This is a genomic window from Pseudomonas sp. Irchel 3H7 (assembly GCF_900187605.1).
Taxonomy (GTDB): domain Bacteria; phylum Pseudomonadota; class Gammaproteobacteria; order Pseudomonadales; family Pseudomonadaceae; genus Aquipseudomonas.
Window position 1 is genome coordinate 56,131 of the sequence record NZ_FYEA01000014.1, and the last position, 56,492, is coordinate 112,622.

Below are 56,492 nucleotides of genomic sequence, written 5' to 3' on the forward strand. Positions count from 1 at the left end.
TTTTCCATAAGGAGAAACACCCCATGCGTAAGACTTTTGCTATTGCCTTGATGTTGACCGCTTCCCTCGGTCTCGCTGCCTGCGATAAAAAATCCGAGGACAAAGCTCAAGATGCCAACCAACATGCTGAACAAGCTCAGCAAGACATGAACAAAGCTCAGGATAAAGTGAACGACGCTGCGAAAGAAAACGCCGAAGCTGCCAAAGCTCAGGCTGAATCGAACGCTGCTGCACAAGAAGAAGCTGCCAAGAAGCAATAATTCGCTTTTTGCTGCAGAAAAAAGAAAACCCGCCAAGTGCGGGTTTTCTTTTGCCTGTCATCTAGCGCCAGGCTCGTCTTAGAGCAAGACTGTTCTAAAAGTCGGACTAATCATCAGTAGCAACGAGCACAGTACGCCAACTACCCAAACCAGGCTGCGCAGCTTGGGTTGGTCGGCCAGATAGAGCCACAAATAGAGAATCCGCGCGATAACAAAAACGATCGCCAATGTATCGATCAGCCATCCTGCCGTCTGAGTGGTGTGCGCCATCAACACGCCGACCGCGAACAACATGAACCCTTCAATCGTATTCTGATGCGCCGCCAGCGCCCGCGCGCCGTAGCCGGTCAGTTGCGCCTGTTGCTGACGCGGCAGGTGGTTGTTGTAACCGCCCTGCTCTTTCATCGCCTTGCCCACCGGCATACGCGCGATATAAATCAACAGCGCAGTGATAAACACACACCAGAACGGAATACTCATCAAGCGACCTCTTTGTTTGTCTCGGGAATGGGAGCTTCTGTAGGGGTATAGACCATGACATCGAGAACGTCGGAATGAAACTCGCGGCGATACAAGACCAACACCACCCCGGCGCTCATCAGCATGAACAGCCACGGGCTGACGAACCACGCCAGCATGGTCATGCCGAAGTAGTAAGAGCGCAGCCCGAAGTTGAACTGGTTCGCCGCCATCGAAATCACCCGCGCCGCCCGCGCAGCGAACGCCTTGCGCTCCTGTTCGGAGACATGTCGCTCACCGATCATTGGCGCCGACCCGACCAAAACCGCCGCAAAATTGTACTGACGCATACACCAGCTAAAGGTGAAGAAGGCGTAGACGAACACCATCGCCAGACACAGCAACTTGATTTCCGACATGCCCTGCGATGCCTGCTGCACCATCGGGATGTCAGCCAGCAACGACACCGCCCGCTCCGAGGCACCAAGCACGGTGAGAATGCCGGCGAGGATGATCAATGTGCTGGAGGCGAAGAACGAGGCGTTGCGTTCAAGATTACCAATTACGCTGGCGTCGGCGATGCGGTTGTCACGCAACAGCATGCGGCGCATCCAGTCTTCGCGGTACAGGTGCAGCACGCTGGCCAGACACGCTGTATCGCGGCCTTTCCAGGAGGCATAACGGGTATAACCACCCCAGCAGATGACAAACCAGATGGCGGCGAGCAGGTGAATCAGGTTGGCTTGGATGAACGACATTCGTTTTCCTGAGCATGAGGAATGATGGGAGTAACCCTTTGTTTCGACGTATTGGCTCGCAAAAAGACACGCTCATTCGAGAGTCGAATTTATTCAAAAATAGACCGCAGCTATTAATTTGCGAAGGCTGATACCTGTCAACTCTGACAGTAGCACCGAGGGTGAGGCGGGCATAAGGTTGTTTATGACCAGAGAATACTGACAGGCACGCTAACCCAGACAAGGACTCGATCATGACACCTTCGAACGCTGCACTGCCCATTGACGCAACATTCGGTAATCAAGGGTATGCCGACTCTTTTGCTCCGGGAAGCCAGGCTCTGAGCATCGCAGGCCTGCGCCCTGATGGAAAAATCCTTCTCGTGGGACAAACCTTTGTAGACGGCAAGGTCAGTTTTCATTTGGCGCAATTACTGGCGGACGGCACTAACGATACTGGCTTCAACAAAAACGGTTCGATCGTAGGTACGTTTACAGGTTCGGGACAAGCCAGCGGAACTGGCGCCTGTGTTTATAAAGACGGGAAGGCGCTGCTTTTCGGGTTTCAATATGATGAGGACCAAGGGAACCGGTTTGCGCTTGCCAGATTTTTCGCTGATGGTGAAAGAGATCGCGAGTTCGGTCCCGATGGGACGGTTTACATCCCTTTTCTCCCGCAGTCCAAATCGCAACCATCAAAACCAGGGACTTTCGCTAACTCGCGTTCCAGAACCAGGGTAGTACTGACCGCTGATGAAAAAATTCTCGTCGGTCAAAACAACCGACTGTTCAGACTTGATCAGGAAGGAGTTTTTGATACCACTTTTAACGGCAAAGGCTGGTTAGATCTTGCACTGAACATCTCTTCGATTTCGGTTGCTGAGAATGGAATGATCACAGTCGCAGGGACGATGGAGGGGTCTCAAAAAGGAATGATCGTGCGCCTGAATGTGGATGGAACGCCCCATAAAGGCTTCGGCGATGATGGCACTGGAACTGTCCTTTTTCCATCGAATTACCCGACCCGCGTACGAAGCCTGATGCTACGTGCTGACGGCAGTTTTTTTATTGCCGGTGAAGTCGACACCGCTCCTAACGACGATTGGGGTAAAGGGCGCAGGGGAATGATGGCCGCGTACAACCCGAACGGTAAACAAAATATTGCATTCAATCAGGGTACGCCTATCGTCACTGATCTTGGATTAACCGACGGTTGCAGTTGGTTCGATCTGAGTGGGGAGCCTAAGGATGGTCTGGTCGTGGTGGGAGGCACGGGACAAAGAACAAGAGAGCAAATGCTCGCCTGCCGCTATCTGGCAACGGGAAAACCAGACACAGACTTTGGTGAAGGCAAGGGATACGTTACTCAGTACTTGGGGCCTGGAATGCAGTGGATTTCGGTGGCAGTGCAGCCCGACAAGCGAATACTCCTGAGCCGCGCAAGCGACAACATCAATTTAGGGGCTCTGGTCGTACGTTATCGGGGCTGAGAATTATCAGCTTTCATAAAAAATGCCCCGTATCGATTGATACGGGGCATTTCTGTTTAAGCGTTGAAGACCCGCTTTTGGCGGGTCAGGTAACGTCAGGCAACCGCTTCGCTGCGCTTGCCGAGCATGCGATCACAAACAACCGCAACCACCAGCGTCATCACGCACGGCACCAGCCATGCCAGCCCCTGCTCGCTCAGCGGCAAGTGGGACAACTGCGATGGCATCCAGCCGGCCAGACCGGCGCCTTTCAGCGCGTCGATGGTGCCGAAGATGAACGACACCAGCATCACCGGACCGAGGATACGGCCGTGCTCATGCCAGAAATCTTTGCAGAAGCTCAGCGCCACCAAGACGATGCACGGCGGATAGATCGCGGTCAGCACCGGAATCGAGAAGGCAATCAGCTTGGTCAGACCCAGGTTGGACACCAGCAGCGAGAACGCCGCCAGAATGATTACCAGAGTCTTGTAGGACAGTGGCAGCACACGGCTGAAGTATTCGGCACACGCACAAGTCAGACCGACCGCCGTCACTAGACACGCCAGCGAGATCAGCACTGCGAGGAAACCGCTGCCCAGCGAACCGAAGGTGTGTTGCACATACGCGTGCAATACCGCCGCGCCATTGGTCGCGCCCGCTGCTACTTCGTGGCTGCCGGAACCAAGGCGGAACAGGCTGACATACACCAGCGCCAGACCGACACCGGCAATCAGGCCAGCGATGATCGCGTAACGGGTGATCAGCGCCGGCGACTCGACGCCACGGGAGCGGATCGCGTTAACGATGACGATGCCGAACACCAGCGCGCCGAGGGTATCCATGGTCAGGTAACCATTGATAAAGCCTTGGGAGAACGGTGCCGCCACATACTCAGGCGTGCCGTGACCGATATCACCCGCCGGCAAGGCGAATGCAGCGATGCCGAGCACTGCCAGTGCGATGATTTTCAGCGGCGCGAGGAAGCGGCCAACGGTGTCCAGCAAACGCCCAGGGTAGAGCGAGATGAAGAACACCAGCAGGAAGTACACCGAGCTGTAGAGGAACAGTGCCAACGGGCTTTCGCCGGTCAGCGGCGCCAAGCCTACTTCAAACGATACGGTCGCAGTACGCGGGGTGGCGAACAACGGGCCGACCGCCAAGTAGCAAGCCGCGGCCAAAATGCCGCCAGCGATCTTGCCGATCGGGCTGCTCAGCGCATCCATTGCCCCACCGACCTTGGCCAATGCAACGACGGTGATCACCGGCAGACCCACCGCGGTGATCAGGAAGCCCAGCGCGGCCATCCAGACGTGAGGTCCGGCCTGCAAGCCAACGATCGGCGGGAAAATGATGTTGCCAGCCCCAACGAACAGGGCAAATGTCATAAAGCCAAGTGCCAGGATGTCCTGACCTTTCAAAACTTTCATTAAGGTAATACCACACTACTGAATCGGAATTTAGAGGGGGATTGCCCTGTGTAATTAGGGAAATGCTGTCGATCCGTATGGGACTGACCCTTAAAGCGCGTTGCATGCCTTGTGGGCGGCAGACGCAAAAATGGCTGCTAGCCTAACGAATTTGGCCTGCAAACGCACTGTTAGAGGGCGAACTATCCGATACGCGACGTTTCTGTGTCGCGTTTACGTATCTATTTTTCGTTGGTACGGCAAAGATCAAAAGATCGCAGCCTTCGGCAGCTCCTACAGGGGATCGCAATTCTCTGTAGGAGCTGCCGAAGGCTGCGATCTTTTGATCTTCCAAATTGCAGAAACAACAAAGGCCACCCGAAGGTGGCCTTTGTCAGCAGAGTTGCAAGCTAAGCGCGAGGCTTACTTGACAGCCCAACCGGTCAGCTCGGCCAGGGCCTTGCCGATGTCTGCCAGCGAACGCACGGTTTTCACGCCTGCGTCTTGCAGAGCAGCGAATTTCTCGTCTGCAGTGCCTTTGCCGCCAGAGATGATTGCGCCAGCATGGCCCATGCGCTTGCCCGGAGGAGCAGTCACACCAGCGATGTAGGAAACAACCGGCTTGGTCACGTGTGCCTTGATGTAGGCAGCCGCTTCTTCTTCAGCCGAACCGCCGATCTCACCGATCATGACGATCGCTTCGGTCTTCGGGTCTTCCTGGAACAGCTTCAGGATGTCGATGAAGTTCGAACCCGGGATCGGGTCACCACCGATGCCGACGCAAGTCGACTGACCGAAACCGGCGTCAGTAGTCTGCTTCACAGCTTCGTAGGTCAGGGTGCCGGAACGGGAAACGATACCGACCTTGCCTGGCAAGTGAATGTGACCTGGCATGATGCCGATCTTGCATTCGCCTGGAGTGATCACGCCTGGGCAGTTAGGGCCGATCAGGACTACGCCCAGCTCGTCGCACTTAACTTTAGCGTCCAGCATGTCCAGGGTAGGAATGCCTTCGGTGATGCAGACGATCAGCTTGATGCCGCCGAATGCCGCTTCCAGGATCGAATCTTTGCAGAAAGGAGCCGGAACGTAGATCACGGAAGCGGTAGCGCCAGTGGCCTCTACTGCGTCTTTAACGGTGTTGAACACTGGCAGACCCAGGTGCTCGGTGCCGCCTTTGCCAGGAGTAACGCCACCAACCATTTTGGTGCCGTATTCGATGGCTTGCTGGGTGTGGAAACTACCTTGCGAACCGGTAATACCCTGGCAGATAACTTTGGTGTCTTTATTGATCAGGACGCTCATTATTTGCCCTCCGCAGCTTTGACAACTTGTTGAGCAGCGTCGGTCAGGCTGGTAGCAGCGATGATGTTCAAACCGCTTTCTGCCAGTACTTTAGCGCCCAGCTCAGCGTTGTTGCCTTCAAGGCGAACAACAACCGGGATTTTCACGCCGACTTCTTTCACAGCGCCGATGATGCCTTCGGCAATCATGTCGCAGCGAACGATGCCGCCGAAGATGTTGACCAGTACTGCAGCGACGTTGGTGTCGGACAGGATGATCTTGAACGCTTCAGTTACGCGTTCTTTGGTAGCGCCACCACCTACGTCGAGGAAGTTGGCTGGCTTGCCGCCATGCAGGTTGACGATGTCCATGGTACCCATGGCCAGGCCAGCACCGTTGACCATGCAGCCGATGTTGCCTTCCAGTGCTACGTAGTTCAGTTCGAACTTGGCAGCGTGCGCTTCGCGCGGATCGTCTTGCGACGGATCGTGGAAAGTCTTCAGCTTAGGCTGACGGTACATTGCGTTGGCGTCGATGTTGATCTTGGCGTCCAGGCAGTGCAGATCGCCGTCAGCCTTGATCACCAGCGGGTTCACTTCCAGCAGAGCCAGGTCGTGATCCTTGAACAGTTTGGCCAGACCTACGAAGATCTTGGCGAACTGAGCAACCTGCTTGCCTTCCAGACCCAGCTGGAATGCCAGCTCGCGACCCTGGAATGGCTGAGCGCCAACCAGTGGATCGATAGTGGCTTTGAGAATTTTTTCTGGAGTGTCGTGAGCGATTTTCTCGATGTCCACGCCACCTTCGGTGGAAGCCATGAACACGATGCGACGGCTCGAACGGTCAACGACAGCGCCCAGGTACAGCTCTTTAGCGATATCAGTGCACGATTCAACCAGGATCTTGGTGACTGGCTGGCCATTGGCGTCAGTCTGGTAAGTCACCAGACGCTTGCCCAGCCACTGCTGTGCGAAGGCTTTGGCGTCTTCTTTGCTGCGAACCAGCTTGACGCCGCCCGCTTTACCGCGACCACCGGCGTGGACCTGGGCTTTGACAACCCACTCACTGCCGCCGATTTTGTCGCAAGCTTCTGCTGCTGCTTCCGGGGTGTCTACTGCGTAACCAGTGGAAACTGGCAGGCCGTATTCAGCGAACAGCTGCTTACCCTGATACTCGTGAAGATTCATGCTTTTTACCGTCTTCGTTAGGTACTGCGCATTCGGCGCTGCGCTCGTTTGAGTGCCGCGCCACCTGTGACTGCTGCTTGCGTAGCCTTTCCGGATAACCGGTGCAGCTACGCAAGACTGCGTCCAGCGGACATTCCGCGGTGAGACTTGCTCGCAAGGCTCACGACGGGCCGTTACCGCCGTGGTTTCTTATTGTCTGTTAACGCTTTTTGCGGTTGGCAATGTGGATGGCGCCGCCATTCACAGCCAGAGCAGCTTCGTGCAAGGCTTCAGACAGGGTCGGATGGGAGAAAACCATCATGCCCAGGTCTTCAGCGCTGGTGCCGAATTCCATACCGATCGCGCCCTGCTGAACCAGTTCTGCAGCGCTCGGGCCAATCACGTGCACGCCCAATACGCGGTCAGTCTTGGCATCAGCGATGACCTTGACGAAACCACCGGTATCGTTGGCGGCCATGGCACGGCCGGAAGCGGCGAACGGGAAGGTGCCGACGTTAACTTCAACGCCTTCAGCTTTCAAGGCCTGCTCGGTTTTGCCAACCCACGCGATTTCCGGGTGAGTATAAATAACCGAAGGGATCAGGTCATAGTTCATCTGGGCTTTGTGGCCCTTGATGCGCTCGACAACCATGATGCCTTCTTCGGATGCCTTGTGCGCCAGCATCATGCCGCGAACCACGTCACCGATGGCGAAAACGCCCGGTACGGTGGTCGCGCAGTGATCGTCAACGTGCACGAAACCGCGCTCGTCGAGGGTCACGCCGCTGTCGGCAGCCAGCAGATCAGTGGTCACCGGACGGCGACCAACGGCTACGATCAGCTTGTCGAACGTGATGGTCTGCTCGCCGTTGGCATCGGTGTAGTTCACAACGACTTCGTCGCCATTCACTTTCGAGCCGGTTACGCGAGCGCCCAGTTTGATGTCCAGACCTTGTTTGGTCAGGGTTTTCAGCGCTTCCTTGGAAACAGCGGTGTCCGCTGCCATCAGGAAGGTGTCCAGAGCTTCGAGGACAACCACTTCCGAACCCAGACGCGACCACACCGAACCCAGTTCCAGCCCGATCACGCCAGCGCCGATCACGCCCAGACGCTTAGGTACGGATTGGAATTCCAGAGCGCCAGTCGAATCGACGATGACTTTCTGATCAACCGGAGCTGGTGGAATGTCGATCGGACGCGAACCTGGAGCCAGGATGACGTTTTCAGCTTCGATGACTTCAACCGAGCCGTCTGGCTTGGTGACTTCGACCTTCTTGCCAGCCAGCAGTTTGCCGTGGCCCTGGATCGAAGTAACGCCGTTGGCCTTGAACAGGGTGGCAACGCCGCCGGTCAGGTTCTTGACGATGCCAGCCTTGCGGCCAACCATCGCAGCGACGTCCATTTTGACTTCGCCAGTCGAGATACCGTGAACGTTGAAGCTTTCTTTCGCTTCCTTGTATTTCCAGGAACTGTCGAGCAGCGCCTTGGAAGGAATGCAGCCCACGTTCAGGCAGGTGCCGCCCAGGGCTTGCTTGCCTTCTGCGTCGGTGTACTTCTCGATGCAGGCAGTGGTCAGACCCAGCTGCGCGGCCTTGATGGCAGCCACGTAGCCACCAGGGCCAGCACCGATCACTACTACGTCAAATTTCTGCGACATTCAAAAAATCCTCTTTAGCGAAAAGCTTCAAGCCGCGCGCCCCAAGCCAAGCTGCCCTTTCCTGCAGCTTGAAACTTGAAGCCCGCGACTGCTTCTATCAGATATCCAGCAACAGACGAGCCGGATCTTCCAGCAGGTTCTTGATGGTCACCAGGAAGGTCACAGCTTCTTTGCCATCGATCAGACGGTGATCGTAGGACAGTGCCAGGTACATCATCGGACGGATAACGACCTGACCGTTGATGGCCATAGGACGCTGGATGATGTTGTGCATGCCCAGAATCGCTGCCTGCGGCGGGTTGACGATCGGGGTCGACATCATCGAACCGAAGGTACCACCGTTGGTGATGGTGAAGGTACCACCGGTCATCTCGTCCATCGACAATTTGCCGTCACGGGCTTTCTTGCCGAAAGTGGCGATGCCGCCTTCGATTTCAGCCAGGCTCATCAGCTCGGCGTTACGCAGAACCGGAACAACCAGGCCACGGTCGCTGGAAACGGCAACGCCGATGTCCGCGTAGCCGTGGTAAACGATGTCGCCGCCGTCGATCGACGCGTTGACAGCCGGGAAGCGTTTCAGCGCTTCGGTAGCAGCCTTGACGAAGAACGACATGAAGCCCAGGCGTACGCCGTTGTGGGACTTCTCGAACAGATCCTTGTACTTCGAACGCAGGGCCATGACTTCAGTCATGTCGACTTCGTTGAAAGTGGTCAGCATCGCCATGTTCGACTGTGCTTCAACCAGACGCTTGGCCACGGTGGCACGAACGCGGGTCATCGGTACGCGCTTCTCGATGCGGTCGCCAGCGGCGAACACAGGAGCGGCAGCCGAAGGAGCAGCAGCCTTGGCAGGCGCGGCAGCCGGAGCGGCTTTCTTGGCAGCAACAGCAGCCACCACGTCTTCCTTGGTCACACGACCACCTTTGCCGGTGCCGGCAACGGAAGCGATGTTGATGCCGTTTTCTTCAGCCAGCTTGCGCGCAGCAGGAGCAGCAACAGGATCGTCTTCGCCTTCGCCAGCAGCTGGAGCGGCGGCAGCAGCAGCCGGAGCAGCAGCGGCGGCTGGAGCAGCGGCAGCGCTGCCCTCTTCGATCGAGCCCAGTACCTGGTTGGAAAGAACGGTATCGCCTTCGTTGGCAACGATTGCGCCCAGCACGCCGTCAGCTTCAGCCAGGACTTCGAGTACGACTTTGTCGGTTTCGATGTCGACGATCAGGTCGTCACGCTTGACGGCCTCACCTGGTTTCTTGTGCCAAGTGGCAACGGTGCCATCGGCAACCGATTCCGGGAATGACGGGGCTTTGATTTCGATAGCCATTATCTGTGGGTCCTTAAAATTCGGTTTCAGTCAGCGCGAAGGCGTTAAACAGTGAAAGCATCTTGCAGCAGTTTTTCCTGCTGCTCGGCGTGCATCGATGCGTAACCACAAGCAGGTGCAGCAGAAGCCTCACGGCCCGCGTACTCAAGTACGAGAGACTTGTCGAGGTTACCGATGCTACGGCGCAAGTGATGCTGGCTGCAGTACCAGGCGCCCTGGTTCATCGGCTCTTCCTGACACCAAACGGCATTTTTGACGTTGGTGTACGGAGCCAGGACTTCTTTCAAGTCGTCCTCAGGGAATGGATACAGCTGCTCGATCCGCACGATGGCGATATCTTCACGGCCTTCGGCACGGCGTTTTTCCAGCAGGTCGTAGTAGACCTTGCCGCTACACAGAACAACACGCTCGACCTTTTTCGGGTCCAGAGTATCGATTTCCGGGATCACGGTCTGGAACGAACCTTCGGCCAGATCTTCCAGGGTCGAGATGGCCAGTTTGTGGCGCAGCAGCGACTTCGGCGTCAGCACGATCAACGGCTTGCGCAGCGGGCGAATCACCTGACGACGCAGCAAGTGGTAGATCTGCGCTGGCGTGGTCGGTACGGCGACCTGAATATTGTGCTCGGCGCACAGTTGCAGGTAACGCTCAAGACGTGCCGAGCTGTGCTCAGGGCCCTGACCTTCGTAACCGTGTGGCAGCAACATGGTCAGACCGCAGAGACGGCCCCACTTGTGCTCGCCGCTGGTGATGAACTGGTCGATAACAACCTGTGCACCGTTGGCGAAGTCGCCGAACTGGGCTTCCCAGATCACCAGCGCATCCGGCGTGGTGGTCGAGTAACCGTATTCGAAGGCCAGTACCGCTTCTTCCGACAGGAACGAGTCGTACAGGTCAAAGCGTGGCTGACCGTCGTACAGGTGCTGCAGCGGAATGTAGGTGCCCGCGTCTTTCTGGTTGTGCAGAACAGCGTGACGGTGCGAGAACGTACCGCGGCCGATGTCCTGACCGGTCATGCGGATCGGGTGACCTTCGAACGCCAGGGTCGCGTACGCCATGGTTTCGGCGTAACCCCAGTTGATCGGCAGGCCGCCGGCTTGCATCTTCTGACGGTCTTCGTAGATCTTCGAGACCTGACGCTGAACCACGAAGCCTTCCGGAATTTCCAGCAGCTTGGCGGACAGTTCTTGCAGGGTCTTCAGATCAAAACGCGTGTCGTGACGCGCAGTCCAGGCGTGGCCCAGATACGGACGCCAGTCCACGAACAGTTCTTTGTTCGGCTCTTTGACCAGCGATTTCACGACGTGCAGACCGTTGTCCAGCGCGTTGCGGTATTCGTCGACTTTCGCCTGAACACGCTCTGCGTCCAGTACACCGCCCTGGGTCAGACGATCAGCGTACAGCTCACGGGTGGTGCGCTGCTTGGTGATCTGCTGATACATCAGAGGCTGAGTACCGCTTGGCTCGTCGGCCTCGTTGTGGCCGCGACGACGGTAGCAGACCAGGTCGATCACCACGTCACGCTTGAACTGCATGCGGTAGTCGATGGCCAGTTGGGTCACGAACAACACGGCTTCCGGATCATCACCATTCACATGGAGGATCGGCGCCTGGATCATCTTGGCAACGTCGGTGGCGTACTCGGTGGAACGCGAGTCCAACGGGTTGCTGATGGTGAAACCGACCTGGTTGTTGATCACGATGTGCACGGTACCGCCGGTCTTGAAACCGCGGGTCTGCGACATCTGGAAGGTTTCCATGACCACGCCCTGACCTGCGAATGCAGCGTCACCGTGGATGGAGATCGGCAGAACCTTCTCACCGGTCGGGTCGTTACGACGATCCTGACGGGCGCGAACCGAACCTTCTACCACCGGGGAAACGATTTCCAGGTGGGACGGGTTGAACGCCATGGCCAGGTGAACTTCACCGCCGGCGGTCATCACGTTGGACGAGAAGCCCTGGTGGTATTTAACGTCACCGGAACCCAGCTCGACCTTCTTCTTGCCTTCGAACTCGTCGAACAGCTCGCGCGGGTTCTTGCCGAAGGTGTTGACCAGCACGTTCAGACGGCCACGGTGGGCCATGCCGATGACGACTTCCTTGGTGCCGTAGGAACCGGAACGCTGGATCAGTTCGTCGAGCATCGGAATCAGGCTTTCGCCGCCTTCCAGACCGAAACGCTTGGTGCCCGGGTATTTGGTGCCCAGGTATTTTTCCAGGCCTTCACCGGCAGTCACGCGCTCAAGCAGGTGGCTCTTGATGTCGGCGGAGTACGTCGGACGACCACGCACGCTTTCCAGACGCTGCTGGAACCACTGGCGCTGCTCGGAATCGGTGATGTGCGTAAATTCAGCGCCGATGGTGCGGCAATATGTCTGCTGCAACGCTTCGTGAATTTCGCGTAGGCTCGCTTCCTCTTTGCCGATGAACAGGTCGCCGGCACGGAAGGTCGTATCAAGATCGGCATTGGTCAAGCCGTAATGATTGATCGACAGGTCTGCAGGTGCAGGACGCTGCCACAGTCCCAGCGGGTCAAGCTGGGCTGCCTGGTGGCCACGCATACGGTAGGCCTGGATCAATCGCAGCACTTCAACCTGCTTCTTCTCGTGCTCACTGCTCACGCTGCCGGCGGAAACCGGTTGGGCGCGGCGCTGGTTCTTTGCCAGCAGCACGAAATGATCGCGAATTGTGGAGTGCGAAACATCAGTGGCAGAGTTGCCGTCGGCAGGCAACTTCTGAAAGTAGGTGCGCCACTCTTCTGGCACAGCGTTAGGGTCGTGCAGGTAGAGCTCATAAAGCTCTTCCACATAGGCAGCGTTTCCACCTGAAAGGTAGGCGCTGTTCCACATGCGCTGCATCACGCTTTCTTGCATGCTTGGTCACCCTCGGTTAGGGGAACACCATCGATGTCGACACCGAGCAAACTTGCAGAAGTCCGAATGCAGCGACTAAAACAAGCCACTTAGGATCACACTGATAGTCCGGGTACCAGCCCGGATGCCCCTGCTTGTCTCATTTCTTCAAAATAAGAGCGGCAGCTTGTGGCTACTGCTCTGGTTATAGCCATGACGCGGGTTGAAGCCCGCGCCACAGCCTCTACGGTGCAGCGGTTACAGCAGCTGAATCACACGCCGCTCGAAAGCAGCATGTTACGGATGTGACCGATGGCCTTAGTCGGGTTCAGGCCTTTCGGACATACGTTGACGCAGTTCATGATGCCCCGGCAGCGGAAGACGCTGAACGGGTCATCGAGCGAAGCCAGACGCTCGTTGGTCTTGGTGTCACGGCTGTCTGCCAGGAAGCGATAAGCTTGCAGCAGCGCAGCTGGACCCAGGAACTTGTCCGGGTTCCACCAGAAGGACGGGCACGAAGTCGAGCAGCAAGCGCACAGGATGCACTCGTACAGACCGTCGAGCTTTTCGCGCTCTTCTGGCGACTGCAGACGCTCGATGGCCGGAGCCGGCGTGTCGTTCTGCAGGTAAGGCTTCACCTTCTCGTATTGCTTGTAGAAGATGCTCATATCGACGACCAGGTCACGGATAACCGGCAAACCTGGCAGCGGACGAACAATCAACTTGTTACCTTTTACAACGGCGGACAGCGGCGTGATGCACGCCAGACCGTTCTTGCCGTTGATGTTCATGCCGTCGGAGCCGCAGACGCCTTCACGGCAAGAGCGACGATAGGAGAAACCCTCGTCCTGCTCTTTGATCAGGGCCAGCACGTCCAGCACCATCAGGTCTTTACCACCGGTATCGACCTGGAATTCCTGCATGAACGGCGCAGCGTCCTGATCAGGGTTGTAGCGATAAACACTGACTTTCAACATGGCGGTCACCCTTAATAAGTCCGGACTTTAGGTTCAAAAGTCGGAACAGTCTTCGGCGAGAAGTTCACGGCACGCTTGGTGACGCGCTTGTCACCCGGGAAGTACAGGGTGTGGCACAGCCAGTTTTCGTCGTCACGATCTTCGAAGTCCTCACGGGCGTGAGCACCGCGCGACTCTTTACGGACTTCGGCAGCGATGGCGGTAGCTTCAGCCACTTCCAGCAGGTTTTGCAGTTCCAGCGCTTCGATACGGGCAGTGTTGAACGCCTGCGACTTATCGTTGATCTTCACGTTGGCGATGCGGGTACGCAGGTCAGCGAGCTGAGCGATACCTTTCTGCATGTATTCGCCGGTACGGAATACGCCGAAGTAGTTCTGCATGCAGCTTTGCAGCTCGCGACGCAGGGTTGCCACATCTTCGCCATCAGTACGGCTGTTCAGCGCGTTCAGACGCGACAGGGCAGCTTCGATGTCGGCTTCGGTAGCGTCGTCGTATTCGATGCCATCAGTCAGCGCTTTTTCCAGGTGCAGGCCGGCAGCGCGGCCGAATACCACCAGGTCGAGCAGCGAGTTGCCGCCCAGACGGTTGGCACCGTGCACCGATACGCAAGCCACTTCACCTACTGCGAACAGACCAGGGATGATCTGATCCACGCCTTCGGCGTTCTGGGTGATCGCCTGGCCGTGGATGTTGGTGGCAACGCCGCCCATCATATAGTGGCAAGTCGGAACAACCGGAACCGGCGCAACAACAGGGTCAACGTGAGCGAACGTCTTCGACAGTTCGCAGATGCCTGGCAGACGGCTGTGCAGCACTTCCTCGCCCAAGTGGTCGAGTTTGAGCATTACGTGGTCGCCATTCGGACCGCAACCGTTGCCGGCGATGATTTCTTTAACCATCGAACGAGCAACCACGTCACGACCGGCAAGGTCTTTGGCGTTCGGAGCATAACGCTCCATGAAACGCTCGCCGTGCTTGTTGATCAGGTAACCACCTTCACCACGGCAACCTTCGGTAACCAGTACACCGGCGCCGGCGATGCCGGTCGGGTGGAACTGCCACATTTCAATGTCTTGTACCGGCACGCCAGCACGCAGAGCCATGCCGACGCCGTCACCGGTGTTGATCAGGGCGTTGGTGGTGGAAGCGTAGATACGACCTGCACCGCCGGTAGCCAGTACGGTGGCCTTGGCGCGGATGTAGGTGGTTTCGCCGGTTTCGATGCAGATCGCGATCACACCGACGAATTCGCCTTCCTGGTTTTTCACCAGATCAACAGCGTAGTACTCGTTCAGGAACGTGGTACCGGCTTTCAGGTTGCCCTGATAAAGGGTGTGCAGCAGTGCGTGACCGGTACGGTCGGACGCCGCGCAAGTACGTGCAGCCTGACCGCCCTTGCCGTAGTCCTTGGACTGACCACCGAACGGACGCTGGTAGATACGGCCTTGCTCGGTACGCGAGAACGGCAGACCCATGTGGTCCAGCTCGAAAACCGCGGCTGGGCCTTCCTGACACATGTACTCGATAGCGTCCTGGTCACCGATGTAGTCGGAGCCCTTGACGGTATCGTACATGTGCCAGCGCCAGTCATCGTTCGGGTCAGCGGACGCGATTGCGCACGTGATGCCGCCCTGGGCGGACACAGTGTGCGAACGGGTCGGGAAAACCTTGGTGATCACGGCAGTCTTGTGACCGCCCTGCGCCAGTTGCAGCGCAGCGCGCATGCCGGCACCGCCACCACCAATAATGATGGCGTCGAAAGAAATCGTTGGAATGTTAGCCATGAATCAGATACCCCAGAGAATCTGCACACCCCAGACGAAGTAAGCGAACATCGCGATGCCGCAAACTGCCTGGAAAAGGAAACGTACTGCAGTCGCGGACTTGCCCAGCGCCATTGGCGTCAGGTAGTCGGTCGCGATGGTCCACATGCCGACCCAGGCGTGAGCGCCAAGGGCAACGAGGGCCAGCAGACTGAAGATACGCATCCCGTTGTGAGCGAACAGGCCGTGCCACTGGTCGTAGCCAATGCCCGGATTCGCTGCAAGGTATCCGATCAGGAAGATGAAATAAGCCGCGAGAACAACCGCAGACACACGTTGCGCCATCCAGTCATAGAGGCCCGAACGCGAAAGGTTCGTAACGCTGGTTACCATATCCAAACTCCTGCCAGAACGATCAGCACCACGGAAATGGCGATGATGATTTTCGAGCCCAGGCGGCCGCCTTCCAGCGTCTCACCGATGCCCATGTCCATGATCAAGTGGCGCACACCGGCTACCAGGTGATACAGCAGAGCGGACAGGAGGCCCCATGCTACGAACTTGGCCAGCGGGCTGGTCAAGCATGCCTTCACTTCGGCAAAACCTTCCTCGGAACCCAGAGACTTGCCCAATGCATAAAGCATGAAGCCGATACCCAGGAAGAGGATGATGCCGGAAACACGGTGAAGAAACGACGTAACGCCGGTGATGGGGAGTTTGATGGTCCTTAGGTCTAGGTTTACAGGTCGTTGGCTTTTCACGGCTTTTTTTTCACACTGAAGAGCCCCTAACAATCAGGGCAAAGTTGTTGGGGAGTGCACTGGTCAGGTAACCACCACCCAGGGATGCGACCCCCAACAAAGCTGGCCCAAAAGCCCTTGGCGGTCGGTGGCCGAGTATAGACAGTTAGGTTACTAATGACAACGCAATCACCTACCCCAAATAGCTGATTGCACAAGTCGTATAAAAGGCGTAAATGGCAGTCAATTTCGAGGAAAAAGTGCGCTTAAAGCCTTCTGGAGCAAGACTTTAGGCAAATTGACATTCGAATTTATCTCACTATAGTGGTGCGGGCCCTGCGTGGGGGGTCTGTCTGATGGTTCAAGCATAAATAGGAGGCCACATGGCTGACAAAAAAGCGCAGTTGATCATCGAGGGCGCAGCCCCCGTCGAGCTGCCCATTTTAACCGGCACCGTTGGTCCCGATGTAATTGATGTTCGGGGCCTGACGGCCACGGGCCGCTTCACTTTCGACCCTGGTTTCATGTCGACCGCCTCGTGCGAATCGAAGATCACCTATATCGACGGCGACAACGGCATTCTGTTGCACCGCGGCTACCCGATCGAACAACTGGCTGAAAAATCGGACTACCTGGAAACCTGCTACCTGCTGCTCAACGGCGAACTGCCGACCGCAGAACAGAAGGCCCAGTTCGTCAGCACCGTGAAAAACCACACCATGGTTCACGAGCAGCTGAAAACCTTCTTCAACGGCTTCCGTCGCGACGCCCACCCGATGGCCGTCATGTGCGGTGTAGTCGGCGCCCTCTCGGCCTTCTACCACGACTCCCTGGACATCAATAACCCGCAGCATCGCGAAATCTCCGCGATCCGTCTGGTTGCCAAGATGCCGACCCTGGCAGCGATGGTTTACAAGTACTCCATGGGCCAACCCATGATGTACCCGCGCAACGATCTGACGTACGCGGAAAACTTCCTGCACATGATGTTCAACACCCCGTGCGAGATCAAACCGATCAGCCCGGTGCTCGCCAAGGCCATGGACCGGATCTTCATCCTCCACGCCGACCACGAGCAGAACGCTTCGACCTCTACCGTGCGCCTGGCCGGCTCTTCGGGTGCCAACCCGTTCGCCTGTATCGCCGCCGGTATCGCTGCACTGTGGGGCCCTGCCCACGGCGGTGCGAACGAAGCCGTGTTGACCATGCTTGACGAGATTGGCGATGTTTCGAACATCGACAAGTTCATCGCCAAGGCCAAGGACAAGAACGATCCGTTCAAACTGATGGGCTTCGGTCACCGCGTTTACAAGAACCGCGACCCTCGCGCGACTGTCATGAAGCAGACCTGCGACGAAGTGCTGAAGGAACTGGGCATCAACAACGATCCGCAACTCGAACTGGCCATGCGCCTGGAAGAGATCGCGCTGACCGACCCGTACTTCATCGAGCGCTCGCTGTACCCGAACGTCGACTTCTACTCGGGGATCATCCTCAAGGCGATCGGCATTCCGACCAGCATGTTCACGGTGATTTTCGCGCTGGCACGTACGGTTGGCTGGATCTCCCACTGGAAAGAGATGCTCTCCAGCCCGTACAAGATTGGCCGTCCGCGCCAGTTGTACACTGGTTACGAGTCGCGTGACATTTCCAAGCTGGAAGACCGCAAATAAGACTTGTCTTGCGATGACGTCTTAAAGTTGTACCGGGAACGGCCTCTATTTATATAGGGGCCGTTTTTGTTTGTGTGTCGCAGCGGCCTTTGGGCCGACTGGTTTTTGGGTATTGGGTGTATATCCGTTTCTGCGGGTGTTTCCGCTGGCGGTTTCGCTCTTACAGCGAGTCCCTTTTTCAAACGCCAAAAAGGAACCAAAAGGCTTTGCCCCTGGCGTACGGCACTTCGCTGAGGCTCAGTGTTCCCTCGCTACGGTGTCCATCCGGGGACATCGCCTACGGTTTGCTTCGCTGCACCTCCTCTCGATGTGTTCGACTTCGTCGAACGGCGCTGCGCGCCTAATCCCCGGATGAACACCTCCGCTCGGCCTGCCGAAAGGGGCAAAAGATCAAAAGCCAAAGCCAAAGCCAAAGCCAAAGCCAAAGCAAGATCACAAGCCAGATCAAGAGCAAATGCCAGATCAAGAGCCCCTCACCCTAGCCCTCTCCCGGAGGGAGAGGGAACTGACCACGGTGTTTGGGGGAGGTACGCCGACGTGAAACACCGAGTCGAACTCAGGTTCTGAAAGGCTCACAAATCGGCTCCCTCTCCTTAGGGAGAGGGCTGGGGTGAGGGGCGAATCCAACACCGAACCAAAGCCGAACACACGCTTTTCACCACTCAATAGGCCGAGTGTCAGCTCGCCTGCTCTTGATCTTGCTCCACGAGCGACGTCGGAAGGTGAGCGGAGGGATTGATCCGGGCGTGGGAGCGCAGCGACCGTTTGGCGCAGCCAAACACAGCGAGAGGAGGTGCAGCGAAGCAAACCGTAGGCGCTGCGCCCGGAACAATCCCGGAGCGAAGGGACCCCGAGCCCCAGCGAGCGGGCCGGACGTAGGAGCAAGCCTTCTGGGTTACCTTTTCGGCGTTTGGAAAAGGTGACCCGCCGTAAGGGCGGAACCCTAAGCAGCCCTAACCGCAGCAACGGATATACACCCAATAAAAAACACACCAAAGTCCGATAACCGCCCACAAAAAATGCCCCGATCTCTCAACCGGGGCATTCAGCACAACATTACAAAACCATCAAACCATCAATGCGAAACCGCCCCACTCGCCCCCAACCCCGTCTGCGAACGCACAAACTGCGGGAAGAACAACGCCCGCTCATTGTCCGCAGCCGCCGACTTGTCAGTAATCGAGAAGAACCAGATCCCCACAAAGGCAATGATCATCGAGAACAACGCCGGGTATTCGTAAGGGAAGATCGCCTTCTCATGATGCAGAATCTGCACCCAGATGGTCGGGCCAAGGATCATCAGGCCAACCGCACTCACCAGACCCAACCAGCCGCCAATCATCGCCCCACGAGTGGTCAGCTTCTTCCAGTACATCGAAAGCAACAGCACCGGGAAGTTACAGCTGGCAGCGATCGAGAACGCCAGGCCAACCATGAATGCAATGTTCTGACTTTCGAACAAGATGCCCAAGCCAATCGCCAGCACCGCCAAGGCAATGGTGGTGATCTTCGAGACACGAATCTCGTCCTTCTCGTTCGCCTTGCCCTTCTTGATCACACTGGCATAAAGGTCGTGAGAAACCGCCGAAGCACCGGCCAGAGTCAGACCGGCAACAACCGCCAGAATGGTCGCGAACGCCACCGCCGAGATAAAGCCGAGGAAGATACTGCCACCGACCGCGTTGGCCAAATGCACCGCCGCCATGTTGTTGCCGCCCAACAGCGCGCCAGCAGCATCTTTGAAGGCCGGGTTAGTGCTGACCAGCAGGATCGCGCCGAAGCCGATAATGAAGGTCAGGATGTAGAAGTAGCCAATGAAACCGGTTGCGTAGAGCACGCTCTTGCGGGCTTCTTTTGCGTCACTCACGGTGAAGAAGCGCATCAGAATGTGTGGCAGACCAGCCGTACCGAACATCAGCGCCAGACCCAGCGAGAACGCCGAAATCGGATCCTTGACCAGACCGCCCGGGCTCATGATCGCTTCGCCTTTGGCGTGAACCTTGATCGCTTCGGAGAACAGCGTGTTGAAGTCGAAGCCTACGTGCTTCATCACCATCAGCGCCATGAACGAGGCGCCGGACAGCAACAGCACAGCCTTGATGATCTGTACCCAAGTGGTCGCCAGCATGCCGCCGAACAGCACGTACATGCACATCAGCACACCCACCAGAATCACCGCGACGTGGTAGTCCAGACCGAACAACAGCTGAATCAGCTTGCCGGCACCGACCATTTGCGCGATCAGGTAGAACGCTACCACCACCAGCGAGCCGCAGGCAGACAGGGTGCGGATCTGGGTTTGCCCGAGGCGGTAGGACGCCACGTCGGCAAAGGTGTATTTACCCAGGTTACGCAGGCGCTCGGCGATCAGGAACAGAATGATCGGCCAGCCCACCAGGAAGCCGATCGAGTAGATCAGGCCATCGTAGCCGGAGGTGAACACCAGCGCGGAAATCCCCAGGAAGGACGCCGCCGACATGTAGTCACCGGCGATCGCCAGACCATTCTGGAAACCGGTGATCTTGCCGCCCGCCGCATAGTAGTCGGCCGCCGAATTGTTTTTCTTCGAGGCCCAGTAGGTGATGTATAAGGTCGCGCCAACGAACGCGACGAACATCAGGATCGCCGGAATGTTCAGTGGCTGCTTGGCCACTTCACCGGTCAACGCGTCAGCCGCCCAGACACTCGGCGCGAACGCCGCAACACTCAATAAAGCCAGTAGACGCCGGATCATTGCTGAGCCTCCTTGAGAATCGCATTGTTCAAGTCGTCGAACTCGCCATTGGCGCGGCGCACGTAGATAGCGGTGAGGATGAATGCAGAAAGAATGAGTCCGACACCGATTGGAATTCCCCAGGTAATCGAGGATTCCGGACTGAGTTTCGCGCCCAGAATGTGTGGCCCGTAAGCGATCAACAGGATGAAGCCAGAGTAAAGCCCGAGCATGATCGCCGAGAGTATCCAGGCGAACTTTTCCCTTTTTCGCACCAGCTCCTTGAATCGGGGACTGTTTTGAATCGAGAGGTAAATGCTGTCGTTCATTGTTTTTATCCTCGCAGCACAGATTATTGTTGGAACATAGCTAATGTATGCGGCTGCGAGCGTGGTAACAGACGACCTTAGTAGTAGAACGCCATGACGTATTTGCCATTCTTGAGCACACACAAAAAACTGTGGGAGCTGGCTTGCCAGCGATGGCGTCGTGTCAGCCAACTATTAGTCAACTGAGAGAACGCTATCGCGGGCAAGCCCGCTCCCACAGGGTTCGTGGTGAACGATGCTATTTCGGGTTATTTAGTCCAGTCAGCCACGCGATCCGGGTGTTTGGCTACCCAATCCTTGGCCGCTGCGTCAGGCTTGGCACCGTCCTGAATCGCCAGCATGACTTCGCCGATTTCGTCTTTCGACGCCCACTGGAAGTTCTTCAGGAACTTGGCCACTTCCGGTGCTTTGGTCGCGAGTTCTTTGCTGCCGATGCTGTTTACGGTTTCGGCTGCGCCGTACACGCCTTTCGGGTCGTCGAGGAAGCGCAGTTTCCACTTGGCGAACATCCAGTGCGGCACCCAACCGGTGACCGCGATGGATTCGTTTTTCTTCTCGGCACGGGTCAGCTCGGCAATCATGCCGGCGCCGGAACTGGCTTTGAGGCTGTATTTGTCGAGACCGTAGTCCTTGATCGCCTGATCGGTCTTGAGCATCACGCCTGAACCGGCGTCGATGCCGACGATGCGATTCTTGAAGGTGTCGTCGGTTTTCAAGTCTTCGATCGACTTGGCTTTCACATACTCCGGCACGATCAGGCCGATTTTCGCATCCTTGAAGTTCGGACCGTAATCGACGACCTGATCCTTGTTCTTCGTCCAGTATTCACCGTGGGTCACGGGCAGCCAGGCCGAAAGCATGGCGTCGAGTTTGCCGGTGGCCACGCCCTGCCACATGATCCCGGTGGCGACGGCTTGCAGTTTCACGTCGTAGCCGAGCTTCTGTTTGATCACTTCGGCCGCCACGTGAGTGGTCGCGACGCTGTCGGACCAGCCGTCAACGTAACCGATGTTCAGGGTCTGTTTTTCTGCGCTGGCGAAAGTGGAACTCATCGCAAGCACCAGAGCAGCACTTGCGCCTAAAAGTCGTCGCATCTTCATCGTTACTTCCCCGAAATGCTGCGCCCGACGGATGACGGGCGGCGTCAACGTATTGTTATGGTGCACGGCGCCCCCATCACGCCTGACCGCAAACTCGTTAGAACATCAGCGGAGCACTGATGGCTTGATCATCAACCTCAGGCGGCAGTCGACCTGCTCTGCCAGCGACCTCAAGACAACGAGAAACGACATCACAAGGCCATTAATGACGTCTGAATATTTGGCGCCAGACAATCCGCCCGAACTTTGCATGTCAAAATCATGCGAGCCACCAACCCCTCTATAAATGCAGGTAACATGCGTCGCTTTGCAGCCACTCGGCCTGACCATGTCCGCGACCTCCCGCTTCCCTTTTCTGCCTTATCTCTTCGCCTGCCTGCTGGGGCTGTTTGCACTCGCTGGCTTCTGGTACGGCCTCGGCCAACCGGTGATCCTGCCGGACGCCGCTACGCCGACGCATAAATTGCAATGCGCCTCCTACACCCCGTTCGATAAAGACCAGTCGCCGTTCGACGTGCCGTTCAAGCTGCGCCCCGAGCGCATGGACGCTGACCTCGCGCTGCTGGCGACACGTTTTGAGTGCATTCGCACCTATTCGATGACCGGCCTCGAGGCGCTGCCGGATCTGGCGCGCAAACACGGCTTGAAATTGATGATCGGCGCGTGGGTCAACAGCAACCCGGTAGACACCGAGAAAGAAGTCGACCTGCTGATCAAATCAGCCAACGCCAACCCGGACGTGGTCAGCGCGGTGATCGTCGGCAACGAAGCGCTGCTGCGCAAGGAAGTCACTGGCGCGCAACTTGCCCGGTTGATCAACAAGGTCAAGAGCCAGGTCAAGCAACCGGTCACCTATGCCGATGTCTGGGAGTTCTGGCTCAAGCATCCGGAAATCGCACCGGCGGTGGATTTCCTGACCATCCACTTGCTGCCGTACTGGGAGGATGATCCGTCGAACATTGACGTCGCCCTGCAACATGTCACGGATGTGCGTCAGGTGTTCGGCAATAAATTCGCGCCGAAAGACGTGATGATTGGCGAAACCGGCTGGCCGAGCGAAGGCCGCCAGCGCGAGACCGCCCTGCCGAGCCGGGTCAACGAGGCCAGGTTCATTCGTGGTTTTGTCGCAATGGCCGAGAAAGAAGGCTGGCATTACAACCTGATCGAAGCGTTTGACCAGCCATGGAAGCGCGGCAGTGAAGGCGCGGTGGGCGGTTACTGGGGACTGTTCGATGCTGATCGTCAGGACAAAGGCGTACTCGCCGGACCGGTGACGAATGTACCGTTCTGGAAAGAATGGCTGGCGGTCGGCGGGTTGATTTTCCTTGGCACGCTGATCCTTGGCGGTCGCGTTCGGACCACGCGCTCGGCGCTGGTGTTGCCGCTGCTGGGCGCCCTCGCCGCTTGCTCGATTGGCGCCTGGGGTGATCTGGCGCGGGTGACCACGCGGTTCACCAGTGAGTGGCTGTGGGTCGGTTTGCTGACGGCGCTGAATCTGTTGGTACTGGCACACGCGGCACTGACGCTGAGCGCGCGAATTGGCTGGCGTGAGCGGGTGTTCAATCTGCTGGAGCGGCGCGCCGGCTGGCTGGTCGCGGCAGCAGGCTTTGCCGCAGCGGTGATGATGCTGGAGATGGTGTTTGATCCGCGTTATCGCAGCTTTGCAAGCATGGCGTTTGTGCTGCCGGCGCTGGTTTATCTGTGCCGGCCGGTCAGCGTGCCGCGTCGTGAAATTGCCTTGCTGACCTTCATTGTCGGCGCGGGGATTGCGCCGCAGCTGTATCAGGAAGGTTTGCAGAATCAGCAGGCATGGGGTTGGGCGTTGGTGAGTGTGTTGATGGTGGCGGCTCTGTGGCGCTGCCTGCGCGTTCGAAAATACTGATCAAAAGCAAGATCAAAAGATCGCTGCCTTCGGCAACTCCTACAAGGTGTACGCCATTTCAATGTAGGAGCTGCCGAAGGCTGCGATCTTTTCCATCAGGCGCTACGGGACTCGCGGACCAACCGCAACCCGGCAATCACCAGCGCAAACACTGCCAACGTGGTGTTGTACAACGCCAGTGCCGGCATCCCAAACACCAGCGCCAGCACCGCCAGCCACCACCCTGCCCGCCCCGGCAAGACAAAACCGATCAACGCCGCACCCAGCGCCGTCCAGCCCAACACCTTGAAGTGAATCATCAAGCCAAGGTTCGACCGCACCTGACATTCCCAACGGCTGGCCTCGTCGACGCAGATGCCCACCCACTTGCCGTCTTCCATAAAGCCATAACGCGCGCCATAACTGGCGGCCAGCCACAACGGCAACAGAACGAGCAGTAAAATCACGGGCAAACGGCGGGACATGAAACACTCCAATCTTCGGAAATCGGCGGCCAGCTTAATCTGCCGCCAGCCGTGTGCAAGAACTAACAACTGTTAACTGTTCATTCAGGGCGTGCAAAGTGTATCGTCCAGCTACTATTACTCCGAATTCTGCCTGTTTGGTGCCGCAGCATGGCACTTTGGCGCAACCCCGGTGGTCATAGCCTGCGAACTTCATTCGGCACCTTCCTCTAAGGGATCTAGTCATGCTCCGTTCCTTGCGCTTCGCCGCGCTGTTCAGCGGCCTTATTTTGAGTGCGTCCGCACTGGCGGTGGATATCGACGCCGCCAGTTATGGCTACCCCCTGACCAACCCGTTCGAGGCGACCATCGCCACGACGCCGCCGGACTTGCGCCCGGAATTGCCGCTGGACGACGACATCAATCAGTCGGACCGCAGCCTGACCTTGCGCCCGGAGCGAGAGTTCATCCTGCCGGACAACTTCTGGGCGGTGAAAAAGCTCACCTACCGCATCGCCACCCAGGACAAACCGGCCCCGCTGATCTTTCTGATTGCCGGCACCGGCGCACGTTATGACAGCACGCTCAACGAATACCTGAAAAAGCTCTACTACAAGGCCGGCTACCACGTCGTGCAGTTGTCGTCGCCGACCAGTTTCGACTTCATCAGCGCCGCCTCACGCTTCGCCACCCCGGGCGTGACCAAGGAAGATGCCGAAGACATGTACCGGGTGATGCAAGCCGTGCGCGCGCAAAACCCGAAACTGCCGGTGACCGAGTACTACCTGACCGGTTACAGCCTCGGCGCCCTCGATGCTGCTTTCGTTGCGCATCTGGACGAGACGCGCCGCAGCTTCAATTTCAAGAAAGTCCTGCTGCTCAATCCGCCGGTCAACCTCTACACCTCGGTGACCAACCTCGACAAGCTCGTGCAAACCGAGGTGAAAGGCATCAACACCAGCACCACATTCTACGAGCTGGTGCTGTCCAAGCTGACCCGCTACTTCCAGCAGAAAGGCTACATCGACCTCAATGACGCGCTGCTTTACGACTTCCAGCAGTCCAAGCAGCACCTGACCAACGAACAGATGGCGATGTTGATTGGCACCTCGTTCCGGTTCTCGGCAGCCGACATTGCCTTTACCTCGGACCTGATCAACCGTCGCGGCCTGATCACCCCGCCGAAATTCCCGATCACCGAAGGCACCAGCCTCACGCCGTTCCTCAAGCGTGCGTTGCAGTGCGACTTCGACTGCTACCTGACCGAACAGGTCATTCCGATGTGGCGTGCACGCACCGACGGCGGCAGCCTGCTGCAACTGATTGATCAGGTGAGCCTGTATGCGCTCAAGGATTACCTGCACGACAGCCCGAAAATCGCCGTGATGCACAACGCCGATGACGTGATCCTCGGTCCGGGCGACCTCGGTTTCCTGCGCAAGACCTTCGGTGATCGACTGACCGTTTATCCACTGGGCGGCCATTGCGGCAATCTTAACTACCGCGTCAACAGCGACGCCATGCTGGAGTTCTTCCGTGGCTAAATATCTCCTGCTGATGGCAGCGCTCCTCTGCGCAGGCGTGGCCCAGGCCGACAACAGTAAAGCCAACGCACCGGTCGTCGTCGACAGCGACGGCTTCAAGGAACCGCTGTCCAAACTCAAGTTCAACCCGGGGCTGGATCAGCGTGAATTCGAGCGTTCGACGCTCAACGCGCTGAACGTCTACGACCCGTTGGAGTCGTGGAACCGCCGGGTTTACCACTTCAACTATCGCTTCGACCAATGGGTGTTCCTGCCGGTGGTCGATGGCTATCGCTACATCACGCCGAGCTTCGTGCGCACCGGCGTAAGCAACTTCTTCAACAACCTCGGTGACGTGCCGAATCTGGTCAACAGCCTGTTGCAGTTCAAAGGCCAGCGTTCGATGGAAACCACCGCGCGCCTGCTGCTCAACACCACCATCGGCATCGCCGGTCTGTGGGACCCGGCTACTGCCATGGGCCTGCCGCGCCAGAGCGAAGACTTCGGTCAGACCCTGGGCTTCTACGGTGTACCGGGCGGCGCCTACTTCGTGCTGCCGATCTTCGGACCGTCGAACATCCGTGACACTGCCGGTCTTGCCGTGGATTACACCGCCGAATCGGCGATCAACTTCCTCAACGTCTCGGAAGTCAGCTCCAACCATCCGGAAGTCTGGGCGTTGCGTGCAGTCGACAAGCGTTATCAGACCAGCTTCCGTTACGGCCAGATGAACTCGCCGTTCGAGTACGAGAAGGTGCGTTACGTGTACACCGAAGCGCGCAAGTTGCAGATCGCCGAATAGTTTTTGGCAGGTACAAAAAAGGGCCATTCGATGCGAGTCGAATGGCCCTTTTTCAATGGCACAACACTCCTACAAAGGTTATGTGTTGTTGATTAGTTTTTCAGGGCTTTCCAGATCTTGCCGACAACGGCAACCACCGCCAGCACCACCGCGCCAGCGATGATCCCCGCCACACCATTAAGCAACATCGGCACCGCAAACCCGGCACTACCGGCTGCCGCACCAACGCCTTCAATCCAGTCATGCACTACCGGCACGCCATGGGTGAGGATGCCGCCGCCGACCAGGAACATCGCCGCCGTACCGACCACCGACAGGGTTTTCATCATGTACGGTGCCGCGCTCAGAATGCCGCTGCCGACTTTCTTAGCGACCTGCCCAGGCTTTTGCGTCAGCCACAGGCCGAGATCGTCGAGTTTGACGATGCCCGCCACCAGGCCATAAACGCCCACCGTCATCACAATCGCAATGCCGGACATCACGATCACTTGCTGAGTCAGCGAGGCCGTTGCCACGGTGCCCAGAGTGATGGCGATAATCTCTGCCGAAAGGATAAAGTCAGTGCGAATCGCGCCTTTGATCTTGTCCTTTTCGTACGCCACCAGATCGGTCGCCGGATCAGCTACCGCCTCAGTCAGTTGCGCATGTTCGGCCTCGTCTTCAGCCTTGCTGTGCAGAAACTTGTGCGCAAGCTTCTCGAAACCTTCGAAACACAGATACGCACCACCCACCATCAACAACGGTGTTACCAGCCACGGTACGAACGCACTGATCGCCAGCGCCGACGGCACGAGGATCAATTTGTTGACGAAAGAACCTTTGGCCACGGCCCAGACCACCGGGATTTCCCGCTCGGCACGCACGCCGGAGACCTGCTGGGCGTTGAGCGCCAGATCATCGCCGAGCACCCCGGCGGTCTTCTTGGCAGCCATTTTGGTCATCAACGCCACGTCGTCCAGCACGGTGGCAATATCGTCGATCAGCACCAGCAAACTGCTTCCTGCCATGAATCCTGTTTCCTTTTATGTATGAATGTTGCGAAGCATAACGCGACCGCAGGCCACATGGGGCATTGTTGAGCGCTGCGCGAGGCCGGTGCTACCATGCGCAACCGCCAGAACAGGCAAGGAACCACCGGGTTTATGAGCACAATCCGCGAGCGCAACAAAGAACTGATCCTGCGTGCCGCCAGTGAGGAGTTTGCCGACAAGGGCTTCGCTGCGACCAAAACCAGCGACATCGCCGCCAAGGCGGGATTGCCCAAGCCCAACGTCTACTACTACTTCAAGTCCAAGGAAAACCTTTACCGCGAGGTATTGGAAAGCATCATCGTGCCGATTTTGCAGGCCTCGACCCCGTTCAATCCGGACGGCGTACCGAGCGAAGTGCTGAGTGGCTACATCCGCTCGAAGATCCGCATCTCCCGCGACCTGCCCTTCGCCTCGAAAGTATTTGCCAGCGAAATCATGCACGGTGCGCCACATTTGAGCGCCGATCTGGTCGAGCAACTCAACGGCCAGGCCAAGCACAACATCGACTGCATCCAGAGCTGGATCGACCGCGGCCAGATCGCCCCGATCGACCCTAATCACCTGATGTTCAGCATCTGGGCCGCGACCCAGACCTACGCCGACTTCGACTGGCAGATTTCTGCGGTGACCGGCAAGGACAAGCTGGACGAGGCGGATTATGAAGCGGCGGCACAGACGATTATCCGGTTGGTGTTGAAGGGGTGTGAGCCGGACTGAAACACCGTGGAGACGCCATCGCGAGCAGGCTCGCTCCTACATTTGGAATGCGTTCCCCTGTAGGAGTGAGCCTGCTCGCGATCGAGGCAACGCGGTTTCAGCTCAAACCCAAATAGCATCCCACAGCGGATAGTCGCCAAGCTTCTCCACCAGCCCGGCCCGCAACGGGTTGGCCACGACATAACGCGCCATCTTCACCAGGTCTTCTTCCCGTCTCAGCGCGCGGTCATGAAACCCTCTCTGCCAGAGAACGCTGTTTCCACCGGAAGCTTGCCTGACAGCCTTGGTACTCAGCGATTTGGTTTTTTGCATCACCTCACTCAATGAACCTCGTCGCAATTCAATCAGCCAATGGAAATGATCTGGCATCACTACCCAGGCTAATGAGTTCACCAGCCCCGAATCTTGCGCGTGTCGAAATTGATCAGCGACCAGTTTTCCCAAGGCAAAATCCGTGAAAATCGGCTTTCGTTGATAAGTGGTGCTGGTTAACAGATAGATTCGACTGACTTCGGTATAGCGCCCGACTCGCAATTTATGTGCTGCAGGTAGATCCGGCATTCCTTTGCCCTCTGTGATCAGGTCATGAAAAGGCTAGTACCGGGAAAGACAAATGGAGCGGTCAACTGTTGGCTGGATGTGTCTGGTAGATAGCGATCGCGAGCAGGCTCACTCCTACAGGGGATCTGGGGTGTTCATACATTTTGTGTCTGAACAAAAATTCCTGTAGGAGTGAGCCTGCTCGCGATAGCGGTTATTCAATCAACGCAGATTCAAGCAGCCACCCCCGCATCCGCCCGCAACTCCAACGCCTCCACAGCTTTAATTGCCACCTGCTCATCAATGTCCGACAAATCCCCGCTAATCCCGATCGCACCCAGCACATTCCCCGCCTGATCCCGAATCAACACACCACCCGGTGCCGGCACGACGCTGCCCTGGCCCATGCTGTTCAGCGCGGCAATAAACGCCGGGCGTTGTTGTGCATCCAGTGCCAGCAGGCGCGAGCCTTTGCCCAGGGCGATGGCGCCCCAGGCTTTGCCGATGGCGATGTTCGGGCGCAGCAGGCTGGCGCCGTCTTCGCGTTGCAAGGTGATCAGGTGGCCGCCGGTATCGAGTACCGCGATGGTCAGCGGCGCGGCGTTGATGCCGCGCCCTGCATTGATGGCCTGATTGACCAGGTTGACTGCGACTTTCAAGGTTAAAGCGCTCATGGTGCCGTCCTCATTTTGTTATAGGGAAAGTCGTGGGCCTGCGGTTTTCTGCCGCAGGCCGATGCAACAAATAGAACACAATGAGTTATTTTTTTGTATACAATAATTCTCGAAAAGCGCCACATGCGACGAAAAGCCACACTCAGACAGGCTTCCGACGAATGAAACAGGCGCTTGAGAAAATGGATTGACCTGCGCCGTCCGCCGTGAATACACTCTGCGCAAAGCCACTTGTATACAATTACAAAACGTAAAGAGGCACAAAACCATGAGCAAAATGAGAGCAATCGAAGCCGCCGTTCTGGTGATGCGCCGTGAAGGGGTTGATACCGCTTTTGGCATCCCGGGCGCTGCCATCAACCCGCTGTACTCCGCCTTGCAGAAAGTCGGTGGCATCGATCACGTCCTTGCTCGCCACGTTGAAGGCGCCTCGCACATGGCCGAGGGCTACACCCGCACCAAGGCCGGCAACATCGGCGTGTGCATCGGCACTTCCGGCCCTGCCGGTACCGACATGGTCACCGGGCTCTACAGCGCCTCGGCCGACTCGATTCCAATCCTCTGCATTACGGGCCAGGCACCCCGCGCCCGTATGCACAAGGAAGACTTCCAGGCTGTCGACATCACCAGCATCGTCAAGCCAGTGACCAAGTGGGCGACCACTGTTCTGGAACCGGGCCAAGTGCCTTACGCGTTCCAGAAAGCCTTCTTCGAAATGCGCTCCGGCCGTCCAGGCCCGGTGCTGATCGACCTGCCGTTCGACGTGCAGATGGCCGAAATCGAATTCGACATCGACGCCTACCAGCCGCTGCCATTGGCCAAGCCGACCGCGACCCGCGTTCAGGTTGAAAAAGCTCTGGCGCTGCTTGATCAGGCTGAGCGTCCATTGCTGGTTGCCGGCGGCGGCATCATCAACGCCGACGCCAGCGATCTGCTGGTTGAATTCGCTGAACTGACCGGCATCCCGGTGATCCCGACCCTGATGGGCTGGGGCACCATCCCGGACGATCACCCGTTGATGGTCGGCATGGTCGGTCTGCAGACGTCGCATCGTTACGGCAACGCCACCATGCTGAAATCCGACGTGGTGTTGGGGATCGGTAACCGTTGGGCTAACCGTCACACCGGTTCGGTTGACGTTTACACCGAAGGTCGCAAGTTCATTCACGTCGACATCGAAGGCACGCAGATCGGTCGTGTGTTCACCCCGGATCTGGGCATCGTTTCCGACGCCGCTGCTGCGCTGACCGTGTTCATCGAAGTGGCCCGTGAATGGCAAGCCGCCGGCAAGCTGAAAAACCGCAGTGCCTGGCTGCAAGACTGCCAGCAGCGCAAAGCCAGCCTGCATCGCAAGACCCACTTCGACAACGTGCCGGTAAAACCGCAACGCGTTTACGAAGAAATGAACCAGGTGTTCGGCAAGGACACCTGCTACGTCAGCACCATTGGTCTGTCGCAGATTGCCGGCGCGCAGTTCCTGCACGTCTACAAGCCGCGTCACTGGATCAACTGCGGTCAGGCCGGCCCGTTGGGCTGGACCATTCCGGCTGCGCTGGGCGTGGTCAAGGCCGATCCGAGCCGGAAAGTCGTGGCCCTGTCGGGGGACTATGACTTCCAGTTCATGATCGAAGAACTGGCGGTCGGCGCTCAGTTCAAACTGCCATACATCCACGTCGTGGTGAACAACTCGTACCTGGGTCTGATCCGTCAGGCCCAGCGCGGGTTCGAAATGGACTACTGCGTGCAGCTGTCCTTCGATAACCTGAACGCGCCGGAACTCAACGGTTACGGTGTTGACCACGTCGCAGTGGCTGAAGGCCTCGGCTGTAAGGCACTGCGTGTGTTCGAACCATCGGAAATCGCCCCTGCCCTGCGCAAGGCCGAACAGATGATCGAAGAGTTCAAGGTGCCGGTGATCGTCGAGATCATTCTGGAGCGTGTGACCAACATCTCCATGGGCACCGAGATCAACGCCGTCAACGAATTCGAAGACCTGGCGCTGGTCGGCAACGATGCGCCAACGGCGATTTCGCTGCTTGATTGAACGTAGCTAGCCCCCTCTCCCTCCGGGCGGTCCGACGTTTCGGGAGGGCTGGGGTGAGGGAAAGGTTTTGCGGTGCTCGCAAAATTCGGATCAGACTCAGGGTCCCCCTCACCCTAACCCTCTCCCCCAGGAGAGGGGACTGATCGCGAACAATCTGACCCACCGTGTCACATCCGTTTTTAGGAGACCACCATGCCGCGTTTCGCAGCCAACCTGTCCATGCTGTTTACCGAACAGGATTTCCTTGCCCGTTTCGACGCCGCCGCCAAGGCTGGTTTCAGCGGTGTCGAGTACCTGTTCCCGTACGACTTCAGCTCTGCCGAAATCAAGGCCAGGCTCGACGCCAACGGTCTGACTCAAGTGCTGTTCAACCTGCCGGCCGGTGACTGGGCCAAGGGCGAGCGCGGTATCGCGTGCCTGCCGGATCGGGTCGAAGAGTTCCGCGCCGGTGTCGATCTGGCGATTGCCTATGCGCAAGTGCTGGGCAACACCCAGATCAACTGCCTGGCCGGTATTCGTCCACAAGGCGTTGACGATGCCACGGTAGAAAAAACCTTCGTCGCCAACCTGAAATACGCCGCCGACAAGCTACAGGCAGCGGGCATCAAACTGGTGATGGAAGCGATCAACACCCGCGACATCCCGGGTTTCTACCTGAACAACACGGCGCAAGCCCTGTCGATTCGCGAGCAGGTCGGCAGCGCCAATCTGTTCCTGCAATACGACATCTATCACATGCAAATCATGGAAGGCGATCTGGCCCGCACCCTGCAATCGCATCTGGGCGAGATCAACCATGTGCAGCTCGCGGACAACCCGGGCCGCAACGAACCCGGCACTGGTGAAATCAACTACCGCTTCCTGTTCGAACACCTTGATCGCATCGGTTATCAGGGTTGGGTGGGTTGTGAATACAAGCCGCTGACCACGACCGAAGCAGGCCTCGGCTGGCTGAAAACCCACAACGCAATCTGAACGAACACATGACCCTGTAGGAGCTGCCGAAGGCTGCGATCTTTTGATCTTGTTTTTACAGGTCAAGATCAAAAGATCGTCCGAACGCGGCCCGAGCCTTCGGCAGCTCCTACGGCTGTTTATAAAAACAAGAGGATTTTCTCATGGCTAAAATCGGATTTATCGGCACCGGCATCATGGGCCACCCAATGGCTTCGAACCTGCAGAAAGCCGGTCACAGCCTGTTCCTGTCGGCGCACCACGACGCCGCCCCGGCCGACCTGGTCGCCGCTGGCGCCGTCGCCCTGGCCAACCCGCGCGAAGTCGCGCAGGAAGCTGAATTCATCATCGTCATGGTCCCGGATACCCCACAGGTCGACGACGTACTGTTCCGCGCCGACGGTGTTGCCGCCGGCCTGAGCAAAGGCAAAATCGTTATCGACATGAGCTCGATCTCGCCAACCGCCACAAAGGCTTTCGCGGCGAAGATCAACGAGAAAGGCGCGCAGTACCTCGACGCACCGGTTTCCGGTGGTGAAGTCGGCGCCAAAGCCGCGACCCTGAGCATCATGATCGGTGGTGACGCGGATGCCTTCGAACGCGCCCTGCCGCTGTTCCAGGCCATGGGCAAGAACATCACTCTGGTCGGTGGCAATGGCGACGGTCAAACCGCCAAAGTCGCCAACCAGATCATCGTTGCGCTGAACATTCAGGCCGTCGCTGAAGCCCTGCTGTTCGCTTCGAAAAACGGTGCTGATCCAGCCAAAGTGCGTGAAGCACTGATGGGCGGTTTCGCCTCTTCGAAGATCCTCGAAGTGCACGGCGAGCGCATGATCAAAGGCACTTTCGATCCAGGCTTCCGCATCAGCCTGCACCAGAAGGACCTGAACCTGGCCCTGCAAGGCGCCAAGGAACTGAACATCAACCTGCCGAACACCGCCAACGCCCAGCAAGTGTTCAGCACCTGCGCAGCGATCGGTGGCAGCAACTGGGACCACTCGGCGCTGATCAAAGGTCTGGAACACATGGCCAACTTCTCGATTCGCGATAACAAATAATCTGCGCTTCTGGCCCGCTCCCTGTGGGAGCGGGCTTGCCCGCGATGGCATCAACTCGGTCTGCCTGAACGACCGCGGTGCCTGAATCGCTGGCAAGCCAGCTCCCACAAGGACCGCGTCGCTGCACCGTTGTCGCTCCATCCCAATAACAAGAATTCCGGGAGCCCGCCATGTCGGTCGATCCGCAACAACTGCTGCGCGAGCTGTTTGCCACAGCCATCGACGCGGCCCATCCGAACCAGGTCCTTGAAGCCCATCTGCCCGCCGACCGTAGCGGCCGGGTGATCGTCATCGGTGCCGGCAAAGCTGCCGCCGCGATGGCGCAAGTGGTCGAGCGCTGCTGGGAAGGTGAAGTATCTGGCCTGGTTGTAACCCGCTACGGTCACGGCGCCCCCTGCGAAAAAATCGAAGTGGTCGAAGCCGCGCATCCGGTACCGGACGCTGCCGGCCTGGCCGTAGCCAAACGCGTGCTCGAACTGGTCAGCAACCTGACTGAAGACGACCGCGTGATCTTCCTGCTCTCCGGTGGTGGCTCTGCCCTGCTGGCGTTGCCGGCCGCAGGCATCACCCTCGCCGACAAGCAGTCGATCAACAAAGCCCTGCTCAAATCCGGCGCGACCATCGGCGAGATGAACTGCGTGCGCAAGCACCTCTCGGCGATCAAGGGTGGGCGTCTGGGCAAGGCTTGCTGGCCTGCCACTGTTTATACCTACGCGATTTCCGATGTACCGGGCGACCTCGCCACGGTCATCGCTTCCGGCCCGACCGTGGCCGACCCAAGCACTTCCGCTGAAGCGCTGGCGATCATCAAACGCTACGGCATCGAGATCCCCGCTTCAGTGCGCAACTGGCTGCAAAGCCCTGAGTCGGAAACCGTCAAACCCGGAGATCCGTCGCTCGCGCGCAGCCACTTCCAGTTGATTGCCCGTCCTCAGCAATCGCTGGATGCGGCGGCGGTGAAATGCCGTCAGGCCGGTTTCAGCACGCTGATCCTCGGCGACCTCGAAGGTGAGTCGCGCGAAGTGGCGAAAGTCCATGCCGGCATCGCCCGCCAGATCATCCATCACGGTCAACCATTGGCAGCACCGTGCGTGATTCTCTCCGGCGGCGAAACCACCGTGACCGTGCGCGGCAATGGCCGTGGCGGACGCAACGCCGAATTCCTCCTCAGCCTCACCGACAGCCTCAAGGGCCAGCCCGGCGTCTATGCGCTGGCCGGTGACACCGACGGCATCGACGGCTCGGAAGACAACGCCGGCGCGATCATGACCCCGGACAGCTACGCCCGCGCCGCCGCCCTCGGTTTGAGCGCCAGCGACGAGCTGGATAACAACAACGGCTACGGCTATTTCGCGGCGCTCGATGCGCTGATCGTCACCGAGCCGACCCGCACCAACGTCAACGACTTCCGCGCCATTCTGATCCTTGAGAGCTGCAAATCATGACGCCTGATAAAAAGGTCAAAATCCTCGCCACCCTCGGGCCAGCTGTCGATGGCATCGAAGACATCCGCGAACTGGTCGAGGCCGGGGTGAATATCTTCCGCCTGAACTTCAGCCACGGCGATCACGCCGACCACGCCAAGCGCTATCAGTGGATCCGCGAAGTCGAGCGTCAGCTCAACTATCCGCTGGGCATTCTGATGGACTTGCAGGGGCCGAAACTGCGCGTCGGCAAGTTCGCCGACGGCAAGGTGCAACTGCATCGCGGTCAGGCCTTCCGTCTGGATCTGGACGCGACACCGGGCGATGAGCGCCGAGTAAACCTGCCGCATCCGGAGATCATTGCCGCGCTGGAAGCCGGCATGGATCTACTGCTCGACGACGGCAAGCTGCGTCTGCGCGTGGTGACCAAATACGCCGACGCGATCGACACCACCGTGCTCAACGGCGGCGAATTGTCGGACCGCAAAGGCGTCAACGTGCCGCAAGCGGTGCTCGACCTCAGCCCGCTGACCGCCAAGGATCGCCGCGATTTGAGCTTCGGCCTGGAACTGGGTGTGGACTGGGTCGCGCTGTCGTTTGTGCAGCGCCCACAGGACATCATCGAAGCCCGCGCATTGATCGGCGACAAAGCCTTTCTGATGGCGAAAATCGAGAAGCCGTCAGCCGTTGAACAACTGCGCGAAATCGCTGAATTGAGCGACGCGATCATGGTTGCCCGTGGCGACCTCGGCGTCGAAGTGCCGGCCGAAAGCGTGCCGCAGATTCAGAAAAACATCATCACCACTTGCCGCGAACTGGGCAAACCGGTGGTGGTGGCGACGCAGATGCTGGAATCGATGCGCTTCTCCCCTGCTCCGACCCGCGCCGAGGTAACGGACGTTGCCAACGCCGTGGCCGAAGGCGCTGACGCGGTAATGCTGTCGGCGGAAACCGCGTCCGGCGAATACCCACTGGAAGCTGTGCAGATGATGAGCAAGATCATTCGTCAGGTGGAGAACGGTCCGGATTATCAGACGCAGCTCGATGTCAGTCGGCCGAAAGCCGAGGCAACCGTTTCCGATGCGATCAGTTGCGCGATCCGGCGCATCAGCAACGTGCTGCCGGTGGCGGTGCTGGTCAACTACAGCGAATCGGGCACCTCGAGTCTGCGTGCAGCGCGGGAACGGCCGAAAGCGCCGATCCTCAACCTGACGCCGAACCTGCAAACCGCACGGCGTTTGAGCGTGGCGTGGGGGATTCATTCGGTGGTCAACGATCGTCTGCGTCAGGTCGATGAGGTTTGCTCAACCGCGCTGGAAATCGCCCAGGCCCAAGGCATGGCCGAGCGTGGCGACACGCTGCTGATCACTGCTGGCGTGCCGTTCGGCCAGCCGGGCTCGACTAACTCGCTGCGGATCGAAACATTGATTTAAGCCCCCCACCATGATCGTTCCCACGCTCTGCGTGGGAGTGCGGCCCGGGACGCTCTGCGTCCCAAGAGCAGACGCAGAGCGTCCTTTGAGGCATTCCCACGCAGAGCGTGGGAACGATCAGCTGCCCAGATTTTCTCAACATGCCTGCCAATCATTTCAACACCCACTGCCCCGACTGGGCCGAGGCTTTGCTCAACGGTTTCAGTCAGATATTCCTCCAGCGCCATCCGCTGTGCGGCCTGCTGTGCCTGTTGGCGATCCTGCTGACCGCACCTGTGCTGTTCGCCGGTGCGCTGCTCGGTGCCGTCGCCGGTTTGCTCACCGCACAACGGCGCAACTACGCCAAGGCTGATCGCCAGGCTGGACTGTTCAGCTACAACGGCATCTTGCTCGGTCTGTTGCTGAGCCTGTATTTCCCGTGGTCGCCGCTGCTGCCGCCGCTGATTCTCGCCGCCGGCGGCTTGAGCGCAATGGTCACGCAACAATGGCTCAAACATGTGTACAGCAGTCGATCCATACCGGCCTACACCTCGCCGTTCGTGGCGATGAGCTGGGTATTGCTGCTATTCGCCGAACCGTCGGCGCCTGTCGCGCATGTCGAGTTGAACACGCTGAACCTGCTTGCCGCCGAACTGCGTGGCTTGGGCCAGGTGATGTTCCTCGGTCATCCACTGGCCGGCGCTTTGATCGCCGCCGGTTTGCTGATCGCTGATCGCCGGGCGTTTTGCTGGGCGCTGCTGGCGTCGGCAATTGGCCTCGGCTCCAGCTTGCTGCACCATGAAACCAGCGCCGCTTTGCTCGGTCTCGGCAGCTATAACGCCGTGCTCGCCGCCCTCGCCTTCTCCGCGCAACGCCAACAACCGTGGCTGCCGCTGCTCGGCATCGTCCTCGCGTTGCTGGTTACGCCGTTGTTTGCGGCGGTTGGCCTTGCGACCCTGACCGCGCCGTTCATCCTCGCTTGCTGGCTGATCCGCGCCGGCATCCAGATGCTTGGCAAAGCCGTCGTCGAGCGTGCGCCTTGCGCTCATGGGGAGAATCAACCTAGGCTGCGCTGATCTTCGATTCAGGCGTTATCCATGGACAGCAGCAACAGTTGGCGCGAACGGCTTTACGTGATGATTTTCCAGAGCGATACCCGCGCCGGGCGTCGCTTCGACGGCATCCTGCTGTTGATCATCCTCGCCAGTCTGGTGATCGTGATGCTCGACAGTATCGACAGCATTCACCAGAACTACGCGAACGTGCTGGCCTACATCGAGTGGGGCTTCACGATCATCTTTCTCGGTGAGTACATCCTGCGCCTGTACTGCTCGCCCAAGCCGTTGCGCTACGCCTTCAGCTTTTACGGGCTGGTGGATTTGCTGGCAATCGTGCCGGGCATCCTTGCGCTGTATTACAGCGATGCGCAGTACCTGCTGATTATCCGGATCATCCGCATGTTGCGGATTTTCCGTGTGCTCAAGCTCAGCCCGTACCTCAAGCAAGCCAATTACCTGATGTCGGCGCTGCGCGGCAGCAAGCAGAAAATCGTCGTGTTTCTGGTCAGCGTCTGCACCTTGGTGACGGTGTTTGGCACGTTGATGTATGTGATCGAAGGCCCGGAGCATGGTTTCACCAGCATTCCCAAAGGCATCTATTGGGCGATCGTCACGTTGACCACCGTGGGTTTCGGCGACATCGTGCCGAAGACCCCGCTGGGCCAAGTGATTTCGTCGCTGGTGATGATCACCGGTTACTCGATCATCGCCGTGCCGACGGGGATTTTCACCGCCGAACTGGCCAACGCCATGCGCGGTGAACAGCTGCAACACGACTGCCCGGTGTGCAAGAAAAACAGCCATGAACATGGTGCGGCGTTTTGCTCGCGATGCGGCAATGCATTGTTCAAGAAACTGGAATAAGCAAAGAGCTTTTTAATCTTTAAACGACTATGCGCACCCCGTTATAGTCAGTGGCAATTGAACATCACCCCCTGCTCCTACACAGATAAAACAAGGAATGCGCAGTGAAAAAACTCTTTGGCGCCTCACTTCTCGCCGCCGGTCTGGCCTTGGCCAACATCGCTCAGGCAGCCCCGACGCTGCTCAACGTTTCCTACGACGTGATGCGCGATTTCTACAAGGACTACAACACTGCGTTCCAGAAACACTGGCAGGCCGAGCACAACGAAAACATCACCGTGCAGATGTCCTTCGGCGGCTCGAGCAAGCAAGCGCGCTCGGTGATCGATGGCCTGCCGGCTGACGTCATCACCATGAACATGGCCACCGACATCAACGCCCTCGCCGACAACGGCAAACTGGTGCCGGAGAACTGGGTCACGCGTCTGCCGAACAACAGCGCGCCGTTCACCTCGGCCACGGTGTTTATCGTGCGCAAAGGCAACCCGAAAGCCCTGAAAGACTGGCCGGATCTGCTCAAGGACGGCGTGCAAGTGATCGTGCCAAACCCGAAAACCTCGGGTAACGGCCGCTACACCTATCTGTCGGCTTGGGGTTACGTGCTGAAGAATGGTGGTGACGAGAACAAGGCCAAGGATTTCGTCGGCAAACTGTTCAAGCAAGCGCCGGTACTGGACACCGGTGGCCGCGCCGCCACCACGACCTTCATGACCAACCAGATCGGCGACGTGCTGGTGACCTTCGAAAACGAAGCGGAAATGATTGCTCGCGAGTTTGGTCGTGATCAGTTTGAAGTCGTCTACCCGAGTGTTTCGGCTGAGGCCGAGCCGCCGGTATCGGTGGTCGATAAAGTGGTCGACAAGAAAGGTTCGCGCGCGGCGGCGGATGAGTACCTGAAGTACCTGTGGTCGCCGGAAGGTCAGGAAATTGCGGCGGCAAACTACCTGCGTCCGCGTGATCCGGCGGTGTTGGCGAAGTACACCGATCGTTTCCCGAAAGTTGATTTCCTCTCGGTGGAGAAGACCTTTGGTGACTGGCGTACGGTGCAGAAGACCCACTTTAATGATGGTGGGGTTTTTGATCAGATTTATAGCGGGCAGTAAGGTTTAAGCAGGCGTGAAAAAGGCGATCCACTGAGGTCGCCTTTTTTTGTGGCCGCTTTACCCTCACCCCAGCCCTCTCCCAGAGGGAGAGGGGGCCGACCGAAGTGTCTGGCGTCAGACATCGACCTGAAATATCGAGTCGATTATGGATTCACTGAAGCAAGTTCAGGTCGGTGTACCTCTCAAGCATCCCCCAATCAGTCCCCTCTACCTCCGGGCGGTCCGACGTTTCGGGAGGGCTAGGGTGAGGGGCTTTTACATCGGCGGCGTCACCCCATCCTTACCCGCAGAAATCGATTGCGCCGTCAGCGTGCCATCCGCACCCTGCGTGACGAACGTAACAATCTTCACCCCAACCTTCAGCAAGCTCCGATCCCCCGGCTCGAGATTCACGATCGGCACATCCTCCGGCACCAGAATCTTCTGCTGCCCGCCCTTGTAGTTCACCGTCAGCACCCGCCCGTTGCTCACCACCAGATCGCCGACGCTGCCATTGGTCATGCTGCTGCCCTTAGCCAGATCGAACGGTCGATGACCATCGCCACTTCCGGCTAATTCCGGCGGAAACACATGCACTTCCAGCGCCTTGAGCGTGCCGTCCTCCTGTGGCATCGCCGCCGAACCAATGTAACTGCCGGGTTTGATGTCTTCGATATTGGCCAGGGTGACCGCGCGAACCTTGGTGTCGCCTGTCAACCGGATCACCACGTTCTCGCCGCTGTTGACGTGGACTTTCAGTGAATCGGCGCTGACCCCGGTAATCTCGCCGCGCACGCCGAGGCGCATCCCCGGTGCATCAGCGGCCTGCACGCTCGTCGCGCCCAGCAGGCTGATCAGAACAATCGTTGCAGTAAGGCGAAGCTTCATTGCAATCCTCCGGTCATCAATGTTGTACAAGCCAATGCAAACATAAGCACGCTATCGAACAGGATGTAAGTGAATGTATCATCGCCCCCTGACGGTCGGACGCAAGGTTCGCCGATGGATGACATGCGACAGCCACGGTCATTGCGCAACGGAATAACTGATATCGACCGAAGGCGCCTTCTGCCCATCGGGTTTGTCCCATAGCCTCACCGCATTCCCTTTCGCTGGATCGAGAAACCTTATGACCGCCACCACTCACGCAATGACCCGAGGCATGGTGCTGCTGTTCGCCTTCTGCTGCGGCGCCATCGTTGCCAACATCTACTACGCGCAGCCGATCATCGGCCTGATCGCGCCGGACATCGGTCTCTCCGACACCATGGCCAGCTTCATCGTCTCGCTGACGCAGATCGGTTATGCGCTGGGCCTGTTTTTTTTGGTGCCACTGGGTGATCTGCTGGAGAACCGCCGGTTGATGATCATCACCACCGTGGTGGCGATCGCCAGCCTGTTGGCGGCGGCGTTTACCGATCAGCCGAATGTGTTCCTGCTGATCTCGCTCCTGGTGGGTTTCAGTTCGGTGTCGGTGCAGATTCTGATTCCACTGGCAGCGCATCTCGCGCCGGAAGAGTCTCGCGGTCGTGTGGTCGGCGGGATCATGGGTGGTTTGCTGCTGGGTATTCTGTTGGCACGGCCGGTGTCGAGCGTGGTGGCCGACCATTTGGGCTGGCGCGCGATGTTCATGATTGCCGCCGCATTGATGGCAGCGATCAGCGTTGTATTGGCGTTGACCGTGCCCAAACGCCAGCCTGATCACAGCGCCACCTATGGTCAGTTGATCGGTTCGCTGTGGACTCTGCTGCGCCAGCAACCGGTACTGCGCCAAAGGGCGTTTTATCAGGGCTGCATGTTCGCCACGTTCAGCCTGTTCTGGACCGCCGTGCCGCTGGAACTGGCGCGCAACCATGGTTTGTCGCAAAGCGAAATCGCCATCTTCGCCCTGGTCGGCGCCATCGGTGCCATCGCCGCGCCGATCAGCGGACGCCTGGCCGACGCCGGCCACACCCGCATCGCCTCGCTGCTGGCCATGCTCTTCGCCAGCCTGAGTTTCCTGCCCGCCTTCATCCACCCGGCCTACAGCGTCATCGGCCTGGCCGTGACCGGCGTGGTGCTCGACTTCTGCGTACAGATGAACATGGTCCTCGGCCAGCGTGCGGTGTACTCACTGGACGCGAAAAGCCGTGGCCGTCTGAACGCGCTGTACATGACCAGCATCTTCATCGGTGGTGCCTTCGGCTCGTCGGTGGCCAGTGCGGTGTACGAGCATGGCGGCTGGTTGTGGATCGTGATTGTCGGCAGTGTTTTTCCGCTGTTGGCGCTGTTGCGGTTTTTGAGTGTTTCGCAGCGTGGTTCATTGGCAGCAGCGTAAGGCGGCAAAAGCTTCGCGAGCAGGCTCGCTCCCACAGGTTATTCATTTAGCCTGGGGGAGCGATGAGGCTTAATATCGAACCAGCTTTTCCATCGCCGCATCGGCCAGAAAGGAGGAGCGGCTTTTGACGTTGTGTTCGCGCACGTAACGGTCGATGCGCTGAATCACGTAACCGGGCAGCGTTACGTTGACCTTTTCGGTTTTGCCGAGATAGGGCGAAATGTCCAGCTCAAGCATGCCCCAGCCCATCTCGGCAAATTCTGGATTACTGCGATGAGCGGATGCCGAAGTCGGCATAGGAATCGACTCCCCGTCCGCCGCAATCTCCTGCAGCATGATATGGGCGACTTCGACCGCCGCCTTGTAGGCATCTTCAAAGCTGTCCCCTGCCGTAACGGCGCCGGGAATATCGGGGATCTGAATACCGATGGCAGTGTTCTCGTCTCCCCACTCGATACAGATTGGATATTGCATTACGGATCTCCTTCGAAACTGGCTGGCGGGTTGTACAACCCGGCACGCCGCCTGATGCTTTTGACCGTTCCCAACGGCCAATCCTTTTTCAGATGTGGGACGGGAATCGTGTACGGGTTGTATCGGTGCTTGAAGATGTGATGACTGCCGGTGACCCGATCCAGCGTCCAGCCTGCCTCCTCCAGCTCCTTGATCAATAGCCTGCTCTGCACCAACCGCCTCCTTGCCTTGGTCTCACAAAAATAACTCTAGGGTTATATTTACTCAAGCACAGAAATTGGCAGAACGACGTCTGGTTGTTTTACAGGGTGTGATTGAAACTGCTAAACCCTGAGCGCTGTGCAGCACTTCCATGAGCAATTTCTGTGAGAACCCAACAGGCACACAGCAAAACGGCGATCCGAAGATCGCCGTTTTCATTTACTGCCCGAATTGCTTGCCCAACCCCGGTGGCACGCCGTGGATGTTGGTGTCTTCCCACGGGCCGTTAGGGCTGACGGAGCGGCTCCAACCGTTGTTCCAGCGGTAGTAGGTGCGCTGGCGGTAGAAGGTGTTGGTCTGGTCGTCGAGGACGTAGACGCCGAGTTTCTGGTCCCAGTGGCTGTTGCCGCCCGGTGGCGGGGCGAAGCTGGCCGAGGTGCGCGGCACCGGTTTGGCCGGTTTCGCCGGGATGCTTTTGCCAGGCGTCGGCGAAGTCGACGGGGTCGGGCTTGGTTGCGACGGCGGGATTGGCGGCAAATTCGTCGTCGGTTCCGGTCGTTGCACCGCACATGCACTCAAGCCCAGGGCCAGTGTGAGGACTGTGATTCGGGCGATGGTGTGCATGGCGGTGCTTTCCTGTTGTGTCCGGCTATTTGTCCGGGCTGTCGATGGTCAGTTTTTGTAGCGCAGTGGTGCTGCTGGCCAGAGGGCCGCTGCGACCGACCCACTCGCCGGCAGTCGGTTGGCCGGCGCGGGAGATGCGCGCAACCAGTTGGACTTCAGGGAAGTTCGACAGTTTCAACTGCGGCATCATTGCGTCAGCATCGCCCAGTTCGACGGTCACCGGCAGATCGGCCACGGTCAGGCGTTTGGCTGCCAGCGGTGCCGGTGGACCGGAGGTGGCGCGGGCGAAAATGAACACGCTGTCGCCCGGTTGCACTTTGCTTCTGAGTTCGCTGGCCAGATCGACGCTGACTTTCAACAAAGCGGCTTTCGCGGCTACGGGCGCCTGAGCGACCTTGCCGCCACTGGCTTCCAGACGTTCGGCGGCGCGTTTGATCCCGCCTTGCAGCGCGGCGCGGGAGCTATCCTCAGGCGGCAGTTGCGCCAGCAGACGGTTCCAGTAGTCGATGGCTTCCTGATAACGCTCGCCTTCAAACGCAGCGATACCGAGCAAACCAAGGCTGGTCACTTCTTTCGGATCCGCCTTCAGCGCTTCGTCAGTCAGGGCCTGAATCTTCGCCGACCACTTTTTGCCATCAGCAAAATACTGCGCCTGCGCCCACTGACCGAGCAGCTCCGGTTGACGTCCGGCCAGATTGGCAGCGCGTTCGAACATCTTCGCCGCGTCCGCCGGACGCTCTTGCGCCATGTAGGTACGACCGAGGAAATACAGGCCTTCGGCAGAATCCGGTTGCGCCGCAACAGCACGTTCCAGACGCTGGGTCATTTCTTCCATCGACTGCGGTGCCTGGGCAAATTCGCGGGTCAGCTCGACTTTGTCGGCAGCACCGAAGTGCATATACAGGCCGAGGCCCAGCACTGGCACCAAGACTGCCGCCAGCAGCGGCAACGGTTTACCCAGTTTCGAGATACGCGGTGCGGCAACCCCTTCGGTATCGGCCAGCAACTCACGCGCCGCCTCGGCACGACCGCTGTCCATTTGCGCGGCGTCGAGCACGCCTTCAGCCTGTTGCGATTGCAACTCGGCGACGCGCTCCTGATACAGCGCAACGTTCAGGGCAGTACGATCCTCTTCACGCTGGGCGCGACGTTCGCGCAAAACCGGGATCAGCAGAAAACTCAGGGCGACCAGAAGCAACAGCCCTGCGGCAAGCCAGAAATCAATCATTCTTGGTTTTTATCCAACAGTTGGTCGAGGCGCTGACGCTCTTCGCTGGACAGCGCTTGCGGAGTCTCGGCACGCTGGCCGCGACGACGGCGGACGATCACCGCGATCACCACCAGACCACCGAGCAGCAGGCCGGCCGGGCCGAACCAGAGCAGAGCAGTCTTGGCGTTGAGCGCCGGTTTGTAGCGAACGAAATCACCGTAGCGATCGACCATGAAGTCGATGATCTGCTGGTTGTCCTTGCCCTCGCCGAGCATGCGGAAAATCTCTTTGCGCAGGTCCGCGGCAATCGGTGCGTTGGAGTCAGCGATGTCCTGGTTCTGGCACTTGGGGCAGCGCAGTTCCTTGGTCAACTCGCGAAAACGCTCACGATCGCCTTCTTTGGCGAACTCGTAGGTGTCGATGGCGGCATGGGCGACACCGACCAGACTCAAACCCAATATCAGCGCAGCCATAAAGCGCTTCATGGCTTGGCCTCATCGACCAGCGCCTGATACTTGGCTGCGAGTTTTTCGCGCCAGACTTGTTCATCAATCACGCCGACATACTTGTCGCGGATGATGCCCTTGGCGTCGATGAAAAAGGTTTCCGGCGCGCCGTAGACGCCGAGGTTCAGTCCCAGCGAGCCCTCGTCGTCACGGATGTCCAGCGCATACGGATTGTGGAATTCGGCCAGCCACTTCAAGGCATCAGCGTTGGTGTCCTTGTAGTTGATGCCGTAGATCACCACGCCGCGCTCGGCGAGTTTGTTCAGCACCGGATGCTCGACCCGGCAGGAAATGCACCAGGTGCCCCAAACGTTGACCAGCGCCGGTTTGCCGAGAATGTCAGCTTTGGTCAGGCTCTTGTCGCCCTGCACGTTGGGCAGGGAAAACTCCGGGAACGGCTTGTTGATCATCGCCGACGGCAACTCCGCCGGATCGAGATACAGACCGCGATAAAGAAACACCGCCACCAGCAGAAAAATCGCCAGTGGCACCAGCATCAACCAACGTCTCATGCAGCCGCTCCCGTCATGCCCAGTGCTTCACGCACCTTGGCTTTCACCTTGACCCGATAACGTCGATCCAGCGCCGCCAGCAATCCACCAAAACCAGTGAGCAAGCCGCCGAACCAGATCCAGCGCACGAACGGTTTGACGTGCACGCGCACCGCCCACGCGCCGTTGTCCAGCGGTTCACCGAGGGCGACGTAAAGGTCACGGGTGAAACCGGCGTCGATACCGGCTTCGGTCATCACCGAGTTCTGCACGGTGTACAGACGTTTTTCCGGGTGCAGCACGCTGACTTCCTTGCCGTCACGAATGACCCGAATCGTGCCTTTGTCCGAGGTGAAGTTCGGCCCTTCGAAGTGCTTGGCGCCTTCGAAGACGAAGTGATAACCGGCCAGATCCATCGACTCGCCCGGTGCCAGACGCAGATCGCGTTCGGCACTGTTCTGACTCGACAACACCACGCCGAGCGCACACACGGCGATGCCGAGGTGCGCGATCTGCATGCCCCAATAACTGCGGGTCAGGGTCGGTAAACCTTTGATCAAGCCTTTGTGCCGGGTCTTGTCGACGATGTCGCGCGCACCGGCGAGCAATACCCACGCAGCGAGCAGGAAGGTCGCGACCACCGCCCAGTTGAAATCGCCGTAAGCGACACCGGCCACCACCGCCAGCGCGACGCTGCCGAGCAGCACCGGGGTCAGCATGCCGGCCAGCCATTTCACCGGCGTGTCTTTCCAGCGCACGATCACGCCGACCGCCATGACCATCATCAGCAGCGCCATCAACGGAATGAACAGCGCGTTGAAGTACGGCGGGCCGACCGACATTTTCGCGCCGCTCAGGGCATCAAGAATCAGCGGATACAGCGTACCGAGCAGAATCATCGACGCAGCAACGACCAGCACCAGGTTGTTGCCCAGCAGCAGGGTTTCCCGCGACCACAGGTTGAAACCGACCTGACTCTTGACCACGGGTGCGCGCAGGGCGAACAGCGTCAGCGAGCCGCCGACCACGAACAACAGAAAGATCAGGATGAACACGCCGCGCTCCGGATCGGAGGCAAACGCATGCACCGAAGTCAGCACGCCGGAACGCACGAGGAACGTACCAAGCAGGCTCAGCGAAAACGCAGCAATCGCCAGCAACACCGTCCAGCTCTTGAACACGCCACGTTTTTCCGTGACCGCCAGCGAGTGAATCAGCGCGGTGCCGACCAGCCATGGCATGAACGAGGCGTTTTCCACCGGGTCCCAGAACCACCAGCCACCCCAGCCGAGTTCGTAATACGCCCACCACGAACCGAGGGTAATACCGATGCCGAGGAAGGCCCAGGCAACGATGGTCCACGGACGCGACCAGCGTGCCCACGCGGCATCAAGGCGACCGCCCATCAACGCGGCGATAGCGAAGGCGAACGCCACCGAAAAACCGACGTAACCCATGTACAACATCGGCGGGTGCACGATCAGGCCGATGTCTTGCAACAGTGGATTGAGGTCAGCGCCATTGCTGGGCATTTGCGGCAGGATGCGTTTGAACGGGTTGGACGTGAGGATCAGGAACAGCAGGAAACCGGTGCTGATCATGCCCATCACCGCCAGCACTCGCGCCAGCATGACTTGCGGCAACTGCCGCGAGAACACCGACACGGCAAAGGTCCAGCCACCGAGAATCAGGGCCCAGAGCAGCAACGACCCTTCGTGGGCGCCCCACACTGCACTGAATTTGTAGTACCACGGCAACGCGGTATTGGAGTTGTTCGCCACATAGGCGACGGAGAAGTCATCGGTCATGAACGCGTAGGTCAGAATGCCGAACGCGAACAGCAAAAACGCAAACTGCCCCCACGCGGCAGGCTGGGCCAGACTCATCCAGAAACGGTCGCCGCGCCAGGCGCCAATCAATGGCACCACGGCCTGCACCAGCGCAAAACACAGCGCCAGGATCATCGCCAGATGACCGAGTTCAGGAATAAAAATTGCCGATGTCATCGATCAACCCTCCTTCGCAGGCGTTGGTGCCGATTGACCGCTGTCTTTCAAGGCTTTGGTCACTTCCGGCGGCATGTACTTCTCGTCGTGCTTGGCCAGCACTTCATCGGCCACTACCACGCCGTCGGCGTTGAGCTTGCCGAGGGCGACGATGCCCTGCCCTTCGCGGAACAGATCCGGGAGGATGCCGCGATAGGCGATGGTCACGGATTTATTGAAGTCGGTGACGACGAATTTGACGTCCAGCGAATCTTTCGAGCGCTGCAACGAACCGGCCTCAACCATGCCTCCGGCGCGAATGCGCGTGTCTTGCGGCGCTTCGCCGTTGGCGATCTGGGTCGGCGTGTAGAACAGATTGATGTTCTGCTGCAGGGCGCTGAGGGCCAGGCCGACGGCAGCGCCGACCCCGACCAGAATGGCCAGAATGATGATCAGACGTTTCTTGCGCAGCGGATTCACTTGCCGTTCTCCCGGCGCAGACGACGCGCCTCTTGTTGCAGATAGCGCTTGCGGGCCGCAATCGGCGCCACCACGTTGAGGACCAGCACCGCCAGACAGATGCCGTAGGCCGACCAGACATACAGGCCATGATGGCCCATGGCGAGGAAGTCGCCGAATGAAGCAAAACTCATCGAGCGGCCTCCAGACTGTGCTGCACTTCTTCTTTCACCCAACTGGCGCGGGCTTCGCGCTTGAGCACTTCAAGGCGCATGCGCAGCAACAGCACGGCGCCGAAGAAGCAGTAGAAACCCAGCACCGTCAGCAGCAGTGGCAGCCACATTTCCGCCGGCATCGCCGGTTTTTCGGTGAGGGTGAAGGTCGCGCCCTGGTGCAGGGTGTTCCACCACTCCACCGAGTATTTGATGATCGGAATGTTGATCACACCGACGATGGCCAGCACGGCGCAGGCCTTGGCGGCGCTGTCGCGGTTGCTGATGGCATTGCCCAGCGCGATCACGCCGAAGTACAGAAACAGCAGAATCAGCATCGAGGTCAGACGCGCGTCCCAGACCCACCACGAGCCCCACGTCGGTTTGCCCCAGATCGCCCCGGTGACCAGCGCTACGGCGGTCATCCACGCGCCGATCGGTGCGGCGCATTGCAGGGCGACGTCGGCCAGTTTCATCTTCCACACCAGCCCGACCACACCGCACACCGCCAGCATCACGTAGATCGACTGTGCGAGCATCGCGGCAGGTACGTGGATATAGATGATGCGAAAGCTGTTGCCTTGCTGATAATCCGGCGGCGCGAAGGCCAGGCCCCAAACGACGCCGACGCCAATCAGCAGCAACGCTGCGATGCTCAGCCATGGCAAGAACTTGCTGCTGATGCCGTAGAACCACTTGGGCGAGCCGAGCTTGTGAAACCAGGTCCAGTTCATACTGTTTCCATCACGGGTGCCGCTCATCGGTGTGAGCAGTCTCAGGGTCTTTGCTGGTTAAATTTTAACCAGACCTCATTATTCGCCGACGCTGATCTTCAGGCCAGCAGCTATTGCAAACGGTGTCAGGGTGATCGCCAGGGCGGTCAGGCTACCCAGCCACAGCAGATACCCGGTCGCCGGCATGCCTTGTAGAGCGGCCTGCAAGGCGCCACTGCCAAGGATCAACACCGGGATGTACAACGGCAAAATCAGCAGCGCCAGCAACAGGCCGCCACGCTTCAAACCGACCGTCAGCGCCGCGCCCACCGCGCCGAGCAAGCTCAGCACCGGTGTTCCCAGCAGCAACGAAAGCAGCAAAACCGGCAGACAGGCGGCAGGCAAACCGAGCATCAACGCCAGCAGCGGTGAGAGCAGAACCAGTGCCAGACCGGAGAAAAGCCAGTGTGCCAGCACCTTGGCCAAGACCAGAAGTGGCAGCGGGTGCGACGAAAGGACCCACTGTTCCAGGGATCCGTCTTCGAAATCACTGCGGAACAGCCCGTCCAGCGAGAGCAGGACCGACAACAGCGCCGCCACCCAGACTAACCCGGGGGACAGGTTTTGCAACACTTGAGTTTCCGGGCCGACGGCCAGCGGGAACAATGCGATGACGATGGCGAAGAAAATCAGTGGATTGGCCAGTTCCGCCGGGCGGCGAAACAGCAATCGGGATTCACGGGCAACCAGCAGGCCAAACACACTCATACTGCCCAGTTCCCCAGATCGATGTCGCGATAACCGGCCGGCATCCGGCTCAGCGTGTGGTGCGTGGTCAACACCACCAGACCACCGCGTTCGCAGTGCCCGGCCAGATGTTCTTCGAGCTGCGCCACGCCTTGCTTGTCCAGCGCGGTGAACGGCTCATCGAGAATCCACAGCGGCGGGCTGTCGAGATACAAGCGTGCCAGCGCCACGCGGCGCTGCTGACCGGCGGACAGGCTATGGCAGGGAACATCTTCGAAACCGCGCAATCCTACAGCTGCCAGCGCTTGCCAGATGGCCTCGCGTTCGGCGGGATGATGCAGCGCGCAGAGCCAGGAGAGGTTTTCTTCCGGGGTCAGCAAATCCTTGATCCCGGCGGCGTGGCCGATCCACAGCAGGTTGCGTGCGAGTTCGCTGCGTTGTTCGCTCAGCGGCTGGCCATTGAGCAGGACTTGCCCGGCGGTCGGCTGCATCAACCCGGATAGCAGGCGTAACAGGCTGGTCTTGCCGCTGCCGTTGGGTCCGCTGATCTGCACCATATCGCCACTGGCGAGTCTCAATTCGAGATTTTCGAAGAGCAGCCGCAGATCACGTTCACACGCGAGGGCAACGGTTTGCAGGACAGGACTGGTCAAGGGATCACGGGCCTTATACGGTTCAAGTCGGCTCTGGCGCGGCCGTTAAAGAGATGCAGCATAGATGCATTGACGGCTCGATCTAGAGAGCTGGGTCAAACAATTGCTATGTTTTTTATTCGAAGCGCAAGACGGGCGGCATTATACATGTCGTGCCTTACTCTCAAGAGTGCAATTTCCTCAGGTTGTGTCCGCGTATGACAGGCGAAATGAACATCCTCCCGCTCCCGCCCACCACCCCGGCGACCGTTCGCCCGCAGGTCGGTGAGCTGCTCAAGCTTTTGACCCCGGTCGAAGGCCTGATCGGCGCCGGGCAAAGCGCCAAAGCCGAGGTGTTGTCGCTCAAACAGGCGGATCAGACTTTTCAGTTATTGCTCAAGGTGACCGTCGACGGCGGACGCCAGACCACCGTGCAGGCGACCAGCAATCTGCCGTTGCCGCAAGGCACCAGCCTGGCGATCACCCAGCCCTCGGCGGGCAACCTGGCGATTACCGTGCAGCAGGCGATTGCCAGCAGCGTCGCCACCCTCACCCGCATCGACACCGCGCAATTGCCGGTCGGCACGCTGCTGCAAGGCAAAGTGCTGACCTCGCAGGCGCTACCGCAGACGCCGGGGCAGGCAGCGGTGTTCCGCTCGCTGGTCAGCCTGCTCAACACCGCACAGAGCGGCAGCACATTGACCATCGACAGCCCGCAGCCGCTGCGCATTGGCACCTTGCTGTCGGCGTTGGTGGAAGACTCACAAACCCTCAAGTTTCTGCCGATGAGCAGCCGCCAGGAACAACTGGCAGTCAGTCAGCAACTGCTCGGTCAGCAAAGTCGTCAGGCCTCCCTGACAGGGTTGCTGAATGCTTTGCAGAATCTGCCGAGCGATACCGATCAGACATCGCAGGATTTGCGCGCGGTGGTCGACAAACTCCTTGCCAGCCTGCCAGACGTGCAACAACTGAGCACCGCCAAAGGCGTCGCGCTGGCGCTGGCCAACAGCGGCGCGTTCCTCGAAGCAAAACTGCTGACCGGCCAGAACCCGACGCTGGCTCCGGACATGAAAGCCGATCTGCTCAAGCTGATCGCACAACTGACCCCGGGCCTGCCGAGCAGCACCAGTTTCAACGCGATCATCGCCGCCAACACCTTGGCGCAAGCGCTGCCGAGCTTCGTCCGTAACGCCCTCGGCATGCTCGGCCAGGTCAGCGCCAAACCGGTGCCCAGCAGCTTCCCGCTGCCCGAGCGTTTGCTGCAAAGTCAGGACGGCGAAGGCGATCTGGAGCAATTGCTGCGCCTCGCTGCTGCCGCGGTTTCGCGCCTGCAAAGCCATCAACTGTCGAGCCTGGAGCAGACCGGCGTCACCGACGATGGGCGCCTGCTCAGCACCTGGCAACTGGAAATTCCCATGCGCAATCTGCAGGACATCGTGCCGTTGCAGGTCAAGTTTCAGCGTGAAGAAGCGCCGGAGCGAGAACCGCAACCCAACGAACGCCGCGACGAGCGCGAGCCCAAGCAGCAACTGTGGCGCGTCGATCTGGCGTTCGACATGGAACCGCTCGGGCCGATGCAGATTCAGGCGCAGTTGATCGCCGGCAGCCTGTCCAGCCAACTGTGGGCCGAACGGCCTTACACCGCCGACCTGATCGGCAACAACCTGTTCGCCCTGCGCCAGCGCCTGCTCGATCGCGGGCTGAACGTTGGCGACATCGACTGCCACCTCGGCACCCCGCCGCAGGGCAACCAAACCCGCCTCGAACACCGCTGGGTCGACGAAACCGCATGAACGATTCCACTGCCCCACGCCAGGCCATCGCCCTCAAGTACGACGGCAACCACGCCCCGACCCTCACCGCCAAGGGTGATGATGAACTGGCCGAAGAAATCCTGCGCATTGCTCGTGATTGCGAAGTGCCGATCTATGAGAATGCTGAATTGGTGCGCTTGCTGGCGAGGATGGAACTGGGCGACAGCATTCCCGAAGAGCTGTATCGCACCATCGCCGAGATCATCGCGTTTGCGTGGAATCTGAAGGGCAAATTCCCCGAGGGGCAGGACCCGAATGCGCCGATGGTCGAGAAGGACATCACTGATCGCGGCGATGATTATTAAGCCTTAAAAGCAAAAGATCGCAGCCTTCGGCAGCTCCTACATTGGAATGCGTTTCCCTGTAGGAGCTGCCGAAGGCTGCGATCTTTTGATCTTGCTTCTAGTTCTTGTGAAGCTTGCGCATCAACTCCGCCTCAGCCTGGGTCAACCCACAGGACTGAGTCAGTTCATCGACGCTTGCGCCCATGCCTACCAGTTTCGCCGCCTGGGCGAATGACAGGCTCGACGGGTCGCGTTGTTCAAGCGCGACAATCTTGTCCGGCAACGGACTCACCACCGCGCGCAACTCGTGCAGGGCGTCGCCCATGCGCACATTGCCGTTCTGGTAATCGTCGACACGCTTGGCCAGTTCCTTGATGCGCTGATCACGCAGCGCATCGCCCTGGGCCTGTTGCGCAGCGATGACGCGCTGCGCCTTGATGTACGACACAAACATTGCCAGCGTGCCTGCCCAGAAGAGGAACAGGACAATGACCGCGACCTCGAGAATCAATCAGATATTCTCCAGGTCCGACCATTCTTCTTCGCTCATCATCTTGTCCAGCTCGACCAGGATCAGCAACTCGTTGTTCTTGTTGCACACGCCCTGGATGAACTTGGCCGATTCTTCGTTGCCGACGTTTGGCGCCGTCTCGATTTCCGACTGACGCAGGTAAACCACTTCGGCCACGCTGTCGACCATGATGCCGACGACTTGCTTATCGGCTTCGATGATGACGATACGGGTGTTGTCGCTGATCTCGCCGCTGTTCAGGCCGAAGCGCTGACGAGTGTCGATCACGGTGACCACGTTACCGCGCAGGTTGATGATGCCCAGCACGTAGCTCGGTGCACCTGGCACTGGAGCGATCTCGGTGTAGCGCAGCACTTCCTGAACGCGCATCACGTTGATGCCGTAGGTTTCGTTGTCCAGTTTGAAGGTTACCCATTGCAGGATCGGATCTTCAGAACCTTTTGCATTCGTCGCCTGACTACTCATACCCTGACCCCTCGAAAAAACCGCTCTGAGCGGTGTGCGTTCTGTGTGGCGGCATTCAACAATGCCGTCGCCTGATTGTTATGTCGGCAGCTATGTCGGTTTATGTAGCGGCTTGTGGCCGCCGAGGTGCTTTGCCCCACCGCTGGCGATCAACTCGGCCAGTGCGGAAACGTCAAGCAATGCACACATGTGCTCAATCACGGTGCCGGCGAGCCATGGCCGCTGACCCCGGTGACTTCTCCATTTGATTTCATTCGGGTCCAGACGCAACGAGCGGCTGACCTGATGCACTGCCAGCCCCCACTCGTAACCTTGTACCGAAATCACGTACTGCAGGCCCTGACGGAAGTCATCGCGATAGCGATCGGGCATGACCCAGCGCGCGGTGTCCAGCACTTTCAGGTTGCCGGCCTGGCTCGGCAGAATCCCGAGGAACCATTCCGGCTGACCGAACAACGGCGTCAGCTCATGGCCGGCCAGCGAATAGATCGAGCCGAGGCACACCAGCGGCACGGCGAGGGTCAGGCCAGCGACGTCGAACAGCAGGCATTCGAAGGCTTCCGAGGCCCACGCCGGACGTCCGTCGGTTTCCACCGGTGGCGGCGTGTTGTTCGGCGGCAGATGCACTTCCACCAGCGGCGGAACCAGCGTCTGCTCGACGGGTGCGGGTGCGACGGGTGCCGGAGCTGGTTCGACCACGACCGGTTCCGGCGCGGTTTTCAGCAATTGGGTTTGCAGCAGCGGAGCGAGCGTCGAGACCGATGCACGAACCGGCGCTGCTTCCTCGATCAAAGCCACCGGCGCTTTGGCAACCGCTGCAACGGCAGGCGCGGCAACCGGCGCAGCAGGCCTGGCCGCTTTCTGCGCGTCACGCGCCTGCTCTTCCAGCACCGCGGCCTGAAACTCGTCCAGCGCCTCGCTGCTTTCCACAACTTCAGGCTGCGCCTCAATGACCGGCGGCAGCTCCTCAGGAATTTCCTGCAGCAAATTATCCAGATAAGACTGCAGCGCCAATTGCGGCTTCGACGTCAACTTGACCGGCCGATTCATACGCAACCCCATGTAGGAGCTGCCGCAGGCTGCGATCTTTTGATCTTTTCAGGAGCGCCACAAAGCAAGATCAAAAGATCGCAGCCTGCGGCAGCTCCTACAAGGTTCAACGTCATTCAAGCCACCTGCGGAACAAGTTGTTGCGCCAACAGATGCTTGAGCAGCGCGCGATACGCCAGCACGCCACGGCTCTTGCCGTCGAATTGCGAAGGCGTTACGCCGGCCCGGCTGGCATCGCGCAGACGAGTATCGACCGGGATATAACCCTGCCAGATCTCTTCTGGGAATTTGTCGCGCAGCACACGCAAGGTATGCATCGATGCCTGCGTACGGCGATCGAACAGGGTCGGCACGATACTGAACGGCAACGCCTGTTTGCGCGAGCGATTGATCATCGCCAAGGTGTTGACCATGCGTTCCAAGCCTTTGACGGCCAAGTGTTCGGTCTGCACCGGGATCACCAGTTGCTGGCTCGCCGCCAGGGCGTTGACCATCAGTACGCCGAGCAACGGCGGGCTGTCAATCACCGCGTAATCGAAGTCCTGCCACAGCTGCGCCAGACTCTTGGCGATTACCAGACCCAGGCCACTCTGCCCCGGCGACTGACGCTCAAGGGTTGCCAGCGCGGTGCTCGATGGCAGCAGCGAAATACGTTCGTCACTGGTCGACAACAGCAGCTGCCCCGGCAGGCCTTGCGGCACGCTGCCCTTGTGCAGAAACAGGTCGTAGTTGCTGTGTTCCAGGCTGTCGGGGTCGTAGCCGAAATAGCTGGTCATCGAGCCGTGCGGGTCGAGATCGACCACAACCACGCGCTTGCCCGCCTCGGCCAGCAATCCGGCTAAAGCGATGGAAGATGTGGTTTTACCGACACCACCCTTTTGATTGGCGACTGCCCAGACTCTCATTCGGTTCGTTCCTCCCGGCCGATATGCTCGACCGAGACATAGCTCAGCGTGTTAATGCGGGTGACGGAGAATTGACGGCACTCTCGCGTCCCGGCGTCTTGACCGGGGTCGGTGCAGTTTGTGTGCCAGCCCGCTTCAATGCAGCGTCCGGTTGCGCATTGGCGGTTCCGGTGCCCGTGAGGCTGCGGCGCACATCGAGATTGCGCGACACCACCAGCACCACACGACGGTTTTTCGCACGGCCTTCAGCGGTGGCGTTATTGGCGACCGGCTGGAACTCACCGTAACCGACCGAGGCCAGGCGGCCAGGATTGACACCCTGCATCGCCAGCATGCGCACGATGCTCGCCGAACGCGCCGAAGACAGCTCCCAGTTGGTCGGGTACTGCGCGGTGCGGATCGGCTGATCATCGGTGAAACCTTCGACGTGGATCGGGTTATCGAACGGCTTCAGAATCGCCGCGACCTTGTCGATGATGTTGAAGGCGATGTCGCTTGGCATGGCGTCACCGCTGCCGAACAACAGGCTGGAGTTGAGTTCGATCTCGACCCACAGTTCGTTGCCACGCACGGTCATCTGATTAGAGCTGATCAAGTCACCGAAGGCGGCGCTGATGTCATCGGCAATGCTTTTCAGTGGATCGCTGGCGCCGGCGATACCGGCGTCGACCTGTTCGGCGTCCTTGACCAGCGGCTTGGCCGGGGTCACGGTCTTCGGTCGTTCATCACCAATCGGGATCGGTTTGAGCGAGCGGTCGGAGTCGGTGAAGACCCCGATCAGCGCTTCGGAAATGACTTTGTACTTACCTTCGTTGATCGACGAAATCGAGTACATCACCACGAAGAACGCGAACAGTAGCGTGATGAAATCCGCGTAGGACACGAGCCAGCGCTCGTGATTGACGTGTTCTTCCTGGTGGCGACGACGAGCCATGAGGTTATTCCCTTAATCCATGAAGCCTTGCAGCTTCAACTCAATGGAGCGAGGGTTTTCACCTTCGGCGATCGACAGGATCCCTTCCAACAACATTTCGCGATAACGCGACTGCCGCAACGCGATTGACTTCAGCTTGGCCGCCACCGGCAGCAACACCAGGTTGGCACTGGCCACGCCGTAAATGGTCGCGACGAACGCCACGGCGATGCCGCTGCCCAGTTGCGTCGGATCGGCGAGGTTGCCCATCACGTGAATCAGGCCCATCACCGCACCGATAATGCCGATGGTTGGCGCGTAGCCGCCCATGCTTTCAAAGACTTTCGCCGCCTCGATGTCGCGGGCTTCCTGGGTGTAGAAATCCACTTCGAGGATGCTGCGGATCGCTTCCGGCTCAGCACCGTCGACCAGCAGTTGCAGGCCTTTGCGCGAGTAGTTGTCCGGTTCGGCATCCGCCACGCCTTCCAAGCCCAGCAGGCCTTCCTTGCGCGCGGTGAGGCTCCAGTTGACCACGCGATCA

At 58.9% G+C, this 56,492-nt stretch carries 56 protein-coding genes (1 of these 56 running past the window's edge); 18 read left to right on the forward strand and 38 right to left on the reverse strand.

Annotation, left to right across the window (positions count from 1 at the left end; genetic code table 11):
• Positions 1-23: 23 nt before the first annotated feature.
• A complete protein-coding gene (locus tag CKW38_RS24850; RefSeq protein ID WP_007919867.1) occupies positions 24-260 on the forward strand; it encodes a hypothetical protein in 237 nt (78 codons plus the stop codon).
• 78 nt (positions 261-338) lie between these two features.
• On the opposite strand, the gene CKW38_RS24855 is transcribed toward CKW38_RS24850, so the two are convergent.
• Positions 339-740 carry an MAPEG family protein gene (locus tag CKW38_RS24855; protein WP_095114124.1) on the reverse strand — a complete coding sequence of 134 codons (402 nt, stop codon included), beginning with the start codon at positions 738-740 and terminating at the stop codon, positions 339-341.
• Positions 740-1,477, reverse strand: coding sequence for a DUF599 domain-containing protein (locus CKW38_RS24860; RefSeq protein ID WP_007919871.1), 738 nt, complete (start codon positions 1,475-1,477; stop codon positions 740-742). The genes CKW38_RS24855 and CKW38_RS24860 overlap by 1 nt, the downstream gene beginning before the upstream one ends.
• A gap of 233 nt (positions 1,478-1,710) precedes the next feature.
• Between CKW38_RS24860 and CKW38_RS24865 the strand changes: the two genes are divergently transcribed.
• Positions 1,711-2,946 (forward strand): hypothetical protein, encoded by a 1,236-nt coding sequence (locus tag CKW38_RS24865; RefSeq protein WP_095114125.1) that lies wholly within the window; start codon positions 1,711-1,713, stop codon positions 2,944-2,946.
• Positions 2,947-3,041: 95 nt separating this feature from the next.
• On the opposite strand, the gene brnQ is transcribed toward CKW38_RS24865, so the two are convergent.
• From brnQ to sdhC, 10 genes are all read right to left on the reverse strand, one after another.
• Positions 3,042-4,355: a branched-chain amino acid transport system II carrier protein gene (gene brnQ / locus CKW38_RS24870; protein ID WP_007919876.1), complete on the reverse strand. Its 1,314-nt coding sequence runs from the start codon at positions 4,353-4,355 to the stop codon at positions 3,042-3,044.
• A 402-nt stretch (positions 4,356-4,757) separates the two neighbouring features.
• The gene (gene sucD, locus CKW38_RS24875; RefSeq protein WP_008082972.1) at positions 4,758-5,639 is read right to left on the reverse strand and encodes a succinate--CoA ligase subunit alpha; all 882 of its coding nucleotides are present in this window, start codon (positions 5,637-5,639) and stop codon (positions 4,758-4,760) included.
• Positions 5,639-6,805: an ADP-forming succinate--CoA ligase subunit beta gene (gene sucC, locus CKW38_RS24880; RefSeq protein ID WP_007919879.1), complete on the reverse strand. Its 1,167-nt coding sequence runs from the start codon at positions 6,803-6,805 to the stop codon at positions 5,639-5,641. The genes sucD and sucC overlap by 1 nt, the downstream gene beginning before the upstream one ends.
• Before the next feature lie 199 nt (positions 6,806-7,004).
• Positions 7,005-8,441, reverse strand: coding sequence for a dihydrolipoyl dehydrogenase (lpdA, locus tag CKW38_RS24885; RefSeq protein WP_007919881.1), 1,437 nt, complete (start codon positions 8,439-8,441; stop codon positions 7,005-7,007).
• Positions 8,442-8,538: 97 nt separating this feature from the next.
• Positions 8,539-9,759 carry a 2-oxoglutarate dehydrogenase complex dihydrolipoyllysine-residue succinyltransferase gene (gene odhB, locus CKW38_RS24890; protein WP_007919883.1) on the reverse strand — a complete coding sequence of 407 codons (1,221 nt, stop codon included), beginning with the start codon at positions 9,757-9,759 and terminating at the stop codon, positions 8,539-8,541.
• Between the two features lie 44 nt (positions 9,760-9,803).
• On the reverse strand, positions 9,804-12,635 hold the full coding sequence (locus CKW38_RS24895; protein WP_007919886.1) for a 2-oxoglutarate dehydrogenase E1 component: 2,832 nt from the start codon (positions 12,633-12,635) through the stop codon (positions 9,804-9,806).
• Between the two features lie 251 nt (positions 12,636-12,886).
• Positions 12,887-13,591, reverse strand: coding sequence for a succinate dehydrogenase iron-sulfur subunit (locus CKW38_RS24900; protein WP_007919888.1), 705 nt, complete (start codon positions 13,589-13,591; stop codon positions 12,887-12,889).
• Between the two features lie 11 nt (positions 13,592-13,602).
• Complete coding sequence (sdhA, locus tag CKW38_RS24905; protein WP_007919889.1) at positions 13,603-15,375, reverse strand: succinate dehydrogenase flavoprotein subunit; 1,773 nt, start codon at positions 15,373-15,375, stop codon at positions 13,603-13,605.
• Between the two features lie 3 nt (positions 15,376-15,378).
• Complete coding sequence (sdhD, locus tag CKW38_RS24910; protein WP_007919900.1) at positions 15,379-15,747, reverse strand: succinate dehydrogenase, hydrophobic membrane anchor protein; 369 nt, start codon at positions 15,745-15,747, stop codon at positions 15,379-15,381.
• Positions 15,741-16,115: a succinate dehydrogenase, cytochrome b556 subunit gene (gene sdhC, locus CKW38_RS24915; protein WP_038363944.1), complete on the reverse strand. Its 375-nt coding sequence runs from the start codon at positions 16,113-16,115 to the stop codon at positions 15,741-15,743. Before sdhC ends, sdhD begins: the two co-directional genes overlap by 7 nt.
• A gap of 362 nt (positions 16,116-16,477) precedes the next feature.
• On the opposite strand from sdhC, the gene gltA reads away from it, so the two are divergent.
• Positions 16,478-17,767 (forward strand): citrate synthase, encoded by a 1,290-nt coding sequence (gene gltA, locus CKW38_RS24920; protein ID WP_007919904.1) that lies wholly within the window; start codon positions 16,478-16,480, stop codon positions 17,765-17,767.
• Between the two features lie 1,075 nt (positions 17,768-18,842).
• Here the strand turns inward: gltA and CKW38_RS24925 are convergent.
• The 3 genes from CKW38_RS24925 to CKW38_RS24935 all read right to left on the reverse strand — a co-directional run bounded on the left by CKW38_RS24925 (position 18,843) and on the right by CKW38_RS24935 (position 21,909).
• The gene (locus CKW38_RS24925) at positions 18,843-20,501 is read right to left on the reverse strand and encodes a cation acetate symporter (protein ID WP_007919906.1); all 1,659 of its coding nucleotides are present in this window, start codon (positions 20,499-20,501) and stop codon (positions 18,843-18,845) included.
• On the reverse strand, positions 20,498-20,809 hold the full coding sequence (locus CKW38_RS24930) for a DUF485 domain-containing protein (protein WP_007919908.1): 312 nt from the start codon (positions 20,807-20,809) through the stop codon (positions 20,498-20,500). The genes CKW38_RS24925 and CKW38_RS24930 overlap by 4 nt, the downstream gene beginning before the upstream one ends.
• Positions 20,810-21,057: 248 nt before the next feature.
• Positions 21,058-21,909, reverse strand: coding sequence for a glycine betaine ABC transporter substrate-binding protein (locus CKW38_RS24935; RefSeq protein ID WP_007919916.1), 852 nt, complete (start codon positions 21,907-21,909; stop codon positions 21,058-21,060).
• Positions 21,910-22,195: 286 nt separating this feature from the next.
• On the opposite strand from CKW38_RS24935, the gene CKW38_RS24945 reads away from it, so the two are divergent.
• Positions 22,196-23,791: a beta (1-6) glucans synthase gene (locus CKW38_RS24945; protein ID WP_095114126.1), complete on the forward strand. Its 1,596-nt coding sequence runs from the start codon at positions 22,196-22,198 to the stop codon at positions 23,789-23,791.
• A 95-nt stretch (positions 23,792-23,886) separates the two neighbouring features.
• Here CKW38_RS24945 and CKW38_RS24950 read toward each other — a convergent pair whose 3' ends face one another.
• The gene (locus CKW38_RS24950) at positions 23,887-24,255 is read right to left on the reverse strand and encodes a hypothetical protein (RefSeq protein WP_007919927.1); all 369 of its coding nucleotides are present in this window, start codon (positions 24,253-24,255) and stop codon (positions 23,887-23,889) included.
• Positions 24,256-24,479: 224 nt separating this feature from the next.
• On the opposite strand from CKW38_RS24950, the gene CKW38_RS24955 reads away from it, so the two are divergent.
• Positions 24,480-25,778: a serine protein kinase PrkA gene (locus CKW38_RS24955; RefSeq protein WP_007919928.1), complete on the forward strand. Its 1,299-nt coding sequence runs from the start codon at positions 24,480-24,482 to the stop codon at positions 25,776-25,778.
• Positions 25,771-26,559, forward strand: coding sequence for a VacJ family lipoprotein (locus tag CKW38_RS24960; protein ID WP_007919929.1), 789 nt, complete (start codon positions 25,771-25,773; stop codon positions 26,557-26,559). Before CKW38_RS24955 ends, CKW38_RS24960 begins: the two co-directional genes overlap by 8 nt.
• A 92-nt stretch (positions 26,560-26,651) precedes the next feature.
• Here the strand turns inward: CKW38_RS24960 and CKW38_RS24965 are convergent, their stop codons facing one another.
• Positions 26,652-27,566 (reverse strand): DUF808 domain-containing protein, encoded by a 915-nt coding sequence (locus CKW38_RS24965; protein ID WP_095114127.1) that lies wholly within the window; start codon positions 27,564-27,566, stop codon positions 26,652-26,654.
• A gap of 135 nt (positions 27,567-27,701) precedes the next feature.
• Between CKW38_RS24965 and CKW38_RS24970 the strand changes: the two genes are divergently transcribed.
• Positions 27,702-28,307 carry a TetR/AcrR family transcriptional regulator gene (locus CKW38_RS24970; RefSeq protein WP_007919931.1) on the forward strand — a complete coding sequence of 202 codons (606 nt, stop codon included), beginning with the start codon at positions 27,702-27,704 and terminating at the stop codon, positions 28,305-28,307.
• Between the two features lie 102 nt (positions 28,308-28,409).
• On the opposite strand, the gene CKW38_RS24975 is transcribed toward CKW38_RS24970, so the two are convergent.
• Positions 28,410-28,868 (reverse strand): transposase, encoded by a 459-nt coding sequence (locus CKW38_RS24975; RefSeq protein ID WP_095114128.1) that lies wholly within the window; start codon positions 28,866-28,868, stop codon positions 28,410-28,412.
• A gap of 212 nt (positions 28,869-29,080) precedes the next feature.
• Positions 29,081-29,521: a heme-binding protein gene (locus CKW38_RS24980; protein ID WP_007919933.1), complete on the reverse strand. Its 441-nt coding sequence runs from the start codon at positions 29,519-29,521 to the stop codon at positions 29,081-29,083.
• Positions 29,522-29,789: 268 nt separating this feature from the next.
• Here CKW38_RS24980 and gcl point away from each other — a divergent pair, with 268 nt between their 5' ends.
• From gcl to CKW38_RS25020, 8 genes are all read left to right on the forward strand, one after another.
• Entirely contained in the window at positions 29,790-31,565 is a 1,776-nt protein-coding gene (gene gcl, locus CKW38_RS24985; RefSeq protein ID WP_007919935.1) for a glyoxylate carboligase, read from the forward strand.
• Positions 31,566-31,757: 192 nt separating this feature from the next.
• Entirely contained in the window at positions 31,758-32,540 is a 783-nt protein-coding gene (gene hyi, locus CKW38_RS24990; RefSeq protein ID WP_016987505.1) for a hydroxypyruvate isomerase, read from the forward strand.
• Positions 32,541-32,683: 143 nt separating this feature from the next.
• A complete protein-coding gene (locus CKW38_RS24995; RefSeq protein ID WP_007919937.1) occupies positions 32,684-33,577 on the forward strand; it encodes a 2-hydroxy-3-oxopropionate reductase in 894 nt (297 codons plus the stop codon).
• Positions 33,578-33,747: 170 nt separating this feature from the next.
• On the forward strand, positions 33,748-35,022 hold the full coding sequence (locus CKW38_RS25000) for a glycerate kinase (protein ID WP_095114129.1): 1,275 nt from the start codon (positions 33,748-33,750) through the stop codon (positions 35,020-35,022).
• Positions 35,019-36,434 carry a pyruvate kinase gene (pyk, locus tag CKW38_RS25005; RefSeq protein ID WP_095114130.1) on the forward strand — a complete coding sequence of 472 codons (1,416 nt, stop codon included), beginning with the start codon at positions 35,019-35,021 and terminating at the stop codon, positions 36,432-36,434. The genes CKW38_RS25000 and pyk overlap by 4 nt, the downstream gene beginning before the upstream one ends.
• A gap of 140 nt (positions 36,435-36,574) precedes the next feature.
• Positions 36,575-37,489, forward strand: coding sequence for an urea transporter (locus CKW38_RS25010; protein WP_095114131.1), 915 nt, complete (start codon positions 36,575-36,577; stop codon positions 37,487-37,489).
• A gap of 21 nt (positions 37,490-37,510) precedes the next feature.
• Positions 37,511-38,335, forward strand: a complete 825-nt coding sequence (locus CKW38_RS25015) for an ion transporter (protein WP_038363916.1) — start codon at positions 37,511-37,513, stop codon at positions 38,333-38,335.
• Positions 38,336-38,439: 104 nt separating this feature from the next.
• The gene (locus tag CKW38_RS25020) at positions 38,440-39,438 is read left to right on the forward strand and encodes a sulfate ABC transporter substrate-binding protein (protein ID WP_007950301.1); all 999 of its coding nucleotides are present in this window, start codon (positions 38,440-38,442) and stop codon (positions 39,436-39,438) included.
• Between the two features lie 255 nt (positions 39,439-39,693).
• On the opposite strand, the gene CKW38_RS25025 is transcribed toward CKW38_RS25020, so the two are convergent.
• Complete coding sequence (locus CKW38_RS25025; RefSeq protein ID WP_095114132.1) at positions 39,694-40,305, reverse strand: DUF5666 domain-containing protein; 612 nt, start codon at positions 40,303-40,305, stop codon at positions 39,694-39,696.
• A gap of 241 nt (positions 40,306-40,546) precedes the next feature.
• Here CKW38_RS25025 and CKW38_RS25030 point away from each other — a divergent pair, with 241 nt between their 5' ends.
• Positions 40,547-41,734, forward strand: coding sequence for an MFS transporter (locus tag CKW38_RS25030; protein ID WP_007919947.1), 1,188 nt, complete (start codon positions 40,547-40,549; stop codon positions 41,732-41,734).
• A gap of 69 nt (positions 41,735-41,803) precedes the next feature.
• On the opposite strand, the gene CKW38_RS25035 is transcribed toward CKW38_RS25030, so the two are convergent.
• The 12 genes from CKW38_RS25035 to ccmA form a co-directional block, all read right to left on the reverse strand.
• Entirely contained in the window at positions 41,804-42,208 is a 405-nt protein-coding gene (locus CKW38_RS25035; protein WP_038363904.1) for a type II toxin-antitoxin system HicB family antitoxin, read from the reverse strand.
• The gene (locus CKW38_RS25040) at positions 42,208-42,420 is read right to left on the reverse strand and encodes a type II toxin-antitoxin system HicA family toxin (RefSeq protein WP_095114133.1); all 213 of its coding nucleotides are present in this window, start codon (positions 42,418-42,420) and stop codon (positions 42,208-42,210) included. The genes CKW38_RS25035 and CKW38_RS25040 overlap by 1 nt, the downstream gene beginning before the upstream one ends.
• A 208-nt stretch (positions 42,421-42,628) precedes the next feature.
• Positions 42,629-43,033: a hypothetical protein gene (locus CKW38_RS25045; protein WP_016987493.1), complete on the reverse strand. Its 405-nt coding sequence runs from the start codon at positions 43,031-43,033 to the stop codon at positions 42,629-42,631.
• Positions 43,034-43,058: 25 nt separating this feature from the next.
• Positions 43,059-44,261, reverse strand: a complete 1,203-nt coding sequence (gene ccmI, locus CKW38_RS25050) for a c-type cytochrome biogenesis protein CcmI (protein WP_007919959.1) — start codon at positions 44,259-44,261, stop codon at positions 43,059-43,061.
• Positions 44,258-44,728, reverse strand: coding sequence for a cytochrome c-type biogenesis protein (locus CKW38_RS25055; RefSeq protein WP_007919960.1), 471 nt, complete (start codon positions 44,726-44,728; stop codon positions 44,258-44,260). The genes ccmI and CKW38_RS25055 overlap by 4 nt, the downstream gene beginning before the upstream one ends.
• Positions 44,725-45,261, reverse strand: coding sequence for a DsbE family thiol:disulfide interchange protein (locus CKW38_RS25060; RefSeq protein ID WP_007919961.1), 537 nt, complete (start codon positions 45,259-45,261; stop codon positions 44,725-44,727). The genes CKW38_RS25055 and CKW38_RS25060 overlap by 4 nt, the downstream gene beginning before the upstream one ends.
• Positions 45,258-47,246 carry a heme lyase CcmF/NrfE family subunit gene (locus CKW38_RS25065; protein ID WP_095114134.1) on the reverse strand — a complete coding sequence of 663 codons (1,989 nt, stop codon included), beginning with the start codon at positions 47,244-47,246 and terminating at the stop codon, positions 45,258-45,260. Before CKW38_RS25065 ends, CKW38_RS25060 begins: the two co-directional genes overlap by 4 nt.
• 3 nt (positions 47,247-47,249) lie before the next feature.
• A complete protein-coding gene (ccmE, locus tag CKW38_RS25070; RefSeq protein ID WP_007919964.1) occupies positions 47,250-47,705 on the reverse strand; it encodes a cytochrome c maturation protein CcmE in 456 nt (151 codons plus the stop codon).
• Positions 47,702-47,878 carry a heme exporter protein CcmD gene (gene ccmD, locus CKW38_RS25075; RefSeq protein WP_007919966.1) on the reverse strand — a complete coding sequence of 59 codons (177 nt, stop codon included), beginning with the start codon at positions 47,876-47,878 and terminating at the stop codon, positions 47,702-47,704. The genes ccmE and ccmD overlap by 4 nt, the downstream gene beginning before the upstream one ends.
• Entirely contained in the window at positions 47,875-48,630 is a 756-nt protein-coding gene (locus CKW38_RS25080; protein WP_016987487.1) for a heme ABC transporter permease, read from the reverse strand. Before CKW38_RS25080 ends, ccmD begins: the two co-directional genes overlap by 4 nt.
• A 78-nt stretch (positions 48,631-48,708) precedes the next feature.
• Positions 48,709-49,377: a heme exporter protein CcmB gene (gene ccmB / locus CKW38_RS25085; RefSeq protein ID WP_007919970.1), complete on the reverse strand. Its 669-nt coding sequence runs from the start codon at positions 49,375-49,377 to the stop codon at positions 48,709-48,711.
• Positions 49,374-50,009: a cytochrome c biogenesis heme-transporting ATPase CcmA gene (gene ccmA, locus CKW38_RS25090; protein ID WP_095114135.1), complete on the reverse strand. Its 636-nt coding sequence runs from the start codon at positions 50,007-50,009 to the stop codon at positions 49,374-49,376. Before ccmA ends, ccmB begins: the two co-directional genes overlap by 4 nt.
• 197 nt (positions 50,010-50,206) lie before the next feature.
• On the opposite strand from ccmA, the gene CKW38_RS25095 reads away from it, so the two are divergent.
• Both CKW38_RS25095 and CKW38_RS25100 read left to right on the forward strand, forming a co-directional pair.
• Positions 50,207-51,781 carry a flagellar hook-length control protein FliK gene (locus tag CKW38_RS25095; RefSeq protein WP_095114136.1) on the forward strand — a complete coding sequence of 525 codons (1,575 nt, stop codon included), beginning with the start codon at positions 50,207-50,209 and terminating at the stop codon, positions 51,779-51,781.
• A complete protein-coding gene (locus CKW38_RS25100; RefSeq protein WP_007919976.1) occupies positions 51,778-52,107 on the forward strand; it encodes an EscU/YscU/HrcU family type III secretion system export apparatus switch protein in 330 nt (109 codons plus the stop codon). The genes CKW38_RS25095 and CKW38_RS25100 overlap by 4 nt, the downstream gene beginning before the upstream one ends.
• 97 nt (positions 52,108-52,204) lie before the next feature.
• Here the strand turns inward: CKW38_RS25100 and CKW38_RS25105 are convergent, their stop codons facing one another.
• The 6 genes from CKW38_RS25105 to CKW38_RS25130 all read right to left on the reverse strand — a co-directional run.
• On the reverse strand, positions 52,205-52,597 hold the full coding sequence (locus CKW38_RS25105; RefSeq protein WP_007919978.1) for a DUF2802 domain-containing protein: 393 nt from the start codon (positions 52,595-52,597) through the stop codon (positions 52,205-52,207).
• Positions 52,598-53,083: a chemotaxis protein CheW gene (locus CKW38_RS25110; protein ID WP_007919980.1), complete on the reverse strand. Its 486-nt coding sequence runs from the start codon at positions 53,081-53,083 to the stop codon at positions 52,598-52,600. It lies immediately after the preceding gene.
• A 90-nt stretch (positions 53,084-53,173) separates the two neighbouring features.
• Positions 53,174-54,133 carry a CheW domain-containing protein gene (locus CKW38_RS25115; RefSeq protein WP_095114137.1) on the reverse strand — a complete coding sequence of 320 codons (960 nt, stop codon included), beginning with the start codon at positions 54,131-54,133 and terminating at the stop codon, positions 53,174-53,176.
• A gap of 116 nt (positions 54,134-54,249) precedes the next feature.
• Positions 54,250-55,038 (reverse strand): ParA family protein, encoded by a 789-nt coding sequence (locus CKW38_RS25120; protein WP_007919990.1) that lies wholly within the window; start codon positions 55,036-55,038, stop codon positions 54,250-54,252.
• A gap of 43 nt (positions 55,039-55,081) precedes the next feature.
• Positions 55,082-55,972: a flagellar motor protein MotD gene (gene motD / locus CKW38_RS25125; RefSeq protein WP_007919992.1), complete on the reverse strand. Its 891-nt coding sequence runs from the start codon at positions 55,970-55,972 to the stop codon at positions 55,082-55,084.
• Between the two features lie 12 nt (positions 55,973-55,984).
• Positions 55,985-56,492, reverse strand: partial view of a flagellar motor protein gene (locus CKW38_RS25130; RefSeq protein ID WP_007919994.1) — the 3' portion only. The gene runs 233 nt beyond the window's last position; only the last 508 of its 741 coding nucleotides appear in the window; the start codon falls outside the window, past its right edge; its stop codon occupies positions 55,985-55,987.

Coding starts and splice junctions, on each gene's coding strand:
- CKW38_RS24995 (WP_007919937.1), top strand. CDS start 32,684: ATGGCTAAAATCGGATTTATCGGCACCGGCATCATGGGCCACCCAATG.
- CKW38_RS25025 (WP_095114132.1), bottom strand. CDS start 40,305: ATGAAGCTTCGCCTTACTGCAACGATTGTTCTGATCAGCCTGCTGGGC.
- odhB (WP_007919883.1), bottom strand. CDS start 9,759: ATGGCTATCGAAATCAAAGCCCCGTCATTCCCGGAATCGGTTGCCGAT.
- CKW38_RS24945 (WP_095114126.1), top strand. CDS start 22,196: ATGCAGGTAACATGCGTCGCTTTGCAGCCACTCGGCCTGACCATGTCC.
- sucD (WP_008082972.1), bottom strand. CDS start 5,639: ATGAGCGTCCTGATCAATAAAGACACCAAAGTTATCTGCCAGGGTATT.
- CKW38_RS24965 (WP_095114127.1), bottom strand. CDS start 27,566: ATGGCAGGAAGCAGTTTGCTGGTGCTGATCGACGATATTGCCACCGTG.
- CKW38_RS25100 (WP_007919976.1), top strand. CDS start 51,778: ATGAACGATTCCACTGCCCCACGCCAGGCCATCGCCCTCAAGTACGAC.
- CKW38_RS24860 (WP_007919871.1), bottom strand. CDS start 1,477: ATGTCGTTCATCCAAGCCAACCTGATTCACCTGCTCGCCGCCATCTGG.
- CKW38_RS25035 (WP_038363904.1), bottom strand. CDS start 42,208: ATGCAATATCCAATCTGTATCGAGTGGGGAGACGAGAACACTGCCATC.
- brnQ (WP_007919876.1), bottom strand. CDS start 4,355: ATGAAAGTTTTGAAAGGTCAGGACATCCTGGCACTTGGCTTTATGACA.
- CKW38_RS24975 (WP_095114128.1), bottom strand. CDS start 28,868: ATGCCGGATCTACCTGCAGCACATAAATTGCGAGTCGGGCGCTATACC.
- hyi (WP_016987505.1), top strand. CDS start 31,758: ATGCCGCGTTTCGCAGCCAACCTGTCCATGCTGTTTACCGAACAGGAT.
- ccmD (WP_007919966.1), bottom strand. CDS start 47,878: ATGAGTTTTGCTTCATTCGGCGACTTCCTCGCCATGGGCCATCATGGC.
- CKW38_RS24895 (WP_007919886.1), bottom strand. CDS start 12,635: ATGCAAGAAAGCGTGATGCAGCGCATGTGGAACAGCGCCTACCTTTCA.
- ccmB (WP_007919970.1), bottom strand. CDS start 49,377: ATGAGTGTGTTTGGCCTGCTGGTTGCCCGTGAATCCCGATTGCTGTTT.
- CKW38_RS24855 (WP_095114124.1), bottom strand. CDS start 740: ATGAGTATTCCGTTCTGGTGTGTGTTTATCACTGCGCTGTTGATTTAT.
- CKW38_RS24950 (WP_007919927.1), bottom strand. CDS start 24,255: ATGTCCCGCCGTTTGCCCGTGATTTTACTGCTCGTTCTGTTGCCGTTG.
- CKW38_RS24900 (WP_007919888.1), bottom strand. CDS start 13,591: ATGTTGAAAGTCAGTGTTTATCGCTACAACCCTGATCAGGACGCTGCG.
- sucC (WP_007919879.1), bottom strand. CDS start 6,805: ATGAATCTTCACGAGTATCAGGGTAAGCAGCTGTTCGCTGAATACGGC.
- CKW38_RS25065 (WP_095114134.1), bottom strand. CDS start 47,246: ATGACATCGGCAATTTTTATTCCTGAACTCGGTCATCTGGCGATGATC.
- CKW38_RS24935 (WP_007919916.1), bottom strand. CDS start 21,909: ATGAAGATGCGACGACTTTTAGGCGCAAGTGCTGCTCTGGTGCTTGCG.
- sdhD (WP_007919900.1), bottom strand. CDS start 15,747: ATGGTAACCAGCGTTACGAACCTTTCGCGTTCGGGCCTCTATGACTGG.
- CKW38_RS24980 (WP_007919933.1), bottom strand. CDS start 29,521: ATGAGCGCTTTAACCTTGAAAGTCGCAGTCAACCTGGTCAATCAGGCC.
- CKW38_RS24930 (WP_007919908.1), bottom strand. CDS start 20,809: ATGAACGACAGCATTTACCTCTCGATTCAAAACAGTCCCCGATTCAAG.
- CKW38_RS25045 (WP_016987493.1), bottom strand. CDS start 43,033: ATGCACACCATCGCCCGAATCACAGTCCTCACACTGGCCCTGGGCTTG.
- CKW38_RS25015 (WP_038363916.1), top strand. CDS start 37,511: ATGGACAGCAGCAACAGTTGGCGCGAACGGCTTTACGTGATGATTTTC.
- CKW38_RS24925 (WP_007919906.1), bottom strand. CDS start 20,501: ATGATCCGGCGTCTACTGGCTTTATTGAGTGTTGCGGCGTTCGCGCCG.
- CKW38_RS24850 (WP_007919867.1), top strand. CDS start 24: ATGCGTAAGACTTTTGCTATTGCCTTGATGTTGACCGCTTCCCTCGGT.
- lpdA (WP_007919881.1), bottom strand. CDS start 8,441: ATGTCGCAGAAATTTGACGTAGTAGTGATCGGTGCTGGCCCTGGTGGC.
- CKW38_RS25120 (WP_007919990.1), bottom strand. CDS start 55,038: ATGAGAGTCTGGGCAGTCGCCAATCAAAAGGGTGGTGTCGGTAAAACC.
- CKW38_RS25060 (WP_007919961.1), bottom strand. CDS start 45,261: ATGAGACGTTGGTTGATGCTGGTGCCACTGGCGATTTTTCTGCTGGTG.
- gcl (WP_007919935.1), top strand. CDS start 29,790: ATGAGCAAAATGAGAGCAATCGAAGCCGCCGTTCTGGTGATGCGCCGT.
- CKW38_RS25115 (WP_095114137.1), bottom strand. CDS start 54,133: ATGAATCGGCCGGTCAAGTTGACGTCGAAGCCGCAATTGGCGCTGCAG.
- CKW38_RS25080 (WP_016987487.1), bottom strand. CDS start 48,630: ATGAACTGGACCTGGTTTCACAAGCTCGGCTCGCCCAAGTGGTTCTAC.
- CKW38_RS25000 (WP_095114129.1), top strand. CDS start 33,748: ATGTCGGTCGATCCGCAACAACTGCTGCGCGAGCTGTTTGCCACAGCC.
- motD (WP_007919992.1), bottom strand. CDS start 55,972: ATGGCTCGTCGTCGCCACCAGGAAGAACACGTCAATCACGAGCGCTGG.
- gltA (WP_007919904.1), top strand. CDS start 16,478: ATGGCTGACAAAAAAGCGCAGTTGATCATCGAGGGCGCAGCCCCCGTC.
- CKW38_RS24970 (WP_007919931.1), top strand. CDS start 27,702: ATGAGCACAATCCGCGAGCGCAACAAAGAACTGATCCTGCGTGCCGCC.
- sdhA (WP_007919889.1), bottom strand. CDS start 15,375: ATGGCTAACATTCCAACGATTTCTTTCGACGCCATCATTATTGGTGGT.
- ccmI (WP_007919959.1), bottom strand. CDS start 44,261: ATGATTGATTTCTGGCTTGCCGCAGGGCTGTTGCTTCTGGTCGCCCTG.
- CKW38_RS25055 (WP_007919960.1), bottom strand. CDS start 44,728: ATGAAGCGCTTTATGGCTGCGCTGATATTGGGTTTGAGTCTGGTCGGT.
- CKW38_RS25110 (WP_007919980.1), bottom strand. CDS start 53,083: ATGAGTAGTCAGGCGACGAATGCAAAAGGTTCTGAAGATCCGATCCTG.
- CKW38_RS24955 (WP_007919928.1), top strand. CDS start 24,480: ATGCTCCGTTCCTTGCGCTTCGCCGCGCTGTTCAGCGGCCTTATTTTG.
- CKW38_RS25095 (WP_095114136.1), top strand. CDS start 50,207: ATGACAGGCGAAATGAACATCCTCCCGCTCCCGCCCACCACCCCGGCG.
- pyk (WP_095114130.1), top strand. CDS start 35,019: ATGACGCCTGATAAAAAGGTCAAAATCCTCGCCACCCTCGGGCCAGCT.
- CKW38_RS24865 (WP_095114125.1), top strand. CDS start 1,711: ATGACACCTTCGAACGCTGCACTGCCCATTGACGCAACATTCGGTAAT.
- CKW38_RS25030 (WP_007919947.1), top strand. CDS start 40,547: ATGACCGCCACCACTCACGCAATGACCCGAGGCATGGTGCTGCTGTTC.
- CKW38_RS25010 (WP_095114131.1), top strand. CDS start 36,575: ATGCCTGCCAATCATTTCAACACCCACTGCCCCGACTGGGCCGAGGCT.